This is a genomic window from Polymorphospora sp. NPDC050346 (assembly GCF_040655695.1).
In the GTDB taxonomy this organism is placed as follows: Bacteria; Actinomycetota; Actinomycetes; order Mycobacteriales; family Micromonosporaceae; genus Polymorphospora; species Polymorphospora lycopeni.
In genome coordinates this window covers 112,621-168,863 of the sequence record NZ_JBFAKM010000002.1, presented here as the reverse complement: position 1 = coordinate 168,863, position 56,243 = coordinate 112,621, and the positions used below count along the sequence as shown (strand labels likewise).

At 72.1% G+C, this 56,243-nt stretch carries 58 protein-coding genes, 1 tRNA gene and 1 other RNA gene (2 of these 60 only partly in view); 25 read left to right on the top strand and 35 right to left on the bottom strand.

What is annotated here, in order from left to right:
• Window positions 1-807, top strand: partial view of an adenosylhomocysteinase gene (gene ahcY, locus AB0I42_RS03335; RefSeq protein ID WP_357533755.1) — the 3' portion only. It extends 681 nt beyond the left edge of the window; 807 of the gene's 1,488 nt are visible here — the last part of the coding sequence; the start codon falls outside the window, past its left edge; the stop codon is at window positions 805-807.
• 68 nt (window positions 808-875) lie between these two features.
• On the opposite strand, the gene AB0I42_RS03330 is transcribed toward ahcY, so the two are convergent.
• The gene (locus AB0I42_RS03330) at window positions 876-1,028 is read right to left on the bottom strand and encodes a hypothetical protein (RefSeq protein WP_357533752.1); all 153 of its coding nucleotides are present in this window, start codon (window positions 1,026-1,028) and stop codon (window positions 876-878) included.
• Between the two features lie 105 nt (window positions 1,029-1,133).
• Window positions 1,134-1,448, bottom strand: a complete 315-nt coding sequence (locus AB0I42_RS03325) for a hypothetical protein (protein ID WP_357533750.1) — start codon at window positions 1,446-1,448, stop codon at window positions 1,134-1,136.
• Window positions 1,449-1,603: 155 nt separating this feature from the next.
• Between AB0I42_RS03325 and AB0I42_RS03320 the strand changes: the two genes are divergently transcribed.
• Both AB0I42_RS03320 and AB0I42_RS03315 read left to right on the top strand, forming a co-directional pair.
• Entirely contained in the window at window positions 1,604-2,461 is an 858-nt protein-coding gene (locus tag AB0I42_RS03320; protein WP_357533748.1) for a helix-turn-helix transcriptional regulator, read from the top strand.
• 32 nt (window positions 2,462-2,493) lie between these two features.
• Complete coding sequence (locus AB0I42_RS03315; protein WP_357533746.1) at window positions 2,494-2,703, top strand: DUF397 domain-containing protein; 210 nt, start codon at window positions 2,494-2,496, stop codon at window positions 2,701-2,703.
• 60 nt (window positions 2,704-2,763) lie between these two features.
• Here AB0I42_RS03315 and AB0I42_RS03310 read toward each other — a convergent pair whose 3' ends face one another.
• A complete protein-coding gene (locus tag AB0I42_RS03310; protein ID WP_357533745.1) occupies window positions 2,764-3,873 on the bottom strand; it encodes an RDD family protein in 1,110 nt (369 codons plus the stop codon).
• A gap of 16 nt (window positions 3,874-3,889) precedes the next feature.
• Between AB0I42_RS03310 and AB0I42_RS03305 the strand changes: the two genes are divergently transcribed.
• Window positions 3,890-4,876, top strand: a complete 987-nt coding sequence (locus AB0I42_RS03305; RefSeq protein ID WP_357533743.1) for a stage II sporulation protein M — start codon at window positions 3,890-3,892, stop codon at window positions 4,874-4,876.
• Window positions 4,877-4,978: 102 nt separating this feature from the next.
• Entirely contained in the window at window positions 4,979-6,424 is a 1,446-nt protein-coding gene (locus AB0I42_RS03300) for an ATP-binding protein (protein WP_357533741.1), read from the top strand.
• 28 nt (window positions 6,425-6,452) lie between these two features.
• On the opposite strand, the gene AB0I42_RS03295 is transcribed toward AB0I42_RS03300, so the two are convergent.
• The 5 genes from AB0I42_RS03295 to AB0I42_RS03275 are packed head-to-tail and all read right to left on the bottom strand — an operon-like array spanning window position 6,453 to window position 11,785.
• The gene (locus AB0I42_RS03295) at window positions 6,453-7,772 is read right to left on the bottom strand and encodes a DUF58 domain-containing protein (RefSeq protein ID WP_357533739.1); all 1,320 of its coding nucleotides are present in this window, start codon (window positions 7,770-7,772) and stop codon (window positions 6,453-6,455) included.
• Between the two features lie 5 nt (window positions 7,773-7,777).
• Window positions 7,778-8,770 (bottom strand): MoxR family ATPase, encoded by a 993-nt coding sequence (locus AB0I42_RS03290; protein ID WP_357533737.1) that lies wholly within the window; start codon window positions 8,768-8,770, stop codon window positions 7,778-7,780.
• Window positions 8,767-10,248 (bottom strand): DUF4350 domain-containing protein, encoded by a 1,482-nt coding sequence (locus AB0I42_RS03285; protein WP_357533735.1) that lies wholly within the window; start codon window positions 10,246-10,248, stop codon window positions 8,767-8,769. The genes AB0I42_RS03290 and AB0I42_RS03285 overlap by 4 nt, the downstream gene beginning before the upstream one ends.
• A complete protein-coding gene (locus tag AB0I42_RS03280) occupies window positions 10,245-10,943 on the bottom strand; it encodes a DUF4129 domain-containing protein (RefSeq protein WP_357533734.1) in 699 nt (232 codons plus the stop codon). Before AB0I42_RS03280 ends, AB0I42_RS03285 begins: the two co-directional genes overlap by 4 nt.
• Window positions 10,940-11,785, bottom strand: a complete 846-nt coding sequence (locus AB0I42_RS03275) for a hypothetical protein (protein ID WP_357533732.1) — start codon at window positions 11,783-11,785, stop codon at window positions 10,940-10,942. Before AB0I42_RS03275 ends, AB0I42_RS03280 begins: the two co-directional genes overlap by 4 nt.
• Window positions 11,786-11,984: 199 nt before the next feature.
• Here AB0I42_RS03275 and mtrA point away from each other — a divergent pair, with 199 nt between their 5' ends.
• From mtrA to raiA, 5 genes are all read left to right on the top strand, one after another.
• Complete coding sequence (gene mtrA / locus AB0I42_RS03270; RefSeq protein ID WP_212822558.1) at window positions 11,985-12,674, top strand: MtrAB system response regulator MtrA; 690 nt, start codon at window positions 11,985-11,987, stop codon at window positions 12,672-12,674.
• A 106-nt stretch (window positions 12,675-12,780) separates the two neighbouring features.
• Window positions 12,781-14,493 (top strand): MtrAB system histidine kinase MtrB, encoded by a 1,713-nt coding sequence (gene mtrB / locus AB0I42_RS03265; RefSeq protein WP_357534124.1) that lies wholly within the window; start codon window positions 12,781-12,783, stop codon window positions 14,491-14,493.
• Window positions 14,490-16,316 carry a hypothetical protein gene (locus tag AB0I42_RS03260; protein WP_357533730.1) on the top strand — a complete coding sequence of 609 codons (1,827 nt, stop codon included), beginning with the start codon at window positions 14,490-14,492 and terminating at the stop codon, window positions 16,314-16,316. Before mtrB ends, AB0I42_RS03260 begins: the two co-directional genes overlap by 4 nt.
• An 8-nt stretch (window positions 16,317-16,324) precedes the next feature.
• A complete protein-coding gene (locus AB0I42_RS03255; RefSeq protein WP_357533728.1) occupies window positions 16,325-17,026 on the top strand; it encodes a phosphoribosyltransferase family protein in 702 nt (233 codons plus the stop codon).
• Between the two features lie 296 nt (window positions 17,027-17,322).
• A complete protein-coding gene (gene raiA, locus AB0I42_RS03250) occupies window positions 17,323-17,940 on the top strand; it encodes a ribosome-associated translation inhibitor RaiA (protein ID WP_357533726.1) in 618 nt (205 codons plus the stop codon).
• Between the two features lie 96 nt (window positions 17,941-18,036).
• On the opposite strand, the gene AB0I42_RS03245 is transcribed toward raiA, so the two are convergent.
• Together AB0I42_RS03245 and AB0I42_RS03240 are read right to left on the bottom strand one after the other, a co-directional pair.
• Entirely contained in the window at window positions 18,037-19,158 is a 1,122-nt protein-coding gene (locus AB0I42_RS03245; protein ID WP_357533725.1) for a GNAT family N-acetyltransferase, read from the bottom strand.
• A complete protein-coding gene (locus AB0I42_RS03240) occupies window positions 19,158-20,324 on the bottom strand; it encodes a GNAT family N-acetyltransferase (RefSeq protein WP_357533724.1) in 1,167 nt (388 codons plus the stop codon). The genes AB0I42_RS03245 and AB0I42_RS03240 overlap by 1 nt, the downstream gene beginning before the upstream one ends.
• A 155-nt stretch (window positions 20,325-20,479) precedes the next feature.
• Between AB0I42_RS03240 and secA the strand changes: the two genes are divergently transcribed.
• Window positions 20,480-23,353, top strand: coding sequence for a preprotein translocase subunit SecA (gene secA / locus AB0I42_RS03235; RefSeq protein ID WP_357533723.1), 2,874 nt, complete (start codon window positions 20,480-20,482; stop codon window positions 23,351-23,353).
• Between the two features lie 184 nt (window positions 23,354-23,537).
• Here the strand turns inward: secA and AB0I42_RS03230 are convergent, their stop codons facing one another.
• From AB0I42_RS03230 to AB0I42_RS03220, 3 genes are all read right to left on the bottom strand, one after another.
• Window positions 23,538-24,278, bottom strand: a complete 741-nt coding sequence (locus AB0I42_RS03230; protein WP_357533721.1) for an Rv3235 family protein — start codon at window positions 24,276-24,278, stop codon at window positions 23,538-23,540.
• Window positions 24,279-24,433: 155 nt separating this feature from the next.
• The gene (locus tag AB0I42_RS03225; protein WP_357533719.1) at window positions 24,434-24,661 is read right to left on the bottom strand and encodes a helix-turn-helix domain-containing protein; all 228 of its coding nucleotides are present in this window, start codon (window positions 24,659-24,661) and stop codon (window positions 24,434-24,436) included.
• Window positions 24,662-24,727: 66 nt separating this feature from the next.
• A complete protein-coding gene (locus AB0I42_RS03220) occupies window positions 24,728-25,213 on the bottom strand; it encodes an Lrp/AsnC family transcriptional regulator (protein WP_357533717.1) in 486 nt (161 codons plus the stop codon).
• A 92-nt stretch (window positions 25,214-25,305) separates the two neighbouring features.
• Here AB0I42_RS03220 and AB0I42_RS03215 point away from each other — a divergent pair, with 92 nt between their 5' ends.
• Both AB0I42_RS03215 and AB0I42_RS03210 read left to right on the top strand, forming a co-directional pair.
• Window positions 25,306-25,764, top strand: coding sequence for a rhodanese-like domain-containing protein (locus AB0I42_RS03215; RefSeq protein WP_357533715.1), 459 nt, complete (start codon window positions 25,306-25,308; stop codon window positions 25,762-25,764).
• 119 nt (window positions 25,765-25,883) lie between these two features.
• Window positions 25,884-26,390 carry a hypothetical protein gene (locus tag AB0I42_RS03210; RefSeq protein ID WP_357533713.1) on the top strand — a complete coding sequence of 169 codons (507 nt, stop codon included), beginning with the start codon at window positions 25,884-25,886 and terminating at the stop codon, window positions 26,388-26,390.
• A gap of 35 nt (window positions 26,391-26,425) precedes the next feature.
• Here AB0I42_RS03210 and AB0I42_RS03205 read toward each other — a convergent pair whose 3' ends face one another.
• Window positions 26,426-27,526 (bottom strand): hypothetical protein, encoded by a 1,101-nt coding sequence (locus AB0I42_RS03205; protein WP_357533712.1) that lies wholly within the window; start codon window positions 27,524-27,526, stop codon window positions 26,426-26,428.
• A gap of 330 nt (window positions 27,527-27,856) precedes the next feature.
• Here AB0I42_RS03205 and pruA point away from each other — a divergent pair, with 330 nt between their 5' ends.
• Window positions 27,857-29,485 carry an L-glutamate gamma-semialdehyde dehydrogenase gene (pruA, locus tag AB0I42_RS03200; protein ID WP_357533710.1) on the top strand — a complete coding sequence of 543 codons (1,629 nt, stop codon included), beginning with the start codon at window positions 27,857-27,859 and terminating at the stop codon, window positions 29,483-29,485.
• Window positions 29,486-29,686: 201 nt separating this feature from the next.
• Here the strand turns inward: pruA and AB0I42_RS03195 are convergent, their stop codons facing one another.
• Window positions 29,687-32,239: a helicase-associated domain-containing protein gene (locus AB0I42_RS03195; RefSeq protein WP_357533708.1), complete on the bottom strand. Its 2,553-nt coding sequence runs from the start codon at window positions 32,237-32,239 to the stop codon at window positions 29,687-29,689.
• 163 nt (window positions 32,240-32,402) lie between these two features.
• Here AB0I42_RS03195 and AB0I42_RS03190 point away from each other — a divergent pair, with 163 nt between their 5' ends.
• The 9 genes from AB0I42_RS03190 to AB0I42_RS03150 all read left to right on the top strand — a co-directional run bounded on the left by AB0I42_RS03190 (window position 32,403) and on the right by AB0I42_RS03150 (window position 41,231).
• Window positions 32,403-33,980, top strand: a complete 1,578-nt coding sequence (locus AB0I42_RS03190; protein WP_357533706.1) for a protein kinase — start codon at window positions 32,403-32,405, stop codon at window positions 33,978-33,980.
• A gap of 166 nt (window positions 33,981-34,146) precedes the next feature.
• Window positions 34,147-34,662 carry a PadR family transcriptional regulator gene (locus tag AB0I42_RS03185; protein WP_357533704.1) on the top strand — a complete coding sequence of 172 codons (516 nt, stop codon included), beginning with the start codon at window positions 34,147-34,149 and terminating at the stop codon, window positions 34,660-34,662.
• 66 nt (window positions 34,663-34,728) lie between these two features.
• Window positions 34,729-35,850, top strand: a complete 1,122-nt coding sequence (prfB, locus tag AB0I42_RS03180; RefSeq protein WP_357533702.1) for a peptide chain release factor 2 — start codon at window positions 34,729-34,731, stop codon at window positions 35,848-35,850.
• Between the two features lie 105 nt (window positions 35,851-35,955).
• A complete protein-coding gene (gene ftsE / locus AB0I42_RS03175) occupies window positions 35,956-36,636 on the top strand; it encodes a cell division ATP-binding protein FtsE (RefSeq protein WP_357533700.1) in 681 nt (226 codons plus the stop codon).
• A 74-nt stretch (window positions 36,637-36,710) separates the two neighbouring features.
• A complete protein-coding gene (gene ftsX, locus AB0I42_RS03170) occupies window positions 36,711-37,586 on the top strand; it encodes a permease-like cell division protein FtsX (protein ID WP_357533698.1) in 876 nt (291 codons plus the stop codon).
• Between the two features lie 194 nt (window positions 37,587-37,780).
• Window positions 37,781-39,052, top strand: coding sequence for a M23 family metallopeptidase (locus AB0I42_RS03165; RefSeq protein WP_357533696.1), 1,272 nt, complete (start codon window positions 37,781-37,783; stop codon window positions 39,050-39,052).
• Window positions 39,053-39,218: 166 nt separating this feature from the next.
• Complete coding sequence (gene smpB / locus AB0I42_RS03160) at window positions 39,219-39,698, top strand: SsrA-binding protein SmpB (RefSeq protein WP_357533694.1); 480 nt, start codon at window positions 39,219-39,221, stop codon at window positions 39,696-39,698.
• Between the two features lie 131 nt (window positions 39,699-39,829).
• Window positions 39,830-40,202: a transfer-messenger RNA gene (ssrA, locus tag AB0I42_RS03155) on the top strand.
• A 93-nt stretch (window positions 40,203-40,295) separates the two neighbouring features.
• On the top strand, window positions 40,296-41,231 hold the full coding sequence (locus tag AB0I42_RS03150) for a hypothetical protein (protein WP_357533692.1): 936 nt from the start codon (window positions 40,296-40,298) through the stop codon (window positions 41,229-41,231).
• Between the two features lie 42 nt (window positions 41,232-41,273).
• On the opposite strand, the gene AB0I42_RS03145 is transcribed toward AB0I42_RS03150, so the two are convergent.
• Complete coding sequence (locus tag AB0I42_RS03145) at window positions 41,274-42,077, bottom strand: S-methyl-5'-thioadenosine phosphorylase (protein ID WP_357533690.1); 804 nt, start codon at window positions 42,075-42,077, stop codon at window positions 41,274-41,276.
• A 173-nt stretch (window positions 42,078-42,250) separates the two neighbouring features.
• Here AB0I42_RS03145 and AB0I42_RS03140 point away from each other — a divergent pair, with 173 nt between their 5' ends.
• On the top strand, window positions 42,251-42,841 hold the full coding sequence (locus AB0I42_RS03140; protein ID WP_357533688.1) for a YqgE/AlgH family protein: 591 nt from the start codon (window positions 42,251-42,253) through the stop codon (window positions 42,839-42,841).
• Between the two features lie 226 nt (window positions 42,842-43,067).
• Window positions 43,068-43,140, top strand: a tRNA-Ala gene (locus AB0I42_RS03135).
• A gap of 105 nt (window positions 43,141-43,245) precedes the next feature.
• On the opposite strand, the gene AB0I42_RS03130 is transcribed toward AB0I42_RS03135, so the two are convergent.
• The 19 genes from AB0I42_RS03130 to AB0I42_RS03040 form a co-directional block, all read right to left on the bottom strand.
• A complete protein-coding gene (locus tag AB0I42_RS03130; protein WP_357533686.1) occupies window positions 43,246-44,382 on the bottom strand; it encodes a site-specific integrase in 1,137 nt (378 codons plus the stop codon).
• Window positions 44,383-44,592, bottom strand: a complete 210-nt coding sequence (locus AB0I42_RS03125; protein ID WP_357533684.1) for an excisionase family DNA-binding protein — start codon at window positions 44,590-44,592, stop codon at window positions 44,383-44,385.
• Entirely contained in the window at window positions 44,589-44,756 is a 168-nt protein-coding gene (locus tag AB0I42_RS03120; protein WP_357533682.1) for a hypothetical protein, read from the bottom strand. The genes AB0I42_RS03125 and AB0I42_RS03120 overlap by 4 nt, the downstream gene beginning before the upstream one ends.
• A gap of 465 nt (window positions 44,757-45,221) precedes the next feature.
• Window positions 45,222-46,811 carry a hypothetical protein gene (locus tag AB0I42_RS03115; protein WP_357533680.1) on the bottom strand — a complete coding sequence of 530 codons (1,590 nt, stop codon included), beginning with the start codon at window positions 46,809-46,811 and terminating at the stop codon, window positions 45,222-45,224.
• A complete protein-coding gene (locus AB0I42_RS03110; RefSeq protein ID WP_357533679.1) occupies window positions 46,808-47,839 on the bottom strand; it encodes a bifunctional DNA primase/polymerase in 1,032 nt (343 codons plus the stop codon). The genes AB0I42_RS03115 and AB0I42_RS03110 overlap by 4 nt, the downstream gene beginning before the upstream one ends.
• A gap of 32 nt (window positions 47,840-47,871) precedes the next feature.
• The gene (locus AB0I42_RS03105) at window positions 47,872-48,369 is read right to left on the bottom strand and encodes a hypothetical protein (protein WP_357533678.1); all 498 of its coding nucleotides are present in this window, start codon (window positions 48,367-48,369) and stop codon (window positions 47,872-47,874) included.
• On the bottom strand, window positions 48,366-48,692 hold the full coding sequence (locus AB0I42_RS03100; RefSeq protein ID WP_357533676.1) for a DUF4326 domain-containing protein: 327 nt from the start codon (window positions 48,690-48,692) through the stop codon (window positions 48,366-48,368). The genes AB0I42_RS03105 and AB0I42_RS03100 overlap by 4 nt, the downstream gene beginning before the upstream one ends.
• A complete protein-coding gene (locus tag AB0I42_RS03095) occupies window positions 48,692-49,438 on the bottom strand; it encodes a DNA cytosine methyltransferase (protein WP_357533674.1) in 747 nt (248 codons plus the stop codon). Before AB0I42_RS03095 ends, AB0I42_RS03100 begins: the two co-directional genes overlap by 1 nt.
• Window positions 49,435-49,740 carry a hypothetical protein gene (locus AB0I42_RS03090; protein ID WP_357533672.1) on the bottom strand — a complete coding sequence of 102 codons (306 nt, stop codon included), beginning with the start codon at window positions 49,738-49,740 and terminating at the stop codon, window positions 49,435-49,437. Before AB0I42_RS03090 ends, AB0I42_RS03095 begins: the two co-directional genes overlap by 4 nt.
• The gene (locus AB0I42_RS03085) at window positions 49,737-49,970 is read right to left on the bottom strand and encodes a hypothetical protein (RefSeq protein ID WP_357533670.1); all 234 of its coding nucleotides are present in this window, start codon (window positions 49,968-49,970) and stop codon (window positions 49,737-49,739) included. Before AB0I42_RS03085 ends, AB0I42_RS03090 begins: the two co-directional genes overlap by 4 nt.
• Window positions 49,971-50,112: 142 nt before the next feature.
• Window positions 50,113-52,338 carry a cell division protein FtsK gene (locus tag AB0I42_RS03080; protein ID WP_357533668.1) on the bottom strand — a complete coding sequence of 742 codons (2,226 nt, stop codon included), beginning with the start codon at window positions 52,336-52,338 and terminating at the stop codon, window positions 50,113-50,115.
• Window positions 52,286-52,762 carry a hypothetical protein gene (locus AB0I42_RS03075; RefSeq protein WP_357533666.1) on the bottom strand — a complete coding sequence of 159 codons (477 nt, stop codon included), beginning with the start codon at window positions 52,760-52,762 and terminating at the stop codon, window positions 52,286-52,288. Before AB0I42_RS03075 ends, AB0I42_RS03080 begins: the two co-directional genes overlap by 53 nt.
• Entirely contained in the window at window positions 52,759-53,187 is a 429-nt protein-coding gene (locus AB0I42_RS03070; protein ID WP_357533664.1) for a DUF3307 domain-containing protein, read from the bottom strand. The genes AB0I42_RS03075 and AB0I42_RS03070 overlap by 4 nt, the downstream gene beginning before the upstream one ends.
• 88 nt (window positions 53,188-53,275) lie before the next feature.
• Window positions 53,276-53,470 carry a hypothetical protein gene (locus AB0I42_RS03065; RefSeq protein WP_357533662.1) on the bottom strand — a complete coding sequence of 65 codons (195 nt, stop codon included), beginning with the start codon at window positions 53,468-53,470 and terminating at the stop codon, window positions 53,276-53,278.
• A 97-nt stretch (window positions 53,471-53,567) separates the two neighbouring features.
• Window positions 53,568-54,239, bottom strand: a complete 672-nt coding sequence (locus AB0I42_RS03060; protein WP_357533661.1) for an NUDIX domain-containing protein — start codon at window positions 54,237-54,239, stop codon at window positions 53,568-53,570.
• Between the two features lie 91 nt (window positions 54,240-54,330).
• A complete protein-coding gene (locus AB0I42_RS03055) occupies window positions 54,331-54,531 on the bottom strand; it encodes a hypothetical protein (RefSeq protein ID WP_357533659.1) in 201 nt (66 codons plus the stop codon).
• On the bottom strand, window positions 54,531-55,649 hold the full coding sequence (locus AB0I42_RS03050) for a hypothetical protein (RefSeq protein ID WP_357533658.1): 1,119 nt from the start codon (window positions 55,647-55,649) through the stop codon (window positions 54,531-54,533). The genes AB0I42_RS03055 and AB0I42_RS03050 overlap by 1 nt, the downstream gene beginning before the upstream one ends.
• Window positions 55,646-55,987 carry a hypothetical protein gene (locus AB0I42_RS03045; protein ID WP_357533656.1) on the bottom strand — a complete coding sequence of 114 codons (342 nt, stop codon included), beginning with the start codon at window positions 55,985-55,987 and terminating at the stop codon, window positions 55,646-55,648. Before AB0I42_RS03045 ends, AB0I42_RS03050 begins: the two co-directional genes overlap by 4 nt.
• Window positions 55,988-56,017: 30 nt before the next feature.
• Window positions 56,018-56,243, bottom strand: the 3' portion of a protein-coding gene (locus AB0I42_RS03040; RefSeq protein WP_357533655.1) for a DUF6284 family protein. The gene runs 17 nt beyond the window's last position; only the last 226 of its 243 coding nucleotides appear in the window; its start codon lies off the right edge, out of view; the stop codon is at window positions 56,018-56,020.

The following is a 56,243-nucleotide window of genomic DNA, read 5'->3' as shown; positions in this document are numbered from 1 at the left end:
GAGATGCAGCAGGCCGGTTCGCTGCTCTTCCCGGCCATCAACGTCAACGACTCGGTGACCAAGAGCAAGTTCGACAACAAGTACGGCTGCCGCCACTCGCTGATCGACGGCATCAACCGCGCCACCGACGTCCTCATCGGCGGCAAGGTCGCGGTCGTCTTCGGCTACGGCGACGTCGGCAAGGGCTGCGCGGAGTCGCTGCGCGGCCAGGGTGCCCGGGTCATCGTGACCGAGATCGACCCGATCTGCGCGCTGCAGGCGGCGATGGACGGCTACCAGGTGGCCACGATGGAGGACGTCGTCGAGACCGCCGACATCTTCATCACCGCGACCGGCTGCTACGACGTCATCACCGACGAGCACATGGCCCGGATGAAGCACCAGGCCATCGTCGGCAACATCGGCCACTTCGACAACGAGATCGGGATGGCCGCCCTGGCCAAGCGCCCCGACGTGCAGCGGATCAACATCAAGCCGCAGGTCGACGAGTGGCGGTTCGACGACGGCCACTCGGTGCTCGTGCTGTCCGAGGGACGGCTGCTCAACCTCGGCAACGCGACCGGGCACCCGAGCTTCGTCATGTCGAACTCGTTCGCCAACCAGACGATCGCCCAGATCGAGCTGTTCACCAAGACCGACGAGTACCCGGTCGGGGTCTACACCCTGCCGAAGTACCTCGACGAGAAGGTGGCCCGGCTGCACCTCGACGCGCTCGGTGTCAAGCTGACCGAGCTGACCTCGGCGCAGGCGAAATACCTGGGTATCCCGATCGAGGGCCCGTACAAGTCCGACCACTACCGCTACTGAGATTTCCCCAGGTACGAACGAACGGGCCGGCTGGAGCCTCCAGCCGGCCCGTTCGGCGTCTTGGGGCCTCAGTCGTCGGAGCGCCGGCGGGGACGTACCCAGGTCCAGATGCAGTAGACGAGCCAGGCGACCGCCACGGCCGTGGCCAGGGGGCGCAGTCGCAACGCGTTCAGGGCGAGGATGACCGCCAGGACGACCAGCCAGGGTACGAAGGCTTTCACCCCGCCATTTCAGCAGATCCGGGCCTGGAACGGACAGGTCCGGCGGGGGAGGGGTGGGCCGGCGTTTGCCGCCGCCGACCCACCCCCCGGCTCGACCCCCCCGGGTCAGGCCGCCAGGTGCTGTGCCCTCCGGCCCGCCACCTGGACGAGTTCTGCCTGGAGCAGCCGGCTCCAGCGGCGGCGCACCTGGTGGAGCGTGGTGAGGATGGGGCGGGCCTGGGGCCCGTCCTCGGTCGGCAGCAGTACGGCCGCGCCGTCGGGTAGCGCGACGACCCAGGCCGCGACCCGGCCGGGGTCGTCCATCTCGCCGCGGTCGTAGAGCGCGTAGAGGGAGGGCTTCTCGTCGACGAGCACCAGTCCGAGACTGAGCTGCCAGGGCAGTTCGGCTACGTCGCCAGCGGTGACTCGCTCGTTGATCACGGCAGCCTCCCCGTGTCGGGTGGCGGCGGCGCATGTGTGATGTCGCCGTCGCTCAGCGCACTTCCAGCCTGCATGAGAGCCTGCCCAGATGCAAGTGCAGATTGATGCCAGGATGTTGCATTACTCGGCAACAAGTTGCCCTTATGCTTTGCAGGATGGCAGTGAAGCCCAGCCCGACCACGCTGCGACGGCAACTCGGCGCCGAGCTGCGCAAGTTGCGCGAGCAGGCCGGCAGCACCGTCAGTGAGGTCGCGGAAACGCTCGGCTGGTCCGATTCGAAGATCAGCCGGATCGAGACGGCGCACACCGGTATCCGCAACGGCGACCTCGACCGCCTCCTGAACCACTACGGTGTCAAGGAGGACATCGCGGCGAAGATCCGGGCAATGGCCAGCCAATCGCGCCAAAAAGCCTGGTGGGAGGCGTACGGCGACGTCCTGCCGAACGCATACGAGACCTACATCGGCTTCGAGGCCGAAGCCACCAGCATCTTCAACTACGAGTGCCAGATCGTGCCCGGCCTGCTCCAGACAGCGGAGTACGCGAGCGCGGTCATCCAGGCCGACGGGGTCTACGACGACCCCGACGTCCTCGGTCAGCGGGTAGCCGTACGGATGGCCCGACAGGCCGTCCTGACCCGCGAGCCACCGCCGCAACTCTGGGTGATCCTCGACGAGGCGGTTCTGCGTCGCCAGATTGGCGGCCCCGACGTGCTGCGCCGCCAACTGCTCCGGCTGGTCGAGGCGAGCGAACGACCGATGGTCACCATCCAGGTGCTGCCGTTCGCGGTCGGTGCACATCGGGCACTGGCCGGATCGTTCGTGATCCTCGAATTCGCCGGCCGCTCCGACGCGCCACTCGTCCACAGCGAAGGCATGACGGGCGGGGTGATCCGGGCCAGACCGGAAGAACTTCGGAGCTATTGGATGAGCTTCGAGGCGTTGCGTGCGGCTGCCCTCTCGCCGAGGGAATCGGTCGAGTTCATCACCGCGACCGCGCACGACAACAACTGACACCAGATAACCAAAAGAGAGGAAGTGGCGCGGTGTTCTCTGCGCCTGAAAACGACGAGCTGCGCTGGTTCACGAGCAGCCGGAGCGCTGGCAACGGCCAGTGTGTCGAGGTCGCGGTCGTACCCGGAGTGGTCGCCGTACGCGACTCGAAGGACCCGCACAGCCCGATCCTGCGATTCGACGCCGGCACGTGGCAGAACTTCGTCACCTCCGTACGAAGCGGCGACCTCGCCAACGGCTGATTTTTCGGGCGGTCGGGCCACCTCCCGGCCGCCCCTCCAAGACAACGGCGCGGACCGGCCTCAACCGGGCGGGGCCGCCTCGTCCGGCGGGGTCGACGGACGCAGCGTGCTCGCCACCGGCGGCGGACGCATTCCGGTCCAGTCCGGCAACTCGGCCGTCGGCCCCAGCCATGGCGGGGTCGGCCAGCGCTGGCTCGGCCAGTCCGGACCGGGCTGCACCGGCGCCGGCGGGCGTACGGCGTCCGGTGTCCACGACTCCGCCTTCTGTTCCAGCCTCGCCGCCGGGACCGGCCGTCCGATCAGCGGCGACGCCGCCAGGTCCGGCCACAGCGCGGCGCTGGCCGCCCGGGCCCGGCTCAGCCGTAGCGCCGCCCGCCGGTGCCGCTCGGCCAGGACCGCGGCCAGGTAGGCCCAGGCCGGTACGCCCGGTGGCGGCGGGGGAGCGGTCGCCGCGGCGACCTCGTTCGCGAGTTCCTGTCCGAGCCGGCTGCGGGCCGGCTCGACCAGCCGGTGCCCGCGGGCCAGGTAGTGGCGGATCGCCAGGGCCAGGTCGTCGGGCAGCCCGGTCAGGTCGAGCCGGCGGGCCCAGCCGGCCAGCGGCGCCGGCATCCCGGGTATCCAGCCCCACGCCGCGGGGGTGCGGTCGTGCACGACGAGAGTGCCGGCCGCGAGGTCACCGAGCCGCCGGGCGCGGGGATTCGACAGCATCGCGCCGAGGCTCGCCAGCCAGGTGACGAGCGGCAGCACCAGGCCGGGCCACTCCACGGCGACGCCCACGAGGCTGCGGGTCAGCGCGTGCCGGAACCGGACCGGGCCGCCGTCCTCGCGTACGACCCGCAGGCCGAGCGCGGCCTTGCCGATCGTACGGCCGCCGGCGAACGTCTCGAACAGCGTCGGATACAACACCAGTACGACGATCACACCGACCGTGAACAGCCCGCGCTCGAACGCCTTGTCGACGGTGAAACGGTTGGCGACGGCCGCGAGCCCGATCATGCCCACGAGGGTGAGGGCCAGGGCGATCTGCGCCTGCATCACGACGTCGATCAGCAGCGCCACGACCCGTGAACCGACCCGGGCCACCCGTACGTCGACCTCCACCGCCTCGCCGCTGACCAGACCGGCTTCCGCCGTCCGGGGCTGGGCCGACGACGGCGGACGGAGACTCACTCGCCCAGTCAACACCATGTCGGCGACACTGGGCGACGTGGATCTCGACGCGTACGTCGCCGAGCACGAGGGTGAATGGCGACGGCTCGAACAGTTGTCCCGGGGGCGCCGGCTGTCGGCGGCCGAGGCGGACGAACTCGTCGCCCTCTACCAGCGTGCCGCCACCCATCTGTCGGTCGTGCGCAGCCGGTCGCCCGACCCGGCGCTCGTCGCGCGGCTGTCCCGGCTGGTGCTGACCGCCCGGGCGAAGGTCACCGGCGGCAGCACCTTCACCTGGCGCGACGTCGGCCGGTTCTGCACCGTCGGCTTCCCGCTGGCGGTCTACCGGGCCTGGCCGTGGTGGTCGGGGGTGGCCGTGGCGTTCAGCGGGCTGACCGTGTACATCATGTGGTGGGTGGCCGGGCACCCGGAGAGTGCCGAGGCGTTCGTCGGCGCGGACGAGGCCCGGGAGTTGGCCGACACCGGGTTCGCCGCCTACTACACCGAGTTCACCGCGCCGACGTTCGCGTTCCAGTTGTGGACGCACAACGCGTGGCTGGCGGCGCAGTGCCTGGCGGCGGGCATCCTCGTCGTACCGACGGTGTGGCTGTTGTGGGTCAACGCGGTCAACATCGGCGCCGTCGGCGGGATCATGATCGACCATGGCCGGGCCGACGTGTTCTTCGGTCTGATCACCCCGCACGGCCTGCTGGAGTTGACCGGTGTGTTCGTCGCGGCCGGCGTCGGGCTGCGGATCGGGTGGGCGTGGATCGCGCCGCCGGCCGACGTGGGCCGGGGACGGGCCCTCGGCGAGGCGGCCCGGTCCGGGATGCTGGTGGCGCTCGGTCTGGTCGCGGTGTTCGCCGTGTCGGGGCTGATCGAGGCGTTCGTGACCCCGGCGCCGCTGCCGACCGCCTTCCGGATCGGGATCGGGGCGCTGGCGTGGGGCGCCTTCCTGGCCTACGTGCTGCACTTCGGCTCACGCGCCGCGGCGGCCGGCGCGTCCACCGACGTATCGTCCTGACGGCGAGGGACGCCGGTACGGGGAGAGGTGAGTCGGGGTCACTCTGCGGCCAACAAGGTAGATTGAATCTACGTAGATTGCATCTACCCAAGTGGGTGGCGGGTGACACAGTTCGTCGGCCGGCGTGCCGAACTCAACCTTCTCCAGAAGCGGCTGGATCAAATCGGCCGCACCGGGACCGGGGTGGCGGTCGCGATCCGTGGTCGCCGCCAGGTCGGCAAGTCGCGGCTCGTGCAGGAACTCTGCGATCGGGCCGGCCTCCCGTACCTCTTCTTCACCGCGATCAAGGGCGCCTCCAGCACCGAAGCGACCGCCCTCTTCCTCGCCGAGTTGGCCGAGTCGACCCTTCCCCGGGAACGCGACCTGGTGCCCCGCACCCCTCCCGCCGGTGGCTGGCCCGACATGCTGAGGCTGCTCGCCGGCCTGCTGCCCGGCGGCCCGTGCGTCGTCGTTCTCGACGAACTGCCGTGGCTGTCGGAACAGGACGAGACGTTCGACGCGGCGCTCCAGGTCGCCTGGGACCGGCTGCTGTCCCGGCACCCGGTACTTCTGCTGTTGCTCGGCAGCGACCTGCACATGATGCAGCGGATGACCGCCTACGACCGGCCCTTCTACGGCCGGGCGGACACCCTGGTCCTGGGGCCGCTCAACCCGGCCGAGACCGCGGACGCGCTCGGTCTGGCGGCCGCCGACGCGCTGGACGCGCATCTGATCACCGGCGGCCTACCCGGCATCGTGCGTCGGTGGCCGACCGGCACTCCCGCCATGGAGTTGTTCCGGGAGGAATGCGCCGACCCCGCATCGCCCGTCTTCAGCGTTCCGGAACAGTCTCTTTCCGCCGAGTTCAGCAACCCCGACCTCGCCCGACGGGTGCTGGAGGCCGTCGGCGGTGGTGACCGTACGTTCTCCAACATCGCCGCGACAGCCGGGTCCCAGGCCGGCGCGCTTCCTTCCGGCACCCTCTCCCCGCTCCTGCAACGGCTGGTCACCGACAAAGGGGTGCTGGCCGCCGACGAGCCACTGTCGACCCAACCGGGGCGCCCCGCGCTCTACCGGGTCGCGGACAGCAACCTGCGGCTCTACCTTGCAGTGCTCCGCGACGCGCAGCAGCAGACGAGACGCGGCCGGCCGGAGGCCGCCTTCGCGCTCGTCGAGCGGCGGTGGGCGACCTGGCGGGGCCGGGCGATCGAACCGCTGGTACGGGAAGGGCTGGAGTTGGCCGCTGCCGCGGGTGACCTGCCCTGGCCGAATTCCGAGATCGTCGGCGGATGGTGGAACCGCCGGTTCGACCCGGAGGTCGACATCGTCGGTGCGGATCGTGGCCCGGTCGCCGGCCGGATCGACTTCGTGGGCTCGGTGAAGTGGGTGTCGGCCCCGTTCGACCGCCGCAATCTCGCCGCGCTCCGGCAGGGTGCGGCACAGGTTCCCGGGTTCGACCCGGATGCCACCGGTCTCGTCGCCGTCAGCCAGGCCGGAGCAGACCTGCCGGCGGACGCGGTGGACCTGCTGTGGGGGCCCGCCGACCTGCTCAACGCCTGGCCGCGATGAGGCACCGGGCGCGAGGAAGGAGCAGGGGTCAGAGGCGGCCCTGGGCCTTCAGGGCCAGGTAGGTGTCGGCGACCTGCGAGGCGAACAGGTGTGGCGGGGAGTCGACCACCTGTACGCCCTGCCGGGCCAGTGCGGCGCGTACCCGGTCCCGCTCACCGAGCGCCCGCCAGGCCGCCGCGGCCGAGTAGACGTCGGCGGCCCGCGCCGGTGGCGTCGACGTCAGATCGGACAGCACCGGGTCGTGGGTGGCGGCGACGACCACCCGGTGCCGGGCCACCAGCCGGGGCAGCACCGGCAGCAGACCCTCGCCGAGTGCGCCCGGCTCCAGCGCGGTGAAGAGCACCACCAGGGACCGCTTGCGTTCGCGGCGCAGCACCTCGCCGACGATCAGTTCGAAGTCGGTCTCCACCAGCGTCGGCTGCAGCGGCGCGAGTGCGTCGACCAGCCGGGTGAGCAGCACCTGCCGGCCGGCGCCGGAGACCACGGCGCGTACGGCGGTGTCGACGGCGAGCAGGTCGACCCGGTCACCGGCGCGTGACGCGAGGGCGGCGAGCAGCAGTGCGGCGTCGATCGACGCGTCGAGGCGGGGTTCGGCACCGAGCCGGACGGCGGACGTACGGCCGCTGTCGAGCACGCACACCACCCGCCGGTCACGTTCGGGGCGCCAGGTGCGGACCAGTACGTCCCGCCGGCGCGCGCTGGCCCGCCAGTCGATGGAGCGGACGTCGTCGCCGGTCACGTACTCGCGCAGCGTGTCGAACTCGGTGCCCTGGCCACGGCCACGGATGGTGGTCGCGCCGTCGAGCACCCGCAGCCGGGCGGTCTTCTCCGGCAGGAAGCGCCGCGACTCGAAGCGCGGCAGCACCCGCAGTGTCCACTGTGGGGTCATCGGCCGTTCGGCGCGCTGCCGGAACGCCAGCCGCATCGGCCCGTACGAGCGCACCCCGAGCCGTACCGCGGAGCGGTCGCCGCGCCGGGTCGGGGTCAAGGCGGTGACCACGGTCGCGGTCGCGCCCGGGTCGGCGGCGACCCGGCACGCACGTCCCGCCACCGGGCCGCTGCGCGCTCCCGCCGACGGCACCCACGAGTCCCGTACGTCGCCGACGAACCGGCGGGGTGAGCCGTTGTGCAGCGACAGCGTGACGGTGGCGGTTCCGCCCAGCCGGACGGTCCGGTCCCCGGCCCGCGCGGCCGTGAGGTGCCGGGGCGAGGCGGCCAGGGCGAGGTCGAGCAGGGCCAGCAGGAGTACGGCGCCGGTCAGCACCGCCAGGCCCAGCCAGGCCGGCGACCACAGCGGCAGGGTCAGCGCGCCGAGTCCGAGCAGAGCGGCGGCCCGCCAGGTGAGCACGGTCGCTACCTCGGCGTCGGCACGGTGCCGAGCACCGCGTCGAGGACCGCGTCGGCGGTGACGCCCTCGAGTTCGGCCTCCGGGCGCAGCCGTACCCGGTGCCGCAGCGCGGCCCGCGCCACCGCCTTGACGTCGTCGGGGGTGACGTGGTCGCGGCCGGCGAGCCAGGCCCACGCCTTGGCGGTCAGCAGCAGGGCGGTGGCGCCGCGCGGCGAGGCGCCCAGCTCCAGCGACGGCGAGACCCGGGTGGCCCGGCACAGGTCGACGATGTAGCCGAGGACCGGCTCGGCGACGCCGACCGCGCCGACCGCCTCCCGGCCGATGGCCAGGTCGGTGGCGGTGGCGACTCGCCGTACGCCGGCGGCGGCGAGGTCGCGCGGGTCGAACCCGGCGTGGTGGGCGCGCAGTACGCCGAGTTCCTCGTCGCGGGTCGGCAGCGGCACGGTCAGCTTCAGCAGGAACCGGTCGAGCTGGGCCTCGGGCAGCGGGTAGGTGCCCTCGTACTCGACCGGGTTCTGGGTGGCCACGACGATGAACGGCTGCGGCAACGGCCGGGGTGTGCCCTCGACCGACACCTGCCGTTCCTCCATCACCTCCAGCAGCGCCGACTGGGTCTTCGGCGGGGTCCGGTTGGCCTCGTCGGCGAGCAGCAGGTTGGTGAAGACCGGCCCCTCGCGGAAGGTGAACTCGGCGGTCCGGGGGTCGAAGACCAGCGACCCGGTGACGTCGCCGGGCATCAGGTCCGGAGTGAACTGCAGCCGCTTGGCGTCCAGGTCGAGAGCGGCGGCGAAGGTACGTACCAGCAGGGTCTTGGCGACGCCGGGGACCCCTTCGAGCAGGATGTGCCCGCGGCACAGCAGGGCGATGACCAGGCCGGTGACGACCGCGTCCTGGCCGACCACGGCCTTGGCGACCTCGGCGCGCAGCCGGTGCAGCGCGGCCCGGGCGTCGTCGGCCGGGATGGCGGACCGGTCGGCCGGTCCGGCGGGTCGGGTCACCGGGTCTCTCCTTCGTCGGTTCGGTACGCCGGACCATGGTGCCCGGCGGGCCCGTCGCCGGCGGCACCGGCGGCGGGCGGGTGGGGTGGCGGGGGCAGGCCGGCGGCTCCGGACGGCCACGACGCGCCGGCGGCACCCGGGGTGGCGACGGCGTGCGGCAGCGCGTCCAGTCGCCGGGCCAGGTCGAGCAGTTCCGCGTCGGTCGCCGGCGCGGGGCCGTAGAGCAGCGCGTCGACCTCGTCGGGCGGCTGGCCGGTCTGCGCGGCGACCGCCGTGACCACGTCCGCGGGGCCGGGATCGGCGGGCAGGTCGAGCAGCGGCACGACGCGGTCCAGGGCGGCGGAACGCAGGATCTCGGCGGCCGGGCCGCGTGCCTTCGCCCGGCGGTAGAGCCGGGCCCGCCCGAGGACCGTCTCGGCGGAGCGGACCGAGACGGCCAGCGGCTCGGTCGCCGGCGGCCCGAGGCGCCGGGCCCGCCACAGCGCCACGATCAGCAGGGCCAGCGCGAGTTGCGCCAACAGTGCCCAGAACCAGGGCGGGAAGGCGCTCCACACCGGGTTCGGCCCGTCGGCCCCCGGTGGCCCGTCGCCACTGGGTGCGTCGCCGCCGGGGCGTGGCCGGCCGCCGTCGCCGGCCGCCGGGCCGCCGGGCAGCCCGCTCCCGCGGTCCGGGTCGGGAACCGGTGTCGACGCGGGGCCGCCGTCGTCCGAGGTTTCGGCGGGAGCCGTCGGGCGCGGTTCGGGCCGGTGCAGGTCGAGCCAGACGACGCGGGGGGCGGCGCCGAGCAGGGCGGTCGCCAGGGCGGCGTTGCGGTGTTCGTCGATCCGGTCGTTGCGGAACGGGTCGGCGGTGCCGATCACCAGCACGTCGATCGACTGCCATGCCAGCCCGACGAGCCCGCCGTCGTAGCAGCGGTCGAGCCGCCCGCCGGCAGCCGGCCCGGACGGCGACGTGTGGTCGTACCGCTGCCGCAGGGCCGCCGCGGCACCCGCCCCGACGGCCTCCGGCCGGTCGCAGCCGGCGCCGGGGACGGTCGCCCGGGTGGTCCAGCGCCGGGCACCGGTCTGGAGCGGGATTCCGGCGGCCCGCAACGCCCCCGGTGCCGGGTCGACGAGCACGATCCGGGTCCGCGCCGGCAGCAGGCGGAGCATTTCCAGGTACGCCGGATGCACCATCGACGGCGTCGGGACGAACAGTGTCGCGTTTCCCCGGTACGCCGACGCCAGCGCCTCCGGGGTGCGGGTCTGCCGCTCGACCGACGTTCCCTGCGCGCGCAGCCGGTCGGCGAGCTGCCGGGCGCCGACCGGGGCGGTGCTGACCGGGGACAGGAAGTCGCCGTCGCCCGGATCGGGTTCCTCGATCGCGTACGTCACGCCGGTGATGAGGAACAGCAGCAGCACGAGGCCGAACGGGATGGCGATCCGCCGGCGGCGCCGTACGGGTCTCGTGGCCGGTGACCGGGGTGCGCCGCCGGTCACCGGTCGCCCCGTCCGCCGGTGCCGGTACGCGGCCGGTCGGCGTCGTCGGCCAGCGCCCGGTGCAGTTCGGCGGCGAGCTGGCGCATCCGGGCGTCGTGTTCGGCCCGCGCGGGCCGCTGGCCGTACCAGAGGTCGGAGAAAAGCCGGCCGGCGGCGGCCAGCGGGGCGTCGACGGCCGGCAGGGTCCGGCCGGCCGCCCCGGCCAGCTCGGTGACCGTCCACCCCGGACGGTGTTCGATCACCTGCCGGTCGGCGAGTTCGCGGACCATGGCGCGCAGGCGCTCGCGGACCGCCTCGGCGTACCGGCCCTGTGCCGCGTAGCGGTCGGCGAGCGAGACGAACGCGGCCACCGGCAGGTCGGGCAGGGCGTCGGGGTCCGTCTGCTCCGGCACCTCGGTAGCGGGTAACTTCTTCCTGCGCCGCCAGGGCCACCGGGGCCGGCGTGGCCGCCAGCGCCAGCGGGGCAGCCGGGGCAGCCGTCGTGGCACCCACGCCGGCCACCAGTACCAGCCCGCGGCGACCAGGGCCGCGGCGGCGACCAGCAGCAGGGCGGCCAGCGGCAGCGGCAGCACGTCGCCGACCGACGCCACCGTCTCGGTCCACCACCGGCTGAGGTCCGCACCGCCGGTGAGCGACGCCCGGCCGGTCGGCATTCCGCCGGCCGGCAGCGGGACAGCCGACGTCGCGGCGGTCACGGCCCGCCCGCCAGGATCGCGGCCGCGGACCGGCCGGTGTGCCGGGCCCGGGTGAGCGCGATGTCCAGTCCCTCGGTCCGCATCCGGGTCTCCAGCAGCAGCACCGCGTCGAGACAGGCCAGTGTCGGGTAGGCGAGGCTGTTGACGAGCAGCCAGACGACGGCGGCGACCGGCACCGCCCAGCCCGGGTCGTCGATCCCGACCGCGTTGAGCGCGGCCAGCGCGCCCAGGCTCAGCGCGAGCCGGACCGCGAACCAGGCCAGGTAGCCCATGAGCCGGATCCCGGCGCCGCGCAGCCCGGACCGGATGGTCAGGAGGGCACCCCGCCCCAGGGCCTGGAGCGGGCCGGTCCGGTCGATCACCAGGGCCGGTACGGCGAGCCCGACCAGCGTGTATCCGATGACCCAGGTCGGCCCGGTCAGCGACACGAGGAACACGATCCCGCCGGCGCCAAGGGCGAGTACGGCGACCAGGCCGAACCGGCTGCCGGCCGGGCGCAGCAGGTCGCGGGCGGTGGCCCGGTGGCCGAGCAGTTCGGCCGTGGCGGCCCGACCGGTGAGGCCGCCCAGCGCGGCGATGATCGCCACTTCGGTGGCCGCCCCGACGCACAGCAGCATCCAGTACGCGCTGGCGTGGTCGAAGTTCGGCAGGTAGGCCGGTGGTGCGACGTGGGCGGCCGTCCGCAGCGGCGCCAGCAGGAGCTGTTCGCCCAGGGCCAGCACGGCGGCGACCGGCATCAGCACCGGGGCGTACGCGCGCAGCAGCGCAACGGCGGCGTCGAGCAGCTCACCGACGGTCAGCGGGCGCAGCGGCAGCACGGCGGGCCGGCCGGCGTGATCCACACGGTCTCCAGGGGCGCGGTACGAGTCAGCGGCCATCGTGGCATGTCCACGCGTCGACGGCGAACCGGCACTGCCGTGCGTGCGCCCGTCCTGACGTACGGTGATAGGTGTCTGAAATGTCGGCCCGCTGGCCGGGGTTCGGGCGAGACACGGGTGGAGCCGGCTCCGTCAATGTGAACGGGGATGGAATATTGGTCGCATGAGAGCCCGGGTACTGGTGGTCGACGACGATCCCGCGCTGGCCGAGATGCTCGGCATCGTGTTGCGCAGCGAGGGGTTCCTTCCGTCCTTCGTCGCCGACGGCGAGCGGGCGCTGGCCGCGTTCCGCGACAGCCGTCCAGACATCGTCCTGCTCGACCTGATGCTGCCCGGAATGAGCGGCATCGACGTGGCCCGGGCGATCCGGTCCGAGTCCGGCGTGCCGATCGTCATGCTGACGGCGAAGAGCGACACCGTCGACGTGGTCCTCGGCCTGGAGTCCGGTGCCGACGACTACGTCGTCAAGCCGTTCAAGCCCAAGGAACTGGTCGCCCGGATGCGGGCCCGGCTGCGCCGGGGCGAGGACGCCGCGCCCGAGATGCTGACGATCGGCCCGCCCGGCAACCAGATCACCATCGACGTGCCGGCCCACACGGTCAGCCGCGACGGCGACGAGGTGAAGCTGACCCCGCTGGAGTTCGACCTGCTGGTCGCGCTGGCCCGCAAGCCGCGCCAGGTCTTCACCCGTGAGGTGCTGCTGGAGCAGGTCTGGGGCTATCGGCACGCCGCCGACACCCGCCTGGTCAACGTGCACGTGCAGCGGCTGCGGGCCAAGATCGAGCCTGACCCGGAGCGTCCGGAAATCATCCTGACGGTTCGGGGCGTGGGTTACAAGGCGGGCACCGGCTAGCCTTGAGAGCACTGTGGCTCGCCTCCTGACCTCCTTCAACGTGCTTGCCGCCCGGGCCGCGACCGCGACCCGGGCGACCTGGCGCACCGGCACGCGGCGCGGGGCGGTGGTCTGGCGGGTCGTCCTGCGCCGGGCCGGCGTCGTCGGCGCCGGCGTGCGCCAGACGTGGCGTCAGTCGTTGCAGGTCCGGATCGTCACCATCACGCTGGTCTCGTCCGGTCTGCTGGTCGGCGGGTTCGCCTACATGGTGGTCACCCAGATCACCGACAACCTGCTCGACAACGCGGTCGCCGACGCCCACGAGCGCCTGGAGACCAGCCGTGACTACGCCTACGACCAGCTGAGCGTGCACCCCCGGATCGAGCCGAGGCTGCAACGCACCTTCGAGAACACGGTGGTGGCGCTGGCCGGCGGTGATCCGGACGAGGCCGGCGTCGTGGTGGTGCTGACCGCGAGCGGCTATCCGACCATCGAGACGGCGACCTCACCCGCGGTCGAGGCCAGCGCGCTGATCAGCCCCGAACTCGAGCGGACGGTCGCCGGCGGTGCGGTGGCGCACCAGATCCAGACCGGCGACCTCGGCGGCGGGAGGACCAGATACCTGGTCTACGGCTCTCCGGTCCCGACCGGCTTCGGTCAGGTCGAGATCTACCGCCTGGTGCCGCTCGCCACCCAGGAGCAGACCGCGGTCCAGGCCCGCACCACCGTGCTGGCCACCGGTATCGCGCTGGTCCTGCTGCTGGCGCTGCTCGCCGCCCTGGTCACCCGGCTGGTCGTCAACCCGGTACGAGACGCGGCCCGCACCGCCCAGCGGCTCTCCGCGGGCCTGCTCGACCAGCGGATGGCGGTCAACGGCGAGGACGACCTGGCCCTGCTCGCGGCCTCGTTCAACCAGATGGCCACCAACCTGCAACGGCAGATCGTCCGGCTGGAGGAGATGTCCCGGCTGCAGCGCCGGTTCACCTCCGACGTCTCGCACGAACTGCGTACGCCGCTGACCACGGTCCGGATGGCGGCCGACCTGATCTTCGCCGAGCGCGACGAGTTCGACCCGGCGGTCGCCCGCAGCGCCGAACTGCTCCAGGCCGAACTGGACCGCTTCGAAGACCTGCTCACCGACCTGCTGGAGATCAGCCGCTTCGACGCCGGCTTCGCGATGCTGGACGCCGAAGCGACCGACCTGGTGCCGGTGGTGCAGCGGGTGGTCGACCGGCTCGGCGGGCTGGCGCAGCGGTGCGGGGTGCCGCTGGAGGCGCATCTGCCGGACGGGGCCGTGATCGCCGAAGTCGATCCGCGGCGGGTCGAGCGGATCCTGCGCAACCTGGTCGGCAACGCCGTCGAGCACGGCGAGGGCAGGCCGGTCGAGGTGACCCTCGGCATCGACTCCTCGGCGGTGGCGGTCACCGTACGCGACCACGGGATCGGGCTGCGACCGGGCGAGGAGAAGCTGGTGTTCAACCGGTTCTGGCGGGCCGACCCGTCCCGGGCCCGGCAGACCGGCGGGACCGGGCTGGGCCTGTCGATCAGCCTGGAGGACGCCCGGCTGCACGGCGGCTGGCTGGAGGCGTGGGGGGCACTCGGCAAGGGTGCCCAGTTCCGGCTGACGCTGCCGGTGCGGTCCGGCGACCGGCTCACCTCGTCCCCGCTGCGGCTGGTGCCGTCCGAGGTGATGACCCCGATCGACCTGCGGGTCTCCGCCGATCTGCCGCTGCTGCCGGTCCGGCCCGCGGTGCAGCCGGCCGACCCGGCCGTGGCCGGCGAAGGACCCGCGAAGGCCCCCGACGCCGGGGACGGCGCGCCGGTGGAGGTGACCCGGTGAGGCGCCGACTGGCCGCCGTCGCCGTGGTGACCGCGCTGGTCGCCGGGCTCGCCGGTTGCGGCATTCCGGAGAGCAGCGGCGTACGCGTCGACGGGCCCGGCCCGGCCCCCAACTACGGCAGTGGCACCGGCCTGGGGCAGGTGCCGCCGCAGCGGGCGGTGGCCGGCAGCGAGCCGCAGACGTTCGCGGTGGCCTACCTGGAGGCGGCGGCCGGCGAAATGGGCGGCGCGGTCGAGCGGGTGCGTGAGTTCATCGCACCCGCCGGCCAGCCCGAGCTGCGGGACAAGCCCGGCCCGGACGCGCAGGTGAACGTGGTCCGGTTGACCGAGTTGCCGCGGGTCCAGGCGAACGCCGACGGCACCAGCAAGGTGGACGTGTCGGTGCAGCAGATCGGGATCCTGACCCGCAGTGGCGCCATCGATCCACCGATGGCGACCGCCACCCAGTACTCGTTCACGGTCGGACGGCTCGCCGGCAACACCGGCCTGTTCGTCCTCAAGCCGCCGCCGGTGCTGCTGCTCAGCACCGAGGCGTTCGGCAAGTACTACCAGCCGCGCACGATCTACTTCTGGAACGCCGACCAGTCCGGGCTCATCCCCGACCTGCGTTACCTGCCGCTGTCGGTGCCCCGCGAGCTGCAGGCCACCGAGGTGCTCGGCTGGCTGACGGCCGGCCCGTCCGGCTCGATCAGGTCGATCGCCAAGGGGCTGCCCGACGGCACCGCCCCGATCGGCAACGCCCCGGCGACCGACGGCCGGCTGGTGGTCAACCTGTCGGCGCAGGCCGTACCGACCGGCGACGACGCCGAACTGGACCGGCTCGCCACCCAGCTCGTCTGGTCGCTGCGACCCAACCTCGTCGAGAACGAGGAACTCGAACTGAAGATCCAGAACCAGACCCGGACGACCCTCGCGGCCGAGGACCAGTTCCAGAAGCACCCGGTCTACGACGTGGCCCCGGTGGCCGAGCGTTACACCGTCTACGCCGGGCAGGTGCGCCGCCTCAACGATCTCGGTGAGCCGCCGGGCAGCCCGGCTCCGATCGCACCGGAGGCGAACACCGGCATCGTCTCGGCGGCCATCATCCGCACCGGGGAGATGGCCTCGGTCGCCCTGGTCACCGCGGTCGGCGACCGCAGCCAGTTGCAGGTGGGGGCGAGCACCGGGGCGGTCCGGGGCTTCCGGCCGAGCGGGCCGAGCTTCGCCTCGATGGGCCGGCCGGTGTGGCTGCGTACGACCGACCCGCGCGGGCCGGTCGGGCTGGTGGTCGCCGACGGCCGCCTCTACCAGTTCGGGGTGACCGCCGGGCTGACCGAGCTCGAGTTGCCGGGCACGAGCGGCCCGGTGACCGGGGTCGCGCCCGCCCTCGACGGCCACCGGATCGCCTACACCGCGGGCGACCGGCTGCACGTGGCGACCCTGATGGTCACCGGCGGGCTGGTCGAGGTCGCCGGCCAGCGCCAGCTGACCACCTCGCTGGCCGACGTGTCGGCGGTCGCCTGGACCGACGAGAACCGGCTGGTGGCGGCGGGGCTGAAGAGCACCCGGCTGGCGCTGGTCGACATCACCGTCGACGGCCTGCTGGAGTCGTGGCTGGACGAGGACCTGCCGGCCGCCCAGGTCACCCACATCTCCGCCGTGCCGGACAACCCGGTCACCCGGCCCGGCTTCGCCCGCCTGATGTACGAGGCCAGCGGGGTCGCCTGGTACCGGCTCACGCTGACCGGCGCGCAGCAGATCCACTCCACCGAGGTGGCCGGGGTCGGGTCGGGCGATCCGGCGCCGGAGGCGACCGTCCCGACCGCCCCGTTCTTCGTCTACTGAGTGGGGGCGTGGTGGCCGCGGCCGGGCTCTGGGATGCGCTGACCGATCTCGTCCTGCCCGCGTCCTGTGCCGGCTGCCGGGCCGACCGCATACCGCTGCGGGCCGGGGCGTGCGCCGCCTGCGCGGCCGACCTGGAGGCCCTGCGGGCCGGCCCGGTACGTCCCACCCCGGCCCCGCCCGGCCTGCCCGACTGTGTCGCTCTGGGGCCGTACGCCGGGGTGTTGCGCGAGTCGCTGCTGTCCTACAAGGAGCGGGGGCGGCACGGCCTGGCCCGGCCGCTCGGCCGGTTGCTGGCCGAGGTGGTGGCGACGGCGGTGCGCCCGGACCGGCCCGTACTCCTGGTGCCGGTGCCGTCGACGGCCCGGGCCGCCCGGGCCCGGCACGGCGACCACCTTGGGCGGTTGGCCCGGCACGCGGCGCGCCGGTTGCGTGGCGCCGGCTGGCGGGTGGCGGTGGCCCGGCCGCTGCGCGCGCTGCCGCGGCCGGATTCGGCGGAGCTGACCAGCGCGCAGCGGGCGCAGGCGGCCGGGGAAGCCTTCCGGTTGCGGTCGTCGGTTCGGGCGGCGGCCGGGCACCGGGTCGTCGTGCTCGACGACATCGTGACCACCGGGGCGACGCTGGCCACGGTGACGGGGCTGCTCGGCACCGCGGGCGTACGCGTCGACGCCGCGGCCGTGCTCGCCGCCACCCGAAAGCGTGACCGTCGGTAACGTCACACCACCCCCTCGGTGCCGGTCGGTGCCTCGTACGCTGCCCGTTCTTGCTTGATCGGGCGAATCATCTCGAAACGCCTTTGCAAGTAGGGGTGACGAGAGGGCCAACAGGAGTTAGCGTCGTTGTCACCAGGGGTATGACTTGATCAGCCCCGGCGCCCCGCACCCGGAAAGGAGGCGTAGCCCTCAAAAACACATTCCGGTCGTTGTCAGGGGTCGAGCGACAAAGGGCGGACAAGCCGACCGGGAAAGTCTCTGCAACTACGACCATCCGATCGTCGGGGAGGTCACGCGTGGACATTGTCGTCAAAGGCCGCAACGTTGAGGTGCCCGATCACTACCGGGTTCATGTAGGCGAGAAGCTCGCCAAGATCGAGCGCTACGACCACAAGCTCATCCGGGTCGACGTGGAACTCTTCCACGAACGCAACCCTCGACAGGCCGACCACTGCCAGCGCGTCGAAATCACCTGCGTGTCCCGAGGTCCGGTGGTGCGAGCCGAAGCGTGCGCGAAGGACTTCTACAGCGCGCTGGACGCCGCGATCAGCAAGCTGGAGACCCGGATGCGTCGCGCCGCCGACCGCCGTCGGGTGCACCACGGCCGGCAGACGCCGGTGTCCGTGGCGGCCGCGACCGCGGACCTGCCGGTTGCCGACTTCGGCACCGCGCCGGTCGCGACGATGACCGAGGCGCCGGCGGAGGACGGCTACGCAGAGGCCGACGACCAGCCGTGGCACATCGTGCGGCACAAGGAGCACTCCGGCCAGCCGATGACCGTGGACGACGCGCTCTTCCAGATGGAACTCGTCGGCCACGACTTCTATCTCTTCAACGACAAGGAGTCGGGCCTGCCCAGCGTCGTCTACCGCCGCAAGGGCTACGACTACGGGATCATCTCGCTCGCCAACTGAGCCCGGACAATCCCCCGGAACACCCGTCGATCCCGTACCGTCGCGTTCGCCCGGTGCGGGATCGACCCGGTCCGGCATCGACCGGCGCTGCCCGGATCAGCCGGCGTCGTCGCCCGGCAGCCGCGCGAACAGCACGTCGTCGTGCCGGGTGCCCTCCACCCCGGGCAACCGGCCGCGCTGATAGCCCTCCCGGCGGAACCCGGCCTTCTCCAGCACCCGCTGCGAGCCGAGGTTGTCCGGCAGCGTCCCGGCGATCATCCGGGAGACGCCGACCGTGAAGGCCCATCCGGTCAGCAGCCGCGCCGCCCGGGTCGGATAGCCCCGGCCCCGCCAGGCCGGCAGCATCGAGTAGCCGATCATGGCCAGCCCGGTCGGCGGCTCGTGGTAGAACAGGCCGATGTCGCCGGCCGGCTCGCCGGTCGCCGAGTCGGTGATCACCAGGTCGGCGCGTTCGCCGGCCAGCCAGCGGGCCTCGGCCTGGCGGCAGCGCTCCTCGATTCCGGCCCGCTCCGGCGGCACCGGCGGCACGCTGGTCGCGACGACGTCCGGCGCCGAGAGCAGGGTGAAGAGGAAGTCGGCGTCGTCGGGCCGCAACGGCCGCAGGGCCACCACGCCGTCGTCGAGCCGGCCGGCCGGCAGGTCGGGCAGCAGCCGCGCCGTCGGTCCGGCCGGATCCCCGGCGAGACGTACCCAGGCGATCAGGTCGTGCCGCCCGGTCCGGCCGGCACCGGCCGACCGGCGTACGCCCTCGCGCCGGTATCCGGCGGCCAGCGCGACCCGTTGGCTCGGGGTGTTCTCCCACTCGGTGAGGATCTCGATGCGGGCCAGCCCGGCGGCGAAGGCCACGTCGGTGAGCGCCCGCGTCGCGGCCGTCGCCACGCCACGCCCACGGGCCCAGGGCGCGACCCAGTAACCGATCTCGCCCGATGCCCTCGGCCGGTTGATCCGGTCCAGGCCGACCGCGCCGATCAGCCGGTCGGTGGCCGGGTCGGCGACCGCGTACGCCGCACCGCCGGCCGCCCACGCCACCCCGGATCCCTCGGTGATCCACCACCGGGCGTCGGTCGCGGTGTAGGGGTGCGGCAGCAGCGACAGGAAACGCTGGGTCAGCGGATCGGCGCAGGCCGTCGCGATGTCCTCGACGTCACCTTCCCGGTACGGCCGCAGCCGTACCCCGTCGCCGTCGATCGGTTCCTGCGGCAGGCCGGTGAGAGGCATCATGTGCTCCTGTCGTCAACGAGCAGCGCGCCGACCCAGACGTCGACGCGGGCGCCCCGGTGGGCCAGCCCGCCGCGGGCGACGCCCTCGACGGTGAACCCGGCCTTCTCCGCGACCCGGCGCGAGGCGGTGTTCCCGACGTGCGCCCGCCACTCGACGCGGTGCACGACGAGAGCGTCGAAGGCCCAGGCACACACCACGGCCAGCGCGGCGGACGCGTATCCCCGGTTCCGGGCGGCCGGGCTGATCAGGAATCCCACGTCGGCGACGGCCGGGTCGGCGGCGGACAGCCGCAGCGCCATCGAGCCGTCGAACGTCCCGGCCGGCCCGGCGATGGCGAAGACCGCCCCGGCGCCGCGTGCCCACTGCTGTTCGGCGGCGGCGAGGAAGTGTCCGGCGTCGCGTCGGTGGTAGGGGTCGGGTACGGAGGTCCAGCGGATCGCCGCGTCGTCGCGGCAGGTCGCCACGATGCGGTCGACGTCGGCCGGTCCGGGGCGGCGCAGCCGGATCCGGCCGCCCGGGGCGTCGGCCGTCAGGGTCGGCTGGTCGCCGGCGAAGACGGCCGCCCGGCGGGCCTCGACCGAGCCGGGGCGGGCCGGCTCCCGACCGGGTGCCGGGCCGGGGTCGTCCGGCAGGAGGGAACCGATCCAGCTGTCGGTCTCCCCGGCGCCTGCGGGCGCGTCCCGGCGCAGGATGCCCTCCATGGTGAAACCGGCCCGCAGCGCGACCAGGCGGGAGGTGTGGTTGCCGACCTCGGCACGCCAGACCAGCCGGCGTAGCCCGACGGACTCGAAGGCCCACCGCGCCACGATCCGGGTCGCCCGTACGGCGACGCCCCGGCCGCGCGCCCACGGCGCGGTCCAGTAGCCGATCTCACCCTGCCCGCCAGCCCGGTCGAGGCTGACGAGTCCACAGGAGCCGAGGAGTTCTCCGGTGGCCGCGTCGCAGACCGCGAACGGCGCCCGGGTGCCCGCGGCCCAGCCGGCGGGGGCGTGTTCGGCGACGAACCCCACGGCGTGCTCCGGCAGGTAGGGCGACGGGACCGTGGTCCACCGGGAGATCGCCGGATCCTGGCAGGCGCGGAGCACCGCGTCGGCGTCGTCAGGGTGCCACGGCCGCAGCGTCAGACCGGCTTCGGTGATCGTCGGCGGCTCCACCGGCGCCATCCTGCCGGATGTTCCGGGGGCTCACCAACGGGATTCGTCGTCAGTATCTGGGCGTAATGTTCGCTTACCTGCATTTCCCTAGTGGGCGCGGCTGCCGTTTGCCCCAGCGATGCGCCTACGATGGTTCGGCAGACAGCCTAGGGGAGCGTTGATCCGTGTCGATTCTGGAAAAGGTACTGCGTGCCGGCGAAGGCCGCATGGTGCGCCGGCTCAAGGCCGTTGCCAACGCCGTCAACTCGATCGAGGACGACTACGTCGACCTTACCGACGCCGAGCTGCGGGAGTTGACCGACCAGTACCGGGAGCGCATCGCCGACGGCGAGAGCCTCGACGACCTGCTGCCGGAGGCGTTCGCGACCGCCCGTGAGGCGGCGTCGCGGGTGCTCGGTCAGCGCCACTACGACGTCCAGATCATGGGCGGCGCGGCGTTGCACTTCGGCAACATCGCCGAGATGAAGACCGGTGAGGGCAAGACCCTGACCTCGGTGCTGCCCGCCTACCTCAACGCCCTGTCGGGCAAGGGCGTGCACATCGTCACCGTCAACGACTACCTCGCCGAGCGTGACGCGGCCTGGATGGGCCGGGTGCACCAGTTCCTCGGCCTCAGCGTGGGCGTGATCCTGCCCAACCGGCCGTCCGCCGAGCACCGCGCCGCCTACGAGTGCGACATCACGTACGGCACCAACAACGAGTTCGGCTTCGACTACCTGCGCGACAACATGTCGTGGTCGAAGGACGAACTCGTGCAGCGCGGCCACAACTTCGCGATCGTCGACGAGGTCGACTCCATCCTGATCGACGAGGCCCGCACCCCGCTGATCATCTCCGGTCCGGCCGAGCACTCGGCCCGCTGGTACGGCGAGTTCGCCCGGGTCGTCGCCCGTCTGCAGTCCGGCAAGGACGGCGAGGGCGACTACGAGGTCGACTACGCCAAGCGGACCATCGCGGTGACCGAGCGGGGCGTGGCCAAGGTCGAGGACCGGCTCGGCATCGACAACCTCTACGAGTCGGTCAACACCCCGCTGGTCGGCTACCTCAACAACGCGATCAAGGCCAAGGAGCTCTACAAGCGCGACAAGGACTACATCGTCAACGAGGGCGAGGTCCTCATCGTCGACGAGTTCACCGGTCGCATCCTGCACGGCCGTCGCTACAACGAGGGCATGCACCAGGCCATCGAGGCCAAAGAGGGCGTGGAGATCAAGCAGGAGAACCAGACCCTCGCCACGATCACCCTCCAGAACTACTTCCGCCTCTACGGCAAGCTGTCCGGTATGACCGGTACCGCCCAGACCGAGGCCGGCGAGTTCAACAAGGTCTACAAGGTCGGCGTGGTGAGCATCCCGACCCACCGGGCGATGGTCCGCCTCGACCGGCCCGACGTCATCTACAAGACCGAGAAGGCCAAGTTCAACGCCGTCGTCGAGGACATCGCCGAGCGGCACGTCCTCGGCCAGCCGGTCCTGGTCGGCACGGTCTCGGTCGAGAACTCCGAGATCCTGTCGCAGCTGCTGCGCCGGCGGGGCATCCCGCACGCCGTGCTGAACGCGAAGTTCCACGCCAAGGAGGCCGAGATCGTCGCCCAGGCCGGCCGCAAGGGCGCGGTCACCGTGGCGACCAACATGGCCGGTCGTGGCACCGACATCCTGCTCGGCGGCAGCGCCGAGCACCTGGCCGAGGCCGAGCTGCACCAGCGGGGGATCGACCCGGTGGAGCACGAGGAGGAATACGCCAAGGCGCTCGAGGAGATCCTGCCCAACTGGAAGCGGGCCTGCGACGAGGAGGCCGAGGAGGTCGCCGCCGCCGGTGGCCTCTACGTCCTGGGCACCGAGCGCCACGAGTCGCGCCGGATCGACAACCAGTTGCGCGGCCGTTCCGGCCGGCAGGGTGACCCCGGTGAGTCCCGCTTCTACCTGTCGCTCCAGGACGAGCTGATGAAGCGGTTCCGGGCGGGCGCGGTCGAAGCGGTCATGGAGCGCTTCAACATCCCCGAGGACGTGCCCATCGAGTCGAAGATGGTCACCCGGCAGATCAAGAGCGCCCAGGCCCAGATCGAGGGCCAGAACGCCGAGATCCGCAAGAACGTCCTGAAATACGACGAGGTCCTCAACAAGCAGCGCCAGGTCGTCTACGCCGAGCGCCTCCGGGTGCTCAACGGCGAAGACCTCAACGACCAGGTGACGCACATGATCGACGACGTCGTCGACGCGTACGTCCGGGGGGCGACCTCCGAGGGCTACGCCGAGGACTGGGATCTCGACCAGCTGTGGTCCAGCCTCAAGCAGCTCTACCCGATCGCGGTGACCGTCGAGGACCTCGAAGAGGAGGTCGGCGGCGAGCGCAACAACCTGGACCCGGACTTCCTGCTCACCCGCCTGAAGGAGGACGCCCACGCGGCGTACGAGCGGCGCGAGGAGGAACTCGGCGAGGAGGCGGTACGCCAGCTGGAGCGGATGGTGCTGCTCCAGGTCATCGACCGCAAGTGGCGTGAGCACCTCTACGAGATGGACTACCTGCAGGAGGGCATCAGCCTGCGGGCGTACGCCCAGCGTGACCCGGTGGTGGAATACCAGCGGGAGGGCTTCGACATGTTCGCCAACATGATGGACGGGATCAAGGAAGAGACGGTCGGCTTCCTGTTCAACCTGGAGGTCCAGGTCGAGGAGGCCCCTCAGCAGGCGCCGGCCGAGGAGGGCGCCGCCACCCCGGCGCCCGACGACGCCGCCGTCGAGATCCGGGCCAAGGGGCTCGGGCGGGCGCCGCGCAACCAGGGCCTCCAGTACTCGTCGCCGACGATCGACGGTGCCGCCGGCTCCGGCGGGGTGCAGATCGAGAAGGCGGCCCCGACGCAGCCGCCGGCCCCGTCCGCCCCGGCCCTGGGGGTCGGTGGCCGTCCGGCGCCGTCGCGACCGGCCCGCCGTCCGGCGCCCGGCCAGGCCGTCGGCGGCAACAGCCCGTCGCGTAACGCGCCCTGCCCCTGCGGCTCCGGCAAGAAGTACAAGCGCTGCCACGGTGGCCCCGGCGCCTGAGACCGGCTGCCGCCGGCCCACCGTCAGCGAGGTCTGAAACGGGCTCTCCCGCCAATTGGCGGGGGAGCCCGTTTGCCGTACCGGCGCCCCCGTGTGGCCGGTCTGGCGCCCGGGACGCCCACCGTCACCGCCGGATGGGCGCCCCGGGAGCTGGCTGGTCGCAGACCTCCGAGCGGTCGTGGGCTCAGATCAGTTGGGCGGTCGTGCCGAGCCAGACGCCCCGGCGGCGCTCCAGCCGGTAGGCCATCGCCCGGACCCGGCCGGCCCGGTCGAGCACCGCGGTTGCCTCGGCGATGCCGGGCAGCGGCTCGGAGACCCGCAGCAGCCGGGGGCGCAGCAGTTGCCCGGACCGGCCGCGCACGGGCGACCGCGGCCCGGCGAAGCGTCGGTTGGCCGCCGTGATCCGCTCCACGACCGCCTCCGCGTCGCCGGGGACACAGAGCCGGCGCAGGTGGGAGACCGGCCGGTATCCGTTGAAGACCTCCAGGCAGGTGCCCAGGAACCGGCGGGCCGCCTGCCGTGCCTCCGGCGATGCCGTCCCGGGACCCGCCGGCGGCCCGGCCACGGATCCGTCCGCCGGAACCCGACCGGCCGGCGACGACCCGGCCGGGAACGGGCCGGCCGGGGCGGCGAGCTCCGGATGCGCGGTGGTCATGGCCGCCGGACCCGCGGCGTACGCATCGGGCTGGCCCGGACCGTGGGTGGGCCGGACGGCCGGCCGGGGGACGGGCAGGGCGGGCGGTGACTCGCGCCGCCGGCCACGCGGCGGGCGGGTGCCGGTCAGGTCCAGGGTGAGCTGGCCGGCACCGGTCAGCTGGCTCCACGGGTCGCGGGGCGACTCGTCGTCGTACGGCGGATCGAGGGGCGGAACGGCGCGCACCCGTACGGACTGTCGGGCAGGGGGCCGGGTCAGGGTCGCTCGCACGGCGTTCCTCTCCTGAGTTGATCTTGCGTTTGCTTTCGTTTGCCTCCGACAGCCCTAATTTGTAGATGGGTTCCAATGTGTCGGTCAACGCTTGCGCGCTGAAAAAAGCCACCCGCGACAAGGCGCGGATGGCTGCGAAACGGTCGAAAGGCGTATCAGTCAGGCTCGCGGTCGACGAGCGGGTTCTCCTGCACCCACTCGGCGGTCTCGGCGTACTTGCGCTGGATGTACTCCTCCAACCGGGCCCGCTCGACCCGCCACTGACCCCGTCCACCGATCTTGATCGCGGGCAGCTCGCCGCTGCGGACCATGTGGTAGACCTGCGAATCCGAGACGTTCAGCTCGGCGGCGACGTCGGACAGTTGCAGGAACCTGGGCGGCACGGCGACTCCCGGCGGTGGGGGTGACTCCTGGTTGCCTCAGTTTGCCACCGGTGGCCTGCGATGCCGCTACCCATGCGGTCCCGCCGGCCCGTCGACCGCCCCGACCGCCAGGTCACGCTCCGGTAGCGGACTCGAATAGACGACGCTTGTGGTGACCCCGCCCAGCCCCGAGATCCGGCCGGTCACCGACTCCAGGTGCCGCATCGAGCGGGCCACCACCTTCAGCACGAAGCAGTCCTCCCCGGTCACGTGGTGGGCCTCGACGATCTCCGGGGTGGAGTCGAGCAGTGCGTGGAACGGCCGGTAGTTGCCCGTCGGGTAGCGCAGCCGGACGAACGCGAGGATCTCCAGGCCGACCCGTTCCGGCCGGACCACCGCCCGGTAGCCGACGATGACACCGCACTCCTCGAGCCGGCGCACCCGTTCGGCGACGGCGCTCGGCGACATGGCCACGGTGCGGGCCAACTCCGCGTAGCTGGCCCGGCCATCGGCCTGCAACGCCGCGAGAATCCGCCAGTCAGTCTGGTCCAGTGCCGGTGATTCCGTGGTCATCCGGTGAACCTACCGTGGAAGCGGTGCCTTCTACGCCGATGTGCCGTTGACCGGGCGTTCCCGGGGCCGACGGTGCGCCGTACCGTCTGATCATGACGACAACCACCGCGAACCCGGTGCTGGCCGTGCCGCCGGCAGCGCCCGACCAGGCCGCCGCCTGGTTCGCCGCCAAGCTGGCCGCGCAGACCGACGTCGCCGACGTGCGGGCCGCGCTCCTGCTGGCCGACCCCGGCTTCACCCTCGTCGACAGCCGTTCGCTCGCCGCCTGGCGGCAGGGCCGCATCCCCGGCGCGGTGCATCTGCCGACCGCGATGATCCCGGTCCGTGGCCACCGGCTGCTCGACCCCCACCGGCCGGTGGTCACCTACTGCTGGGGACCGGGCTGCGACGGCGCCACCCGGGCCGCACTCGCCCTGGCCCGACGCGGCTACCTGGTCAAGGAGATGATCGGCGGCATCGAGTACTGGACCCGGGAGGGCTTTCCGGTCCAGGTCGGCGACGAGGTCCACGAGCGGCCCGCCGACCCGCTGACCGCACCGGTGGCGCGCTGACGCCGCCGCCCTTCCCCGGCTGGTCGCCGCCTCGTGTAGGACAATGGGCGGCGCCGCGCCAGATCGGAGTCCGCGCGGCCACCGGCCCGCGCGCCGGTCGCGGAAACGGAGACCTCGCGGTGCCAGACGAACTGATCAGGGTGTACGTCCCGGCCACCGTGCCGATGCTGGCGATGCTGCGGGCCGAGGGCGCCCTGCCCGGCCCCGAGGCGCACGCCGTCACCCCGGCACTGCGTGAGTGGTACGCCGAGGGCGACGAGGAGGAACTCGAGTACGTCGCCTTCACCCGCGCCGCCCAGGCAGCCCTTCCGCTGCTGCACGCCGACCCGGACGCGCCCCGCCGCCGGGTGGTCGTCTCGGCCGACCTGCCGGCCTCGGCGGTGCGCAACGGCGCGTACGAACTCGGCTCCAGCAGCGTCGGGCTGGCCGGACCCGTCCCGCTGCGGGCGGTCGCCGCGATCCACGTCGACAGCACCGACGCGACCGACGACGTCGCTGCGGCGGCCGCCGTCGTCGAGCAGGCCCTGGCCGGTGACGACGACGCGCAGTTCACCGTCGACGGGACCGAGGACCACGAACTCGAGTGGTACGACGCCTCCGAACTGCCCGTCCTGCTCGACGCCTGAGCCGGACCGGCAACCCGGCGACCTGAGGGGCTCGGCTACCGGGCGGGCTTGAGGGTGCGGCCGAACGCGATCGTCGCGGTGAGCGCGCCGATGAAGAGCACCATCAGGGCGAACATGATCCGGTCGCTGTCCGCCTGGGCGCGGACCAGCCGGTCCACCTCGCTGATCGAGCTGACCGCTTCGAGTACCCGTGCCCCGCCGACCCGGGTGACCACCTCGCTGACCAGCAGCAGCAGGCCGGAACCGGCCCCGCCGAGCATGTACGCCGGCCAGCGGGGGGCCGGCACGCCCGACGACCGCCGGCCCACCAGCCGCAGATAGCCGAAGACGACGAACCCGGCGACCAGGCCGCTCAGCACCGTCGACGCGAGCGTGAGCCGGCCGGCGGCACTCTGCTGCGAGGCGCCGCTCTCACCGGCGCCCAACAGCGGCAGCAGTGCCCCCCGGAAGACGTTGAGGAGCAGGACGACCGCGAACAGCGCGAGCGTGGCGGCGGCCACCCCGGCCAGCGCCGGCGCGGCGGCGCGACTCACGGCCGTGGCGGCGGCCGCCCCGCCGACGATCACCGCGGCGGCGACCGTGCCGGCGAGGATCGTGCCGGCCGCGCCGCCGTACCAGACGCTGCCGGCGAACGCGGCGGCGAGCCCGACTACCATGCTCGCGCCGATCGCGGCGGTGAACCGTACGGTCGTGCCGGGCCACCGGCGGGCGGCCAGGTTGGCCGCCGTCAGCCCGACGGCGGCACCGGCGACCACGCTGGCCGAGACGACGTTGGGCAGCGCGATCGCGGTCGAGGCCAGCGCGATCGCGTCGGTCACCGAGGTCGCGATCGCGTCGCGGAGCAGCCAGAGCGAGGCGGCCAGCCAGCCGACGGCGAGCAGGGCCACCAGTGCGGCGCCCGGCGCCAGCACCCCCCGGCGCCCGTCCTCGCCGTCAGTATCGGTGTCGGTGTCGTCGTCCCCGTCGTCGTCACTGTCGACCGGCCCGGCCGCTGCGTCGTCCAGGTCGGCGTCGGCGGACCCGGGCGGGCCGGTCTCGGCGGCCGGGGGAGCGGCGCCGTCGGGCGTCTCCGTGGCCGGCGCCGCGGTGGGGTCGCCGGCCTTCGGTGGCGCGGTGGCGCCGGACTTGTCGGTCATCTTCTCCCCTCCCGGGCGACCGGCCGCGCCGGTCGGGCGGCGCGAGATCGGGCGCGGCGCCGCTACGGCACCGGCTCATCAGGGTACGCGGCCCGGCTGGGCCTTCCGGCGGGCGGCGGCTGCCGGCCCGGCGGCCGAGGCGACCGGCAGCCCCCGGACCAGGGCCGGCGGCGGCCGGGCTCGGGGTGGACGGCCTTCGACGTGCGAGTATTGGGATGGACCCGACACCGTGGCATTGGCACCCCCGGAGTCGTCACGCGTTTCGTCGGAACGGCGGCGTTGGCGGGTCCGGTTTCGTCTACCCTGTCGAGATCTTGCGGGAGCCCACCCATGGACGCTGTCTTCTCCGTACCCGAACCGCACAACGAACCGGTCCGCGGCTACGCACCCGGTAGCCCCGAGCGCGACGCCATCGCGCGCCGCCTCGGCGAACTTGCCGCCGAGCGCCTCGAACTGCCGATGACCATCGGCGGTGAACGGCGGATGGGAGCCGGCACGCCGATCGACGTCGTCCAGCCGCACCGGCACTCGCACGTGCTCGGGGTCACCAACAACACCACCGTCGACGACGCCCGAGCCGCGGTCACCGCCGCGAAGGACGCGTCGTACGACTGGCAGCGGCTCTCGTTCGAAGACCGGGCCGCGGTGTTCCTGCGCGCCGCCGACCTGCTCGCCGGACCGTGGCGGGACACCCTCAACGGCGCGACCATGCTCGGCCAGTCGAAGACGATCCAGCAGGCCGAGATCGACTCCGCCTGCGAGCTGGTCGACTTCCTGCGGTTCAACGTGCACTTCGCCCGCCGGCTGATCGCCGAGCAGCCGATCTCGTCCGCCGGCGTCTGGAACCGGTTCGACCACCGGCCGCTGGAAGGCTTCGTCTACGCGATCACGCCGTTCAACTTCACCGCGATCGCCGGCAACCTGCCGGCCGCGCCGGCCCTGCTCGGCAACACCGTGGTGTGGAAGCCGTCGCCGACCCAGCAGTTCTCGGCGCACTTCACGATGCGGCTGTTCGAAGCCGCCGGCCTGCCGCCCGGTGTGATCAACATGGTGACCGGCGACGGCATCGCCGTCTCCGAGGCGGCGCTCGCCGACCCCGACCTGGCCGGCATCCACTTCACCGGCTCCACCGCCGTCTTCCAGCACCTGTGGCGCACCGTCGGCGAGAACATCGCGAAGTACCGGGGCTACCCGCGCCTGGTCGGCGAGACCGGCGGCAAGGACTTCGTCGTCGCGCACTCCAGCGCCGACGTTGACGCCCTGCACACCGCGCTGATCCGGGGCGCCTTCGAATACCAGGGCCAGAAGTGCTCGGCCGCGTCGCGGGCGTACGTCCCGCGCTCGCTGTGGGAGGGCGGCCTGCGCGACCGGCTCGCCGCCACCGCCGAGTCACTGACGTACGGCGACGTGACCGACTTCGCCAACTTCGGCGGGGCCGTGATCGACGCCCGCTCCTTCGGCCGGCTCGCCGCCGCGCTCGACCGGATCAAGAACTCGCCGGAGAGCACCGTGCTGGCCGGTGGCACCGCCGACGACTCCGAGGGCTACTTCGTCCGGCCGACCGTCGTCGAGTGCACCGACCCGACCAACGAGGTCTTCACCACCGAGTACTTCGGGCCGATCCTCGGCGTACACGTCTTCGACGACGCCCGCTTCGACGAGGTGGTGACGCAGGCCGAGTCGGCGGCACCGTACGCGCTGACCGGGGCGGTCTTCGCCGACGACCGCCGGGTGGTCGACCGGGTGACCGAGAAGCTGCGGTACGCCGCCGGCAACTTCTACATCAACGACAAGCCGACCGGAGCCGTGGTGGGGCAGCAGCCGTTCGGCGGCGCGCGGGCCAGCGGCACCAACGACAAGGCCGGCTCGTGGCACAACCTGCTGCGCTGGACGTCTCCCCGCACGCTGAAGGAGACCTTCGTTCCGCCGACCGATCACACCTACCCCCACATGTCCTGACCGTCCGCTCGTCCGGCCCACCCGCCCCAGCCCGTCCCCGTCCCCGTCCCGCCCCGCGTCCTCCCCGAGCCCTCCCCGAGCGTCGATCTTGGGGATGTAGCAGACAAAACGGGGCATGATCTTGGCAACAAGTCCTTGATCAACGCGTCTGGGTGGGGCGGGGGGCGGGCGCGGGGAGGGGGGCGGGTGGGGTCGGGGGCGTCAGGCGGGGGAGACGGACTCGATCCGGTCCAGGGCGAACATCCGTTCGTCGTCGCGTAGGTGGCACCAGGCGGCGAGCAGGTGCCGGTCGACGTCCAGTGGCTCGATGACCCGGGTGGTCAGTTCACCCGACGAGTCGCAGTAGTCGATCTTCACCCGGCCGCCCCCGACGGTCGCGTCGACCAGCAGCGCCCGCTCGTCGGCCCGCAGGTGGGCGGCGTGCCGCTCGACCAGCGGCCGGACCAGTTCCGCCGTCAAGGCCGGCTGTTCGACGCCGGGTGACGTGAGCAGGTCGAATTCCCGGCCGCCGGGATCGTCGGCAAGCCCGGCCGCCGCGGTGGCGAGCAGCCGTTCGGCGAGTTCGGCCGCCGCCCGGCCGGTGCCGGACCCACCCCCGGCCGGCCCGTCACCGCTGCCGTCGGCCCGGCCCGCGCGGCCCGGTGCCGACCCACCGCCGCCCGGCGCCGAAGCGACGCGCCCCGAAGTCGACATGTCGCGCCCCGGAGTCGACGAGTCGCGCCCCGAAGCGTCCTGAGCCGACGCGCCGCGAGCCGACGACGACCCAGCGCGACCACCCCGCAGCGCCGGGGCCCGTCGGCGGGTCGGCCGCTCGACACGGACCTCGCCGTCGCCGTCCTCGCCGATCGGGGCGAATCCGGCGGCCCGCAGCGCGTTCAGGGTCTTCGCCATCGGCTGGGCGCTGGCCAGCACGGTCGGGGCGAGGACCCGCAGTTCGAGCGGGCGCAGGGCCCGGGCCGCCGCGATCTCGGTGACCAGGGCCGGGTCGTCGGCGTGCAGGACGCAGCCGACGGCGCGTACCCGGACCCGGCCGTGCTGCCGGCCGACATCGTTGACCAGGTATTCCAGCGTCTGCGGCAGGTCGCCGCCGGCGGCGGCGCGGCGCAGCGCGGCCAGCAGCGCGGACGGTTCGTGGCCGGCGTCGAGAGCGGCGCGTACGGAGGCGGCGCTGAACCGCCAGGTGGCGGCGCCGCCCCGCGATTCCCGCCGGGCGGCCGCGTCGAGCAGTTCGGCGAGCGCGGCGGCCGGCAGGCCGGGTACGACGACGGTCAGGTCGTTCTGGAAGACGGCCGAGCCGACCGACGCCGGCAGCAGGCTCGCCGTCACGTCCTCCAGGGTGTCGGGGGCGTGCAGCAGCGCCCGGCCGAGCCGGGTCAGCACGCCGTGCGCCGCCACCCCGACGAGTTGCGCCTCCCGCCACAGGCCGGCCACCAGGGCGCCGTCACGCTGGCCGGAGAGCAGTGGCAGTTGCCAGGTGAGCGTGTCGGCGAGCCGGTGCGGGTCGGTGATTCCCCGACCGGGCGGCAGTTCGTCCAGGGTGCGCAGCAGCGCCGGCCGCAGGTCGAGGGCGGCCAGCCCGGAGCCGTCGCGGAGCAGGGCCGCCGGTGGCCGCCCGGTGTCGCCGGTCGCGGCCGCCAGCGGTACGGCGGGCAGCCGCTGCCACCCGCGCAGCAGCACCGGCAGCCGGGCGCCCGGTTCGGCCTGGGCCCAGTCGTCGTACGCGTCGGTCGGCAGCACCTCCTCGCGGGCGACACCGAGCAGCCCGGCGGCGTACGCGAGTTCGAGCCACAGCCGTACCTCGGGCTCGTCGCAGCCGACGGCGCGGGCCAGCCGGCGCAGTTCCCGGCTGCCGACGCCGCCGGCCTTGAGCAGCGCGACCGGGGTGACGGCCGCGGCCTCGACGACGGCGGCGACCCGTTCCACGGCGGTGCTGGCGGCGGCGACGGTCTCCCGGTCGACGGCGCCGGTGGGCGTGTCGCCGAGCACCAGCCGGGGCGGGTGCGGGGCGAACGGGGCCCGCCAGTGCGGACCACGCAGTGCCAGGCCGACCTCGCGGGGCAGTTGGGCGTGCCGCCAGCCGTCCCAGACCAGCAGGCCCCGGCGGATCGCCCACTCCAGGGCGGCGCCGTCGGGTCGGGCGGACTCGAAGTCGTCGGGCGCCTCGGTGAGCGGGCCGTCGTGCGCGACGCGGTCGAGCAGCAGGCGTACCTCGGCCGGGGCGGCGGCGACCATCGCGCGGACCCGATCCGGGTCGGCGAGGGCGGCGACGAGGGCGTCGGGTGTGGCGGACGGCAGCCGCCACAACCGGGCCATGTCGTCCAGTTCGGGCGGGAACAGGGCGGGCGCCAGCTCGGCGGCGGGCAGGCCGAGGCCGAGCGGGAACGTGAACGCCGACCACAGCGCGCCGGCCATCCGCAGCTCGTCGCCGTCTGTCCAGACCAGCGCCCGCTGGCCGAGGATCTCCAGGGTGGCGGCGAGTTCGGCGTCGTCCGGGGCGCGGCCGATCAGTTCGGCCAACCGGGTACGGGGCACCGCCGGCCCGCCGAGCGCCTGCATCGCCTCGACGAGTTGTACGGCCGGCGCCGGCAGCCGGGCCAGCGCGGCGGCGACCGACTCGTGTCGTTGCAGGCGGGCGGCGAGCGAGCCGAGGTCGGTGACGGCCGGCGCGGCCAGGGCGTCGGGGCGGCGGACGAGGATGGCGGCCAGTTCGTCGGGGGAGCGGCCGGCGAGCCAGCGGGTCAGCGGTGAGGCCACGGCGCACTCAGTCCTCTCGTCCGGTCCGGCCCAATCTCCCGTACCCCCGCGGCCAGGTCAAACTCCGGCACCCGGAGGTGTCCCGGGTTCGTGCCAACCTGGCCCCGCCGGCCCCGGGCGGGGGTGCCGACGGGCATAACGTCCGGTTCCGGGGAGGACAGTCATGGACACTCTGCTCGACGGCCGGTACCGACTCGAGCGGGAGATCGCCCGCGGCGCGATCGGCGCCGTGTGGCGGGCGGTCGACACCCGCGACGACACCGCGGTCGCGGTCAAACTGCTGCGGCCGGAGGCCGCCGAGCAGCCCGACCTCGTCGAGGCGTTCATCGCCGAGGCGGAGCTGCTGGCCTTGCTCGACCATCCGTCTGTCGTACGCCGGCGGGACTTCGTCGACTCCTCGACCGGGCCGGACGGTGCCGACGGCGAGCTGGCCCTGGTGATGGACCTGGTGGAGGGTGAGGACCTGCGGCGGCGGGTCCGCCGTGACGGGCCGGTGCCGGCGGCGATCGCCGCGGACGTGGTGGCCCAGGTCGCGGACGCCCTGTCCTACCTGCACGGGCGCGGGATCGTGCACGGCGACGTGAAGCCGGGCAACCTGCTGGTGCCGGCGGACGGCGGCCCGGTCCGGCTGGTCGACTTCGGGGTGGCCCGGGCGGTCGAGGGGGTGCCGGCGCGAGCCACCCACGCCACCCCGGAGTACGTCGCGCCGGAGGTCGTCGCCGGCGCGCCACCGACTCCGGCCGCCGACGTCTACGCGCTGGGCATCGTGCTCTTCGAGTTGCTCTGCGGCCGCAGCCCGTTCCGGGGCGGTCCGCCGACCGAGGTCATCAACCGGCACGCGACCTGCACGCCGGTGCCGCCGCCGGGGCTGCCGTCGGTGCTCTGGCCGATCATCGAGGACTGCCTGGCGGTCGACCCGGCCGCGCGGCCGAGGGCGTCGCTGCTGGCGGTCCGGCTGCGCGCGGTCCAGTCGGAACTCGACGGTACGGCCGCGGCGCCCGCCCTGACCGCCGGCACGGTGACCTGGTGGCCGCGGCCGGCCGGGGCGACGACCGGGCTGGCCAAGGTCGCCCAGCCGGTGACGTGGGTGCCGCTGCGGGCGGCCCCGGTCTCGCCGGCGTCGGCGTACTCGGGGCGGATGGTCGCGATCCCGGTCGCCGGGTTCGAGGCGGCGCAGGTCACGCCGGCCGCCCCGGTGGTGCTCGGTGCCGCGTACGGCACGGCGAGCCCGTGGCCGGGTGCGGTGACCGAGGCGCTGCCGACGGGTGGCGCGGGCAAGACCGTCCGACGTGGTCGGGCACCGCTGGTCGTGGCCGGGGTGGGTGCGGCGGCGGTGCTGCTGGCGGCCCTGGCCGGCGGGCTGGCGCTGCGGGCCGCCGACGGTGGTCCGGTGCGGACCGGCGGGCCGGTGGTGCCGGCACCCACCGCGCCGGCCGGTGACCGGGTCTCCCCGCTGCCGGGCAGCGACCCGTCGGCGACGCCGGGCGGGCCGTCGGGTGGTCCCTCGTCCGAGCCGGAGGCTGGGCCGTCCGGTGGACCGGACCCGGCGGACGGTGGACCGTCCGCGCCGCCGTCGGGGCCGGGAACTGGCGGGCCGGGTGGACCGGGTGGGCCGTTGGTGTCCGGTACGCCGGGTCCGGGGCTGACGACGGTCCCCCGACCGGGTACGAGCGGCCTGCCGGGTATCGGTGAGCCGATGCCGACGATCCCGGGGCTCGGGGCGCCCGGAATGGCCGGTTAAAAGGGACAAACTTACCGTCCGATGGACACCGCGCCCACAAGAACCGCCCACGCATCGATGGTCCTCACCAGACTGTCTGCCACCGACAGTGCACAGTGGAGCACTCGGCGTTTTGGATCATGCCAAATCCTGGACGTGGAGGCGACAAAGTGGCAGCGTAGAGGGTATGGCGGATTCTCAGATCAACCCCACGGCGGCCGCTCTGTTGGGCCTCCTCCACGAAGGACCGATGACCGGCGGTCAGCTCATGGCCGCGGCCGAGCGGCGGCTCGCGCCCTACTGGTCGATGACACGCAGCCAGGTCTACCGGGAACTACCGGCCCTGGCCGACCTGGGCTACGTCCGGCTCGGTAAGCCCGGCCCCCGGTCCAGCCAGCCCTACGCGATCACCGCGGCGGGCAAGCGGGCGTTCTCCCGCTGGCTGACCGAGGCTCCCGGTCGCGACGCCGTACGCAACCCGATCGCGCTTCGGGTGGCGTTCGGCGAGCAGCACTCCGGCAACCAGTTGAACAACCTCTACTCCGGTGCGAGCGACTACCACTCCGAGGCCCTCAGCCACGCCCGTGAGCAGGTCAAAGAGGCCAAGAAGGCGGGCGACGGATACGGCGCCGCGGCGCTGGAGTTCGCGGTCGCCTACCACAAGGCGGCCCTCAACTGGCTCAAGGCGGTGCCGGCCGGCTGAGCCGCGGCGGGTGTGGTGGGACGGGAGCCGCGCCCGGCTCGCCGGGGCGGCGTACTCTTGGATGTCGTGACCGCTGCCGATTACGCCGACCAGCTCAAGACACTCGACGCCACACTCCGGAACATCGAGGCCGTGCTCGATGTCGACCGGCTCCGCCGGGAGAAGGTGGAGTTGGAGGAGACGGCCTCCGCCCCTGATCTGTGGGACGACCAGGCCCGTGCCCAGCAGGTGACCTCGAAGCTGTCGTACGTCAACGGCGAGATCACCAAGCTGGAGCGCCTCCGTGGTCGGCTCGACGACGCCCACGTGCTCCTGGAACTGGCCGAGGCCGAGGACGACCCCGGGTCGCTCGAGGAGGTCGGCACCGAGATCCAGGGGCTCGGCAAGGCGATCGACGAGCTCGAGGTCCGCACCCTGCTCAGTGGCGAATACGACTCCCGTGAGGCGCTCGTCGCCATCCGCGCCGGGGCGGGTGGCGTCGACGCCGCCGACTTCGCCGAGATGCTGCTGCGGATGTACCTGCGGTGGGCGGAGCGGCACGGCTACCCCACGGAGGTCTACGAGACGTCGTACGCCGAGGAGGCCGGCCTCAAGTCGGCCACCTTCGCCGTCAAGGCCCCGTACGCGTACGGGACGCTGAGCGTCGAGTCGGGCACGCACCGGCTGGTGCGGATCAGTCCGTTCGACAACCAGGGTCGCCGGCAGACGAGCTTCGCGGGCGTCGAGGTGTTGCCGGTCACCGAACAGACCGACCACATCGACATTCCGGAAAACGAGATGCGGGTCGACGTCTACCGTTCGTCGGGTCCTGGTGGACAGAGCGTTAACACCACCGACTCGGCGGTGCGGATCACCCACATCCCGACCGGCATCGTCGTCACGTGTCAGAACGAGAAGTCCCAGTTGCAGAACAAGGCGTCCGCGCTGCGGGTGCTCCAGGCCCGGCTGCTGGAGCGCAAGCGGCAGGAGGAACAGGCAAAACTCGAGGGGCTGAAGACCGACGCCGCCGGCTCGTGGGGCGACCAGATGCGCTCGTACGTCCTGCACCCGTATCAGATGGTGAAGGATCTCCGAACGGAGCAGGAGACGGGCAATCCGTCCTCCGTTTTCGACGGTGACCTCGACGGATTCATCGAGGCGGGTATCAGGTGGCGTAAGCAGCGGCAGCTCGCGGGCGAGGCGGCCTAGGCCGGCCGGGGGCTCCGGGGGATCGCTGGCACTTTTCGGACAATACGGGTGCGGTCGGTCGATGGCGACTTGGCGATTTCGTTACACGGCGTAGACTCACCACCCGTGATTCTGCTCGAGCAAGTGACGAAGACGTACCCGAAGGCGTCCCGGCCGTCGCTGGACGACGTATCGGTCTCGATCGAGAAGGGCGAGTTCGTCTTCTTCATCGGTCCCTCCGGCTCCGGTAAGTCCACGATCATCAAGTTGCTGCTGCACGAGGTGCAGCCCAGCAAGGGCAAGGTCGTCGTGAACAGCCGCGACGTCACGTCGATGCGCTCCTGGAAGATTCCGCACTTCCGGCGCTCGATCGGCTGTGTCTTCCAGGACTTCCGCCTGTTGCCCAACCGCACCGCCTACGAGAACGTGGCGTTCGCCCTCGAGGTGATCGGCAAGACCAAGGCGGTCGCCCGCCGGGTCGTCCCCGAGGTGCTCGAACTGGTCGGCCTCGGTGGCAAGGAGCACCGCTACCCGCACGAGCTGTCCGGTGGTGAGCAGCAGCGGGTCGCGGTCGCCCGGGCGTTCGTCAACCGCCCGCTCATCCTGCTGGCCGACGAGCCGACCGGTAACCTCGACCCGGACACGTCGATCGAGATCATGCGTCTGCTGGACCGGATCAACCGCACCGGCACGACCGTCGTGATGGTCACCCACGACTCCAACATCGTCAATCAGATGCGCCGCCGCGTCATCGAGATCGAAAGCGGCCGGATCGTCCGCGACCAGGCCCGCGGCGTCTACGGCTAGGTTCCGCGCCCCCGTACGGCTCCACGACCTGAGCAACACCCTCGCTGCGGAAGACCCCCGGAAGGAAACACCCGATGCGCGCGAAGTACGTCCTGTCCGAAGTAATGGTCGGGCTGTGGCGCAACGTGACCATGACCATCGCCATGATCATTACCATGGCGGTGTCATTGACCATGCTGGGTGCCAGCGGCCTGATGTACATGCAGGTCAACTCGATGAAGGACTTCTACTACGACCAGATCGAGGTCTCGATCTTCCTCAAGGGTGACGTCACCGAGGAGCAGCGCTCCACGCTGGACGCCGCGCTGAAGGCCGACCCGCTCGTCGCCGAGGTCATCTACGAGTCCAAGGAAGCGGCGTACGAGAAGTTCAAGGCGATGTACCAGGACGCCCCGGACTTCGTCAACGCGGTCAAGCCCGACACGCTGCCCGAGTCGTTCCGGGTCCGGCTCAACGACCCCGAGCAATACCGGCAGATCGTCGACAAATACCAGGCGAACGAGGGGATCGACGAGATCGTCGACCAGCGCCGGCTGCTCGACAAGATCTTCGGCATTCTCAACTCGGTGCAGAACATGGCGCTGATCGCCGCTTCGATCATGGCCATCGCGGCCCTGCTGCTCGTCGGTAACACGATCCAGGTGGCCGCCTACAGCAAGCGTCGCGAAGTCGCGGTCATGAAGCTTGTCGGCGCGTCCAACTGGTTCATCCAGGCGCCGTTCGTGCTCGAGGCCGTCGTCGCGGGTCTGATCGGCTCGATCATCGGCTTCGGTGGCCTGGTCCTGGCCAAGCTCTTCCTGCTCGACGGCTCGCTGCGCGAACTCACCGACCTGCTCACCCCGATCGAGTGGAACAGCGTGCTGCTGATGTTCCCGCTCATGGCCGGCGTCGGCGGCCTGGTCAGCGCCGCCACCGCCTGGGTCACGCTCCGCTTTTACCTGCGGGTCTAGTCGGCTCTGCCGACCTACCTTCTTGCGGGGTCAGGGCGGGGCTGCGCGCATCCGGCCGACAACTTACGATCGCCGCCACCCGGGATGTCCGGGTTGGCGGCGATCGTTCTTTTCGGGGGAAGTGGTGGCTATTTTGCTGATGTGTCGTATGTGACCAAGTACGGTGACCTTCACGTACGAGTGGAGGGTGTGCCGTGGACTCGTATCGGATGTTCCGTCATGTCGCCCTGGTCGCGACCGTGTTCGCGGTCATGCTCGCCTCGGCCTGCCCGGTCAACGCCAACCCTCGCGACGACCAGAAACGCATCGAGGCGGAGATGGCCCGGGCCGGTTCGATCCTTGAAGGAGCCACCGAGCGGGCGCAGCAGGCGGCGAAGCTCCTCGCCGCCGCCAACGGCGCCATGCCCGCCGCACAGAACCTCGTCGCGCAGCGCCGGGGTGAGGTCGCCGCCGCCGAGACGGCGGCCAGCACCGCGCGGCGCAAGGCCGACGAGGCGCAGGGTGCGCTGAAGGCCGCCACCGCCCGGTACGCCGAATCCGAACGCCAGGTCGAAGCCGCCCGGGAGCGGGCCGCCGGCTTCGTCGTCGCCAACTACAAGGGCAGCGACCTGGCGACCGCCAACATGCTCCTCGCCGCCCGCGGCCTGCTCGACGCCGCCGACCGGTACGGCTACTTCGAGCGGATCATGAGCACCGAGAAGGCGGCCATCGACGCGCTGACCGACGCCCGGCTCGACGCCAAGCAGAGCCAGAACGAGGCCACCCTTGCCCGCCAGGCCGCCGAGACCGCCCGGATCGAGGCCGACCGGGCCCTCGCCGACGCCCGGGCCGCCCAGGCGCAGGCCGAGGCCGCCGCTGCCCAGGTCGTCGCGCTGACCACCCAACGCACCGAAGCGCTAGCCGTCGCCGAACAGGAGCGTGGTGCCAGCCTCGCCAAGTACGAGGAGGCCAGGCGGGAAGCCGCCCGGATCGAGGCGGAACTCGCCGCCTGGGAGGCCCGGCAGACGGGGAACCGGCCGGGCGGCAACGCCGCCCCGCCGCCGGCGGCCAAGCCCGGCGCCAAGTTCCTCATGCCGGTACGCGGCTGGAAGTCCAGCGACTACGGCATGCGCTTCGACCCGTACTACCGGGTCTGGCAGCTGCATGCCGGGGTCGACATCGCGGCCGGCGGCGGGCAGCCCATCTACGCCGCCGCCGACGGCACCGTGATCCGCGCCGGCTGGAACGGCGGCTACGGCAACTACACCTGCCTCAGCCACGGCAGGTCGGGCGGCAAGGGACTGAGCACCTGCTACGCCCACCAGTCGAGCATCGGCGTACGGGCCGGCCAGTACGTGCGCCGGGGCCAGGTCATCGGCCGGGTCGGTACCACCGGCGCCTCGACCGGCAACCACCTGCATTTCGAGGTGCGCCTCAACGGTTCCCCCACCAACCCGCTGAGCTGGCTCCCCGGCTGCCTCTGCTGACCCTCACCCGCGCCTCCCGCCTCGCGATCTTGCAGTCATCTCCCCCTTATGTCCGGTTTGCCGGGCGACAAGTGCAAGATCGACGGGAAAGGGCGGGGCGGGTCGTGCGTTGATCCGGGTAGCATGGCTCGGCTTGACGCCGGGGAGAACAGAAGGAGGTGTGCCGATGCCGCGGGAAAAGGGGCGCAAGGTCGTCGCCTCCAACAAGAAGGCGCGACACGACTACGCGATCCTCGACACGTACGAGGCGGGCATGTCGTTGACCGGCACCGAGGTCAAATCCCTCCGGGCCGGGCGGGCGTCGCTCGTCGACGCGTTCGCGCAGGAACGGGACGGAGAGATCTTCCTGTACGGGATGCACATCCCGGAATACGCGATGGGCACGTGGACCAACCACGAGCCGCGCCGCACCCGCAAGCTGCTGCTCAATCGGCTCGAGATCAGCCGCATGATCGGCAAGCTGCGGGAGAGCGGGCTGACCCTGGTGCCGCTGTCGGTCTACTTCTCCGACGGCTGGGCCAAGGTCGAGATCGGCCTGGCCAAGGGCAAGAAGACGTACGACAAGCGGCAGGACCTCGCCAAGCGCGACGCCGACCGCGAGATCCAGCGCGCCGCCGGCCGGCGGGGCAAGGGCATGTACGACTGAACCACCGGCCGCCGCCGCCCCGGGCCCGATGGTCGTGGGTGGCGGCGCCGGACCGGTCCGGCGGTATCCGGAATGAAGTCCGTGGCGCGAGACGTTACGCTTACGTGGCTGCAACCGGTGCAGCACATCCAGGGGGTGACTGGTTTCGACTTCGTACGTTGCGGCAGGGGAAGCGAGCCGAGGAAGCCGACGTCGTCTCGAGAATCGTTCGTCGGAAACCAATAAGCGCCAAGCAAAATCGCGCTGACTTCGCTCTCGCCGCCTGAGGCGAGTAGCAAGTCTGTCGGTCTGAGCACGCCTTCGGCCCAGTAACCGGCATCAGCTAGAAGGCTGGCCAACCGGACCTCGTCGCGGGGTCCGTGCGGTGAGATTAATCGCGACTGAGCCCGTCACACCGACTCGCTCGCGTGATCGGTGGGGCCGAGAAAGGCACAGCGAGCTGCGCTCGGAGAAGCCCTGTCAAGGCGCCGAAGGACCCGGGTTCGATTCCCGGCACCTCCACCAGACAGCGCCCCCGACCCGAACCGGGTCGGGGGCGCTCTGCTGTCCGGGCCACCCCGGGTGGAACCTGTGGCCGCCGCCCGGCGTCCGACTGGTATGCGCCGTCTCGCCAGTGTCCTTGCCGTCGCCCTGTGCGTCACGCTGACCGCCTGCGGGCAGAACCCGGCAGGTCCGGGCGACCCCGCCCCGGACCCGGACGGGTTCGCCGAGCGGGCCACCGCCGTCGCCGAGACCTGGCGGGCCCGGCCCGCCGACGCGTGGCACACCGGCTACCTGCCGCTGCAGAACGCCACCGTGCTGGCCGGCAACCCGAAGCTCACCGCCGACGCCGAGATGGCGTTCAACGCCGGCTGGTACACCCTCAAGACGACGCTGCCGACCGACCCGCCGCCCGGAGGAGTCGTCCGGTTCGCCGACGGGGAGCTGCCGACCACGCTGGTCGGCGCCGTCGAGGCGTACCGGGAACTGGACCAGGGTGACCCGGCACCGTGCCCGCAGCAGCCGGGCGGCGCGCAACCGACGCCGACCGGCGGCCCGGACGAGTCCGTCAGCTCCGCCGCGCCGTGCGGCGTGCTCACCGTCACCGGGGTCGAACTCGGCGAGGTGGCCGTGCTCACCAGTCGCGGCGAGGCGCGGGTCCCGGCCTGGCTGTTCCAGGTCGCGGAAATCCCCGTTCCGGTCGCGCGGGTCGCGGTCGCGCCGGCCGACACCGCCGCGCTTCCGCAGGTGGCCGAGCCGACCGGGGCGCCGCCGGCCGGACTGGTCACCGTCCAGGACCTGTCGGACGTCGACGGCAGCCAGATCACCTTCCGGCTCGGCATCGGGGCCTGCGACACCGACCCGAAGCCGTTCGTCGAGGAGTTCGACGACGCGGTCGTGGTCAGCGGCACGGTGACCAGGCCGACCGCCGGCGCGTGCACCGACCAGCTTCTGTTCGAACCGGTCACCGTGACGCTGGCCGCGCCGCTCGGCGACCGGCCCGTCCTCGACGCCGTCACCGGCCAGCCGATGCGGCTGCCGATGTTCCGCTAATCCCGTGTGGAGGAGGGGGATGCAGATGTGGACGGTGCCCGCTCAGGGCAGGTCGAACGGGAGCTTGATGCCGTCGAGCGCGTTCGGACACGGGCAGGAGCGCTCGGCCGGTAGCGCGGCGACCGCGTCGAGCAGGACCTCACGCAGCCGGGCGGTGTTCTCCGCGAACACCCGGAAGACCTCCTCCTGCGTGACGCCGTGGCCACCCTCCACCCCGGCGTCGAGGTCGGTGACCAGGGCCACCGAGGTGTAGCAGAGCGCCAGCTCCCGGGCCAGGACCGCCTCCGGGTGGCCGGTCATGTTGACCACGGCCCCGCCGATGCCGGTGTACCAGCGCGACTCGGCCCGGGTCGAGAACCGCGGACCCTCCACGACGACCATCGTGCCGCCGTCGGTCGCCGCGACGTCGTGACCGCGCGCCGCGTCGAGGACTACCGTACGGCCGACCGGGCAGTACGGGTCGGCGAACGAGACGTGCACCGCACCCCGGTCGTAGTAGGTCTGCACCCGACCGGTGGTGCGGTCGATCAACTGGTCCGGCACGACGAACGTGCCCGGCCCCAGCTCCGGGCGCAGCCCGCCGACCGCGCACGGCGCCAGGACCTGCCGTACGCCGATCGACCGCAACGCCCACAGGTTGGCCCGGTAGGGGATCAGGTGCGGCGGGTGGCGATGGTCCCGCCCATGCCTGGGCAGGAAGGCGACCGGCCGCCCGCCCACCTCGGCGATCGTGATCGGATCGGACGGTGCGCCGTACGGCGTCTCGACGATGCGCTCGGTGGCGCCGTCGAGGAGCGCGTAGAGGCCGGATCCGCCGATGATGGCGATTTGCGCATGAGGGCTCACCCGGCTTAGCTTTCCCGCCCCGCCAGAAGCCCGCAAGCTCCCGCGAGACAGGTCCCCGTGGCCCTTATCGGCGGCCAGTTCAGCAGGCTATGGTGCGAGGCATGGCGTTGAGGTGGCAGCGGTCCGAGGTCGGTAACTCCCGTGTCCATGGCGCCGAGTAGCGGGTCACGGCCGTGCACGGAGAGGGGCAGGCGATCGGCGGACGGTCGATGGAGTCGCTGACCGGGCAACTGCTCGTCGCGGCACCCGCGCTGAAGGATCCGAACTTCGACCGTACCGTGGTCCTGCTCGTCGCCCACGAACCCGGCGGTGCGCTCGGCGTGGTGCTCAACCGCGCGACCGAGGTGCCGGTCGCCGACGTCCTGTCGTCGTGGGGCGCGCTCGCCGGCGAACCGGCGGTGCTCTTCGAGGGCGGTCCGGTGCAGCCCGAGTCGGCGATCTGCCTGGCCCGGATGCGCACCCCGACCCGCCGGCTGAAGGGCTTCCACCAGGTGTCCGGTGCGGTCGGCACCGTCGACCTGTCCGCCGACCCGGAACGGCTGCGGGAGAGCATCACCGGCATCCGGGTCTTCGCCGGCTACTCGGGCTGGTCGCCTGGGCAACTGGAGGACGAGATCGCGGGTGGCTCGTGGTTCCTGCTCGACGGGCTGCCCGGCGACGCCTTCGTGAACCGCCCCGACGACCTGTGGTCGATGGTCCTGCGCCGCCAGGGCGGCATGATGGCCGCGATGGCCCACTTCCCCTCGGACGTGGCCGTCAACTGATCTCCGCGGTCGCCACCCGCGCCTCGCCCGCCCCGCTGTCTCGGCCCCGCCCCGTTGATCAAGGACTCGTTGTGGGAAGAAACGGGCGAACCGCCCACGGTTTCTCCTCGATCAGCGCGGCGGCGCGGGTCGATCGGCATGGCAGCACGCGGGGGACCCTCGGATGTGACCGGGCGGGCCGGGGTGTGTACTATTCCGTCAGTGCCCGAGAGATCGGGGACAACCGGGGGCCGTGGCGCAGCTGGTAGCGCACCACACTGGCAGTGTGGGGGTCAGGGGTTCGAGTCCCCTCGGCTCCACCCGAAGCAAAAACGGCGACAGCCCTGCTCAGGAGAGATCCTGATTCAGCAGGGCTGTCGCCGTTTTGGCACCATCTTTGGTCTACATGCCAGATCTTTGCCAGATCAGCCGGCCGCGTTGCCTCTCGCCTCCTCGATCAGGGTGTCAAGGGCTGCCGCGATCAGGTGATCCCGGTCACGGGTCGCGTGCTGGTAGATCATTGCCGCGCGGGTAGACGAGTGACCGATCCTGGCCATCAGTTCCTTCAGGGTCGCCCCGCTCTGCGCCGACCAGGTGCTTCCCGTGTGCCGAAGATCGTGCAGGTGCAGATCCACGTCTGCCGGGATGCCCGCTCCCTTCTTGGCCCTGTGCCACACACGGTTGAAGTTGCGGCGGCGTGGAATTCCGTTCTGCGGCCCGACGAATAGCCGGCCGTCGGGGCCGCTCTGGGCGTAGTTCGCCAGGTGGTGCTCGATGTCCCCGTGGAGTCCGCGCGGCAGGCTGATCGGCCGCTTACCGGCCTCCGACTTGGGATCGTCATCGATCTGCGTACCGTCTTCCATTTCTGCGGTCGCGCGCCGTACCCGGAGCTCCATCCGGTCAAGGTCGATGTTCCGGCGGCGTAGCGCGACCAGTTCGCCAAACCGTAGCTGCGCGAACGCGGCGAGCAGTACGAGTAGCCGGTATCGAGGCTGGATCGCCTCGGCGATGGCGAACACCTGGTCAAGCGTGGCGGTCGGGCGTTCTTCGGCCTTGTCCTGTCCGGCGCCCTTGATCCGGCAGGGATTGCGCCTGATCAGGTCGTCGTCTACCGCAGTGGCGAAGATGGCGTGCAGGATGCGATAGGTCTTCGCCACGGTGGACTTTCCGACACCAGCGGCCAGGCGTTCGGCTCGCCACGCCCTGATGTGCGGTGGGGCCAGCGAGTTGAGAGCGGAAGTGCCGAGGTAAGGACGGACGTGTAGCCGGATGTGCCGTTCATACTCCTCGCGCGTACGGGGCTTGAGATCCCGCTCTTTTACCCATCGGTCGACGTACTCGCTGACGGTGATCCGGCCGGCATCCGGGTCGATCCAGTTGCCGCGCAGCATCTCCGCTTCGGTCTCCACGAGCCACTGTTCGGCGCCGCGCTTAGTGTCGAACGTCTTCGGCGCCTTCCGTTCCTGACCGTCCGGGCCGGTGTACCTCGCCTGCCAGCTCTCGGACGGCAGTTGGCGAACGCTGCCGAACCGACGCTTGCGGCCTTTCGTGTTACCTGCCACTCAGGCAGCCCTCCTGTTCCCGCGCGGTCGGTTGATGGGCGTGACGGTGCACCCGTCGATGTAGGCGTTGAGCACGCTCTCGGCGATGCGAACGTGTCGGCCGAACCGCTTGAACTCGATCCGGCGTTCCTCGATCAAGCGACGTGGGAAGCGCTCGGTGGTGCCGAGTCGCTCGGCCACCTCGGGAATCGACAGAAAGCGTTCGATCACGGGCGGGTGTCCTTCCTTGGGGAGGCGTCGAGGTAGATCCGTTCCAAGGTGGAGGGTGGTCGGTCGGGGTAGCGGCGGCTGACGGTGCGGATGTCGAGCGTTGCGGCGAGGGCGGTGAGGGTGGCGGTTATCTCGGTGGGTGTGCCGTGGAGCCTGATTCGCATCGTGGGCGCCTTTCGGGCAGCGGGTGCCGTCGGTGGAGGATTAGGGAGGTATCACCACAGAAGGGCTCAGAGCGGCCCTCTGAGAGCGCCGTAGGCGCAAGATCTCGGGTGGACCGGTGTATTGGTATGCACCGAACCGTCTCAGCGGGTCTCAGGGGGCCGTTCATCCCGGTCGGGGCCGCATGTCGGTGGCGGTCCGTTGTTGTTCCTGCGTTTGGGGGCTGAAACATCTCCGCATCTCCGCATCTCCGCAAACGTGCCGTTGACCTGGGCTTTTGTTTGCGGAGATGCGGGGATGGTCGGAGAGTTCATCTCCGCAACGGCCGGCTATCTCCGCAGAGGTTGCGGAGATGCGGAGATGGACTCTCTTCGATAGTGAAGATCTCCGCAGGGTGTTTGCGCTGGTAGCGGGCCGGTTTTGCGGAGATGCGGAGATGCGGAGATGTTTCAGCGGGTTTCCGGGGTCTAGCCGTCGTGGCGTTCGACCCAGAAGACGTTCCGGTCGCCGCGTTCGCTCTTGGCGGAGCGTAGGACGTGGTCGCCGCGCCACCGGCCGACCTGCCCGGTCAGCAGCCGGCCGAGGGCGAGCGGGTTGGGTAGGCGGCCGTTGTGGGTGGTGATGAACTGCCCGTCCCAGGCGTCGACCTGCTCTGCGCCGAAGCCTTGGGGTTCTCCGTCGCGGCGTAGCTCGGCGGCGGTCATGGGGTGACTGCCGTGGCGGTCGTGCCAGCAGGTGAGGAACCCGCGCCAGCGGGTTTCGTCTTCATCGATCCCGGACACGGCGGCGACGTTGGTCAGGAACCCGTCGATGCCGTGATGGGCGAGGAACCCGCCGAGGGCGTTCGCCCACGGCGTGAACTGCCGCATGGACACCCCGGACGCGCGGGGTGCGCCGTTGTTCGTCCAGTCCAACACCAGGACCAGCAGGTGCCACAGGACGGTGAGCTGATTCGCGGGGACGGTGATCCACTGGTCGAGGTGCGGGATACCGAACCCGGACTGGTCGCGCTGGTCGGGCCGGGGCATGTTCGGATCGAGATGCACCCGCACCGTGCGGGAGGCCATGTCGCCGCCGACCTGGAGGTTGTTGCCGGTGGCCATCCACAGCCGGTCGTTGACGGCCGCGACGTTCCGGGACGCACCCAACTGCCGGTCCGACCACACCCCGGCCGTGACCAGCAACGCGAGGTTGGCGGAGTCGATGACGGTGCCTTCGGGGACGTTGTCCCAGATGACCACGCCGACCTGTTCGGCGAGTACGGCGGTGATTGACTTGCGGAGTTCGTCTTCGTTGTCGGCCCACGGCATCATCCGCTGCCCGTACAGCATCCCCGGACCGGCCGTCAGGATGCTCTTGCCCGAGGCGGGCATGGTCGCGTCGATCAGCGCGAACGGGGTCAGGGACCGGGTGAAGTGCCGCAGGATCGGCGTGGCCAACAGCGCGACGTAGTTCGCCCGGTCGGCCGCCGTCGACCACGGGAAGTCGCGCAGGAACCGGCCGAGCAGGAATTCCCGTGCCTTGCGTACCTGCTCCGGGGTGGGCCGGTCCGGCACCGGCTGTAGCGCGACTTTGGAGGCGAGGTAGAGGCCGGTGGCCGCGTCGTAGCCGGGCCGCTGCAACAGCGTCCCGTCCCGGCGCAGCACCGGCGCCCCGATGATCCCGCGTAGCGCAGCGACCTTCGGCCACGTCTTGCCGGCCAGGACCGACGACAGGATGTCGCGGGGCGGGGTCACCTCCTCCTCGACCACCTCAGGGTCACCAGCGGCGTTCTTGCGGGTGCGGAGCCGGTAGACGTAGGCGTGTTCGGCGAGCAGGCCAGCCAGCCCGGCCGAGGTCAACCGGGACGCGGCCACCGGCAACGGCGAATCCTCGTCCACCCCGCCGGACAGCCCACCGGACACGGTCTCCATGTGGACCAGGTCCCCGGCCGAGACGTAGGTATCGGGCAGCAGCCCGTTCCGTAGGGCGTTCTTGACCACCCGGATGGTTTCCGGGCCGGTGCCGACCTGCACCCGCACCGGCGCGTCAGGGGTGGTGTTGTTGGTGGTGGTCATGCGGCCACGCTCCGGGGACGGGTCGCCCCGACCCGCAGGCCGGACGCGATCGTGCGGGCTATCTCCCGCTCGGTCAGGGGCGTCTTGCCGGGCAGGCTTCGGGCGACCGGCGTGAGAACGGCGTACACGTCGTCGCTGGTGAGCGAGCCACCGGCGACCAGTTGGCCGAGGACCATCGCGGAGTTGAACAGCGCGTTGTTGCGGTAGCCGTCGGCCGCTGTCCGCAGGTGCGTCACCGCCCCGTCGATCGCGGTGGCGAGGTAGCGCCCGGCCCGACCGGCGGCGAGGTTGACGACCGTCGGCCCCTGTGCGGGCAGCGGAGCGGGGGTGAGAAGCGTGGCGATCCATTCGGGCAGCGGCAGGGGGTCGCAGTCCAGCGCCACCTTGTACGGGCGGCCGGTGACGGTGGACCCGCCGGCCACCACGTAGCCGCCGTGCGCCCGGGTGTCGATTTTCCACCCCAGACCGCGTCCCCGGTCGCTGGTGGTGTTACGCAGCTGCGGGCCGCTGGCCGGGTGCTGGTAGTACAGGTGGCTGCCGCCGCTGGGCGTGTCCACGGTGTAGGTGACATCGATGCCCTCACGGGGCGGGGTGTCCGGGCGGCCGTAGCCGGCGATCCAGCCGATCGGACTGCCGTGCCTCGCGGCAAGCACGGCGAACACGTCCATGCCCGTGCCCGATCCGGCCCACTCGGCCGGCGGGGTGTCACCGGGGTGCTTGGGTACGTCCGGGTCGACCACGACCAGCCCGGACGGGCCGCACGCGATACCGATGTTGTAGGGACGGGTCGACCACGCCCGGCGGATGCGGTCCGGGTCGACGGTGGCGCGTTCCTCCCAGCCGACGTGCCGGCCGGTGGCCCGGCAGCGGGGGTCGACCTGGTCGCAGCGGTCGGCGGTGCACCGGTTCGGGAACGCGGGCCGCTTGGCGTAGTCCTCGTCGGCGTTGCCGGGCCGGTCGGGGTTGAGCGGGAAGACGTGCCAGCCGCGTTCGGCGTAGCCGAGAGCAGCGGTGAGCAGGTCAGACACGGTGTTCTCCGTTCCAAGGGGCGGGCAGGAGGTCAGGCGGGATGAGGCAGGTCGAACAGCCCGGCCGAAGGCCGGTCCGATCGGCTCGTCCGGGGTCGAAGCGGCACGACCGGCGCCAGCCTGGCCGGGCCGGCGAACGGCCGTCGGGGCGCGGTCGACGCGGCGGCCCGCAACGCGGCCACCACCTCAGCCGGCGTCCGACGTGGCGCCTGCGACCACGGGACGACCGGGGCACGCAGCCCGGCCGCCCCGTAGCTGGACAGGTGGTAGTTGAGGTGATCGAGCGTCGCCGCGTACGCCTCTGCCGTACCGGGCGGCGTGCTGGTCAGGAACCACTTCGGCCGGCCGACCAGCGCGCACCGGACCGCCCCGAGGATCGACGCCGGAAACATGCCCGTGCGGTGGACCGGGCAGTTGCGCTGGCAGCCGTCGTGGGAGTCGTAGAGCCGGTGGTCGCGGGTCCAGCCGTGCCGGCCGATGTAGACGGCGGCCCGGTGCAGGGCGTCGGGGATGCTGGTCGGCCGGGTCACGACGTGTCCCCGGCCAGGTGGGCGAGCAGGATGTCGGCGTGGCAGGGCTGGCCGACCGGGCACCAGCAGGCCAGGTTCCGGCCGGCGAGTTCCCGGCGGGCGGCGGCGATCAGGTCGGGCCGGCCGGCGAGCCACTGCCGGTACCGGTCGATGGCCTCGGCTCGACCGGTCGGGGTCGGTTCGGTGGCCGTGAACGGGTTGCCCCACCGGCCGGGTCGGCCGACGTAGACCGTGTTCGGCGGCATCCGCCAGCCACGCGACCGGCGCCGTTGGACACGTCGGGGCGGGGCCGGCGTCGGGGTGGTTACGGTGTCGTCGGCCATCACGCGGCCCACCTGGCGGCGACCGGTGCAGCGGCGTCGGTGATCAGTCGACCGATGTGTTCGGCGACGTCGGGAACGACGGCGTTTCCGAGTGCTCGACGTCGGTCCAGCCCGAGGGGAACCCCATGAGCCATTCGAGCCACGTCGGGTTCGGTGGCCCACCGACCGCATCCCCCAGGTCGCATCTCCCAGAGCCCGTCTTCGCCATCCGGCGCAGCAGGGCCGGTTCGCTCATCCCGCCACGGGCACCGTCCTTGGCCTTGGGGGTGGGCCAGTATGAACAGGCGCTTACGTGGGTGTGGGGCGCCCATCTCGCAAGCGCTGATGTAGCCGGCACGGGCGGTGTATCCGAGCCGGTGAAGGTCGGCGAGAACAACGTTGAGTCCACGGGTTCGCAGACCGGGCACGTTCTCGGCGACGACCCATTCGGGCCGCAGGTCGGCGATGACCTCGGCCATCGGGTTCCAGAGCCAGCGGGGATCCGCCTGCGCCAGTTTGCGACCCGCGTTGCTGACCGGCTGGCACGGGAATCCGCCGGCGACAACGTGAACAGCGGGACGGGGTCGGGACCGCCACCAGGCGACAGCGGTTCGGACGTCGTCATGTCGGGGCACCTCCGGCCAGTGGGCGGCGAGCACGTGACGGCAGAACGGGTCGATCTCGACCTGACCGACGACGGTCATCCCGGCCCGTTCCAGGCCGAGTTCCAGACCGCCGATCCCGGCGAACAGCGACAGCACGTTCATTCCGCCGCCCCCCGGTACCTGGCCGGCGTCGGCCGGCCCGCCAGTGCGGCGCGGGTGACCAGCGTGCGCAGGTCGCCGAGCAGCGTCCCCAACTGTCGGCGGGCGGTCGGCTCGACCGGGGTGAGCGCGATGCGGAGTCGGACGTCGGCGTACTCGCCGCCGCCGTCGACTAGGACGCGGGTGAGGACGGCTCGGCCGTGGCCGGGCAGCTCGACCACGATTTCCTCGGACCGGTGTTCGGCGAGGTTGCAGCGGTGGTCACGGGCGCACCAGTCGGTGTGCGGCCGCGCCCGGCGCCTCATCGGGTGCCCCGGTCGTACTCGGCCCGCAGGTGCTCGTAGAGGCGGCGGCCGAGGCGGACGCGGCGGCCGGTGCCGTCGCAGGCGAGGCAGTCGCGGTGGCGTCGGTCGAGCCGGTTGCGGCGGCCGGTGCAGTAGCGGCAGCGGCCGAACGGGGCGATGACGCACAGCGCGACGTACCACGCTGCGTAACCGGCAAGGGTGAGGGTTGCTAGGACGGCGGCGAGGGTCACGGGATGCCTCCACAGGCCGTTTCGAGGGTGCGGACCGGCGGCGCTCCTAGTTGCTAGTGCGCTGGCCAGGGTTTGTTTGGATTCCTAGGCGTAGTCCTAGGTCTAGGAGCCACGGCTCCTAGACCTAGGACTGTCGGTTGGGCTATCCGGTCTTGCCGCGCCCGGTCTTGCCGTCACGGTCGGTGAGGGCTTTGAGGATGTGGGCGCGGGTGAAGCCCTGCCGGTTGCCGCTCTCTCCGGTGTCGGGGTCGCTGCCCCAGACCTGGCCGGGGGTGACGCCGTGCGGCTTGAGCGCGGCGCGGAGCTGGTCGGTGGTCAGCCCGGTGTAGATGTCCGGCCGCAGTTCGGCGAGTTGCTTGACCAAGACGGTGGCCCAGACCTTCGGCTTCTTGTCGGACATGACCGCGACCAGGTCATCGAGCAGGGTGTCCTGCCGGACGGCGGCGGTGTCGACCACCTGCCCCAGGGCGTGACCGGTGATGTTGCCCGCCTTCTCCCGCAACGTCCGGGCACGCCGTACGACCTGTTCGGCGGTCGGGCCGTCGATGAAGAACGTGCGGGTGATCGTCGGGTCGTCACCTTCCCCGGCGAGGTAGCCGATACCCCGGTCCCGGCGGGAGAAGGTGGTCGCCTTGATGCCGTTCTTGTGCATGGAGGTGCCGAGGACCATGTCGTTCTCGGTGTGGCCCATGACCTTGAGGCAGAACCGCAGTACCGCGTTCGCGGAGATGCCGGTCGGCAGGGACTTGGCGTCGGGGCGTTGGGTGGCCAGGATGAGCGTGATCCCGGCGGCCGGGCCGCGCTTGATCAGGTCGGTGCAGATCTCCTCGAACTCGTCGCCGTACTTCGGGTGCTCGAACCACACCTGGCACTCGTCCACGCCGATCACGATCGGCTGTAGCCCGAGCTTGCGGTTGTTGGCCAGGTCGTCGGTGACCTTGTTCTCCGGGCACAGGTCACGCGGCAACTCCCGGATCACCTTCGTGCGCCGCCGCAGTTCGGTGCGCATCTCGCGCATGGCGGTCAGGCCGTAGGCGATGTCCTCGTCGTCGTCACCGGCCCGGTAGCGGTGCGCGACCGGCTCCAGCGCGGACAGGTCGCCGGTGCCCTTCAGGTCGAACCCGAGGATCCAGGCACGCGGGTCGAGGCAGGCGCCGAGCAGCGCCAACCGCAACGAGAACGTCTTGCCCATTCGCGGGATCGACCCGACGATCATCGATGCGAACATCAGGGTGAGGGTGACCAGCCGGCCGCGCGGGTCGGTGCCGAACGCGAACGGCTGGAACAGGTTCACCGTCCCCGCCTTCAGCAGTGGCCACACAGCGGGTTTGGCCTGGGACATGTCCCGGTCGGCGACGAACAGGACCAGGCGGCCGGGGTGGACCTCGGCGTTGGCTTCCGGCCACACACAGCCCAGCGGCCGGGTCAGCGCGGCGGCCAGTTCTTCGCGCTTGTCGACCACCGATGAGGCGGTGACGCCGCGCGGTAGCTCGACGTCGGCCCGCCAGCCGGTGCCGTTCTCGCGGGTGATCGGGGCCGGGAACCAGCCCTTGCCGGTGTCACCCCGGCGGACGGCGTCGTTGATGCCCTTGATGTTCAGTGCGATCAGCGCCCGTACGACCTCGGCCGAGGTCAGCGGGGCGACCTGGGTGCGGACAACGGCGGTGTCCAACAGCGGCTTGTCGCTCGTGCCGCCGAGCAGCCCGAACAGGGTTACCGCCATCCCGGCGACGGTCCAGCGTGCCCACTCGGGAAGGAACGCCAGTGTGATCCCACCGGCCAGCAGCGCGGCCGTGCCGAACGCGGCCACGATCCCGCGCCATCGGACCCGGCGGTCACGCTGCCGGGACAGCTTGAGGTAGTCCTCGGCGTTTGCGCGCTGCACGGTCGCCTGCCGGACCGGTTCGCCTTCCAGGTCGAACAGCCACCGCGTCGTGGTCCGGGCGACCCGGTACGCGCCGCGCGGGGAACGGATGGCGAGTTTGCCGACGTACTTCGGGGTCCGCAGCGCGTGGTAGGCGGCAGCGTGCCCCGTGTACCCGGCCGCCCACGCCAGGTTGCTGGCGAACTCCTGACCGGACCGCAGCCACGTCGGCACGATCGGCACCCGCTTCGCGTCACGAAACGACGCCAGGTCGAACCGCGGCCGTCGCTGCGCCTGGACGCTGTCGACCAGCACCGGACCGGTCGCCGGGCCGTCGTCCAGGTCGTCTTCGTCGTCGCTGTCCGGCCTGGCCGGGTCGGTGGAGGTGCCCCCCGCCCCGGCTCGGCGGTTGCGGACCTTGTCCAGGTCGACCACCTCGGCGTCGACCACTTCACCATCGATCGTGCGCCCGTCGTCGTCGGGCTGGTAGGCGTTGCTGGTCATCGGTGCTCCCTCGCGGGCAGGTGGTGGGCAGGACGGAATCGATCAGGGCCAGGTCGGGCCAGTCCTTCGGGCGGGCGGTGGCCAGCTTGGAACGGCGGACCTCGGCTAGCGGGGCGAACGGGATACCGGCGTGCCACTCGGCGGACCCGATGAGGTGGTCGGTATCCCAGCCGGGTAGCCAGCGGTCGGCGGCCTCGATCTGGAGCCGGACCATGCGGCCGTGACCGGACGGTGCCTGCACGGGGCGGGACATGGCGGCCAGCCGGTCCCACGCCGCACCACGCGCCACCACATCGAGGTCACCGAGCTGGGTGCGTAGGCCGTGGGCGAGCAGCGGTCCGGAGCCGAACACGACGTAGTCGGCGGTGGGCAGGTCGAGAGCGCGCAGCATGCGGATCAGCGGGTGCCGGCCGATGTTGTTCATGCGGCCACGACCAGGGCGGCGATGAACAGGAAGCCGACATGCGCGGACTGGTCGAGCGCGTACATGCCGCCCCCGTGGTCGAGCCAGGCCGGGTCTTTGCCGAGCCAGTCAGCGAGGCGGCGCAAGTGCACCCGCCGGTCAATGACGAAGTGCGACACCGCCGACAGCGCCAGCCCGGCAACGGTCTGCCAGAGCGGCAGCGGCAGCCCGAGGAACACGACCAGCGCGCCCAGCGCGGCAGCGGCAGTCAGGGTGTAGGAGACGACATGTCCGGCGCACGCTGCCCGTCCGGCCCATCCAGGCGCGGCCTTGCAGGTCGCCTGACGCTGCGACTGAATCCAGTGATCCGCGACCATGTGCGCGGCGTAGAGGGCGGCGAACACGGCCGCGAACACGACCGCTCTGGCGAGAGATTCTGCGAGCATGGGTGCTCTCCTGAAGTCTCACGACGGAAAGGGGACCGGCGGCACGGCACGGGTTTCCAGTCCACGAGGGCCGTGCCGCCGGGCGGGGCTAGTAGCTGACGCGGCCGGTGCCGCCGCAGCCGGTGCAGGTCTTCAGCGCGGCCATCTTGGTGTAGGCAACCGTCCGGCCGTTCTTCATGACCTCGGCCGCGTCCTTGACGTAGTGCTCTTCCTTGCCGGTGCCCTGGCAGCGCATGCACTTCGTGATCGCGTCCATCGCCTTGGAGAACAGGTTCTTGCCCATCAGGGGTGTCTCCTCTCGCGGCGGCCAGCGGGTCTGGCAGCCTCCGCACACCACCGGCCGGCGGGCCGGGCCGATCGGCCGGTGGTGACAGGGGCGGTCAGGCCAGCGCTTCGGCGAGCATCGCCTCATGGGCGGCGAACACCCGACCGCCGTAGCGGGTGGCCAGCCAGGACGTGAGCACCGGGTAGGTGTCGGCGCGGACCCATTCGGCGCGGTTGGCGTCGTCGGCACCGACCACGACCGGCGGCACGGCCAGGTCGCCGAGGTCGAAGGTGACCAGGACGGTGACCATCCACGCCTCGGCCGTCCCGCGCGGGTCCGGGACGTACCGGGGCTGTCCCACCTGCCACGACCGGACCGCGACCGTTGCCAGGTCCAGCCCGGTCTCCTCGGACAGCTCGCGGCGGGCGGTGTCGGCGATGGCCTCGCCCTGGTCGCGCTTGCCGCCGGGCAGCGCCCACCCGAAACCGTCGCCCCGCTCGACCATCAGGATCCAGCGGTTGCCGTCGGGGTCGGTGACGGTGACCAGGGCGTCGGCGGCGACCTGCTCACCCCACCGACCGAGCCGGCCACGGCCGTAGCGAACGGAGGTGCGCTCGCACGGGTTGACCGGCCGGCCGTCGACCACCTCGAACGGGATCAACGCCTGCGACTGGCGGGCCGGCCAGTCGATCTGGGTCGGGTCGGTGATCGGTTCCGCCCACGACTCGCCCCGAGCAGCGGCGGCGAACACGTCGGGGTGCGTGAAAGTACGGCTGTTCTCAGCCATGATGAGGGTTCCTCCAGCTCGAAAAGGGTTGGGTTGGGCCGGCGGCACGGCACTGGTTTGCGAGGCCGTTGGGCCGTGCCGCCGGGCGGGGTCAGGGGTTGGGGTTCAGGTCGTTGGTCAGTTCGGCGAGTGCGGTGAGCAGGTCTTCGATCACGTACTGCCGGTCGGTGTCCTCGTCGTCCAGGCGCGTCTCGGCCTGGCTGATGAGCTGGTTGAGCCGGTGTCGGGCCGAGGCGATCTGTCGGCGGTAGCCGGCGGCGGTCGCGGCCAGGTGACGGGCGTGGGCGGACATCAGGCGGCGTCCGCAGGCGGGGTGTCTGTCGACACGCTGTCGACAGCGTGTCGACGGTGGCGCTTCACCGTGGCCTCGGACAGACCGAGCCGGGCGGCGATCTGCGCGTCCGACGCCTTCGGCGAACGGGCGATAGCGGCGACGACCCGATCGGCCGCCGACGGCTGACGCTTCGCCGGCCGGACCGCCTTCACCACCGGGGCCGGCGGTGCCGGTACCGGGGTCGGTTCGGGTGCCGGGGTCGGGGTGACCACGGGCGGCGGAACCGGCGGCGGCAGGGTCACCGGGGCGGCCGGTTCGCTGTGCACGGGCGGTACGGGTACGGGTGCGGGGATGGTGAGGTTCAGGTCGGCCAGGCGGGGCGCGTTGTCCCACGGCCGGGCGTTCGCGGCGTAGGAGTCGAACACGCCGATCAGGAACGCGGTACCGGCGGCGCCGATCGGGCCGACCGAGTGCGCCAGCCCACCACCGAGCGCGGTCCAGAACCCGTTACCGTGCCAGCCACCGGCCAGGTTCAGCGCCAGCGACAGCGACAACGCGGCCCACTCGGCGACGTCGGCACGCCAGTCGGTGTCACCACCGGCCGACCGCAGCACCGCCCGACCGATGATGATCAGCGCCACCACCGTGATCAGCGCCGGTTCCATCGCCCACCCGGCCCACCAGCCGGCCGTACCGGCTTCCAGGCCGAGCAGGCGGACCACCCCGGCCTGCACGCCGGTCGTGGACCAGGCGGCGAACGCGGCCAGCACCGGAATCCCGGCCAGCAGGGTCACCTGCCGGACCCGGGCGACCCGGAGTGCCCGCATCTCGGCGGAGCGTTCGATGTCGGCGCGTACCCGCGCCCGCGCACCGGAGCGGGCCGCCCGCCGGTACAACTCGGCCAGGGCGGCCGTCTCGTCGGCGTCGCGGGCACGTTCCCGCCGCGCCCGTGCCGCAGCTGCGGCACGCTCGTCAACGGCGGCCAGCGCCACCCGGTGGTTGACGTCCTGCGCCCGCCGCTCCCGCGCGTCTTCCCGCCGGACGTCGATGACCTCACGGGCTTCCTTCAGACCGGCCCGCAACGTCTCGGCCGACTCGACCCGGGCGGGCCGCTTGTAGATGCTGACCAGGCTCATTCGGCCACCGCCAGCGCGGTGAGCTTGTCCGTCGTGTCGGTGTCGAGCGGGCCGGGGTCGGTGTAGTCGCGGGCGGAGGCGTAGATCTCCCAGCCGTGCCAGGTCGGGTAGGCGGTCATCGACCGGTAGGGGCGGCCGTCGTCGTCGGTGTGGGAGCGCTCGCCGGACAGCAGGTCGTCCGAGTCGAGTCCGGCCAGGAACAGCCAGGACTTCAGGTCGGCGATCGACTCGAAGTCGATGCTCAGGTGCTTGCCGTCGCTGAACACCTGCATCCTGGTCGGGTTGGCCAGCAACAGCAGTTCGGCGAACACGGCCCGCCGGGACTTGCGTTCGGTCATTGTCGGGGACCTCCTTCGGTGCGGGGCAGGTCAGGCGACCAGCCGGAACGGGGTGACCGGGGCGCCGATCGAGGCGGCGGCCCGCACGACGCGGCGCTCGGCGCGACGGACCCGCCGCCAGTCCAGCGCGGTCGGACCGCCGTGGTCAGCGGCGTAGATCAGGGAGATCTCCGCGTCGACCAGGTCGAGTTCAGCGGCGATCAACGGCCACTCCGCCTCGATCGCAGCCAGGTCGGAGGCGGTCGGCTCGATCGGG

Bases quoted from the DNA above. Each gene is read 5' to 3' on its own strand.
- AB0I42_RS03095 (WP_357533674.1), bottom strand. From the start codon at position 49,438: ATGAACGTGCTGTCGCTGTTCGCCGGGATCGGCGGTCTGGAACTCGGC.
- AB0I42_RS03120 (WP_357533682.1), bottom strand. From the start codon at position 44,756: ATGCGAATCAGGCTCCACGGCACACCCACCGAGATAACCGCCACCCTC.
- AB0I42_RS03090 (WP_357533672.1), bottom strand. From the start codon at position 49,740: ATGAGGCGCCGGGCGCGGCCGCACACCGACTGGTGCGCCCGTGACCAC.
- AB0I42_RS03100 (WP_357533676.1), bottom strand. From the start codon at position 48,692: ATGGCCGACGACACCGTAACCACCCCGACGCCGGCCCCGCCCCGACGT.
- AB0I42_RS03060 (WP_357533661.1), bottom strand. From the start codon at position 54,239: ATGGCTGAGAACAGCCGTACTTTCACGCACCCCGACGTGTTCGCCGCC.
- AB0I42_RS03065 (WP_357533662.1), bottom strand. From the start codon at position 53,470: ATGGGCAAGAACCTGTTCTCCAAGGCGATGGACGCGATCACGAAGTGC.
- mtrA (WP_212822558.1), top strand. From the start codon at position 11,985: ATGAGAGCCCGGGTACTGGTGGTCGACGACGATCCCGCGCTGGCCGAG.
- AB0I42_RS03050 (WP_357533658.1), bottom strand. From the start codon at position 55,649: ATGAGCCTGGTCAGCATCTACAAGCGGCCCGCCCGGGTCGAGTCGGCC.
- AB0I42_RS03070 (WP_357533664.1), bottom strand. From the start codon at position 53,187: ATGCTCGCAGAATCTCTCGCCAGAGCGGTCGTGTTCGCGGCCGTGTTC.
- AB0I42_RS03150 (WP_357533692.1), top strand. From the start codon at position 40,296: ATGCGCCGTCTCGCCAGTGTCCTTGCCGTCGCCCTGTGCGTCACGCTG.
- AB0I42_RS03240 (WP_357533724.1), bottom strand. From the start codon at position 20,324: ATGGCGCCGGTGGAGCCGCCGACGATCACCGAAGCCGGTCTGACGCTG.
- AB0I42_RS03115 (WP_357533680.1), bottom strand. From the start codon at position 46,811: ATGACCACCACCAACAACACCACCCCTGACGCGCCGGTGCGGGTGCAG.
- smpB (WP_357533694.1), top strand. From the start codon at position 39,219: ATGCCGCGGGAAAAGGGGCGCAAGGTCGTCGCCTCCAACAAGAAGGCG.
- AB0I42_RS03055 (WP_357533659.1), bottom strand. From the start codon at position 54,531: ATGTCCGCCCACGCCCGTCACCTGGCCGCGACCGCCGCCGGCTACCGC.
- AB0I42_RS03205 (WP_357533712.1), bottom strand. From the start codon at position 27,526: ATGACCGACAAGTCCGGCGCCACCGCGCCACCGAAGGCCGGCGACCCC.
- AB0I42_RS03185 (WP_357533704.1), top strand. From the start codon at position 34,147: ATGGCGGATTCTCAGATCAACCCCACGGCGGCCGCTCTGTTGGGCCTC.
- AB0I42_RS03190 (WP_357533706.1), top strand. From the start codon at position 32,403: ATGGACACTCTGCTCGACGGCCGGTACCGACTCGAGCGGGAGATCGCC.
- AB0I42_RS03320 (WP_357533748.1), top strand. From the start codon at position 1,604: ATGGCAGTGAAGCCCAGCCCGACCACGCTGCGACGGCAACTCGGCGCC.
- ftsX (WP_357533698.1), top strand. From the start codon at position 36,711: ATGCGCGCGAAGTACGTCCTGTCCGAAGTAATGGTCGGGCTGTGGCGC.
- AB0I42_RS03305 (WP_357533743.1), top strand. From the start codon at position 3,890: ATGTCGGCGACACTGGGCGACGTGGATCTCGACGCGTACGTCGCCGAG.
- pruA (WP_357533710.1), top strand. From the start codon at position 27,857: ATGGACGCTGTCTTCTCCGTACCCGAACCGCACAACGAACCGGTCCGC.
- AB0I42_RS03215 (WP_357533715.1), top strand. From the start codon at position 25,306: ATGACGACAACCACCGCGAACCCGGTGCTGGCCGTGCCGCCGGCAGCG.
- AB0I42_RS03080 (WP_357533668.1), bottom strand. From the start codon at position 52,338: ATGACCAGCAACGCCTACCAGCCCGACGACGACGGGCGCACGATCGAT.
- AB0I42_RS03245 (WP_357533725.1), bottom strand. From the start codon at position 19,158: ATGCCTCTCACCGGCCTGCCGCAGGAACCGATCGACGGCGACGGGGTA.
- AB0I42_RS03075 (WP_357533666.1), bottom strand. From the start codon at position 52,762: ATGAACAACATCGGCCGGCACCCGCTGATCCGCATGCTGCGCGCTCTC.
- AB0I42_RS03045 (WP_357533656.1), bottom strand. From the start codon at position 55,987: ATGACCGAACGCAAGTCCCGGCGGGCCGTGTTCGCCGAACTGCTGTTG.
- AB0I42_RS03220 (WP_357533717.1), bottom strand. From the start codon at position 25,213: ATGACCACGGAATCACCGGCACTGGACCAGACTGACTGGCGGATTCTC.